General features: G+C 74.3%; 52 protein-coding genes (1 of these 52 only partly in view). 22 read left to right on the top strand and 30 right to left on the bottom strand.

Annotation, left to right across the window (positions count from 1 at the left end; all coding sequences use genetic code 11):
• From benB to CK505_RS19005, 4 genes are all read left to right on the top strand, one after another.
• Positions 1-416, top strand: partial view of a benzoate 1,2-dioxygenase small subunit gene (gene benB, locus CK505_RS04350; RefSeq protein ID WP_017832655.1) — the 3' portion only. Its footprint begins 121 nt before the window's first position; the window shows 416 of its 537 coding nt (coding positions 122-537); its start codon lies beyond the left edge, outside the window; it ends in the stop codon at positions 414-416.
• A 124-nt stretch (positions 417-540) separates the two neighbouring features.
• Complete coding sequence (gene benC, locus CK505_RS04345) at positions 541-2,115, top strand: benzoate 1,2-dioxygenase electron transfer component BenC (RefSeq protein ID WP_035928208.1); 1,575 nt, start codon at positions 541-543, stop codon at positions 2,113-2,115.
• Positions 2,115-2,942 carry a 1,6-dihydroxycyclohexa-2,4-diene-1-carboxylate dehydrogenase gene (locus CK505_RS04340; RefSeq protein ID WP_035928205.1) on the top strand — a complete coding sequence of 276 codons (828 nt, stop codon included), beginning with the start codon at positions 2,115-2,117 and terminating at the stop codon, positions 2,940-2,942. The genes benC and CK505_RS04340 overlap by 1 nt, the downstream gene beginning before the upstream one ends.
• A 62-nt stretch (positions 2,943-3,004) precedes the next feature.
• Entirely contained in the window at positions 3,005-5,836 is a 2,832-nt protein-coding gene (locus CK505_RS19005; protein ID WP_095650352.1) for an AAA family ATPase, read from the top strand.
• A gap of 89 nt (positions 5,837-5,925) precedes the next feature.
• Here CK505_RS19005 and catC read toward each other — a convergent pair whose 3' ends face one another.
• From catC to CK505_RS04320, 3 genes are all read right to left on the bottom strand, one after another.
• A complete protein-coding gene (catC, locus tag CK505_RS04330; RefSeq protein WP_017832659.1) occupies positions 5,926-6,204 on the bottom strand; it encodes a muconolactone Delta-isomerase in 279 nt (92 codons plus the stop codon).
• 92 nt (positions 6,205-6,296) lie between these two features.
• Positions 6,297-7,400, bottom strand: a complete 1,104-nt coding sequence (locus CK505_RS04325; RefSeq protein WP_035928199.1) for a mandelate racemase/muconate lactonizing enzyme family protein — start codon at positions 7,398-7,400, stop codon at positions 6,297-6,299.
• Positions 7,397-8,332 carry a LysR substrate-binding domain-containing protein gene (locus CK505_RS04320; protein ID WP_035928196.1) on the bottom strand — a complete coding sequence of 312 codons (936 nt, stop codon included), beginning with the start codon at positions 8,330-8,332 and terminating at the stop codon, positions 7,397-7,399. The genes CK505_RS04325 and CK505_RS04320 overlap by 4 nt, the downstream gene beginning before the upstream one ends.
• Positions 8,333-8,518: 186 nt before the next feature.
• On the opposite strand from CK505_RS04320, the gene CK505_RS04315 reads away from it, so the two are divergent.
• On the top strand, positions 8,519-9,133 hold the full coding sequence (locus CK505_RS04315; protein WP_017832662.1) for a flavin reductase family protein: 615 nt from the start codon (positions 8,519-8,521) through the stop codon (positions 9,131-9,133).
• Between the two features lie 10 nt (positions 9,134-9,143).
• Here the strand turns inward: CK505_RS04315 and CK505_RS04310 are convergent, their stop codons facing one another.
• Positions 9,144-10,850, bottom strand: coding sequence for a long-chain-fatty-acid--CoA ligase (locus CK505_RS04310; RefSeq protein ID WP_095650351.1), 1,707 nt, complete (start codon positions 10,848-10,850; stop codon positions 9,144-9,146).
• Between the two features lie 113 nt (positions 10,851-10,963).
• On the opposite strand from CK505_RS04310, the gene CK505_RS04305 reads away from it, so the two are divergent.
• The 5 genes from CK505_RS04305 to CK505_RS04285 all read left to right on the top strand — a co-directional run bounded on the left by CK505_RS04305 (position 10,964) and on the right by CK505_RS04285 (position 15,974).
• The gene (locus CK505_RS04305) at positions 10,964-11,932 is read left to right on the top strand and encodes a hypothetical protein (protein WP_017832664.1); all 969 of its coding nucleotides are present in this window, start codon (positions 10,964-10,966) and stop codon (positions 11,930-11,932) included.
• A 136-nt stretch (positions 11,933-12,068) separates the two neighbouring features.
• The gene (locus CK505_RS04300; RefSeq protein WP_017832665.1) at positions 12,069-12,785 is read left to right on the top strand and encodes a response regulator transcription factor; all 717 of its coding nucleotides are present in this window, start codon (positions 12,069-12,071) and stop codon (positions 12,783-12,785) included.
• Between the two features lie 33 nt (positions 12,786-12,818).
• Entirely contained in the window at positions 12,819-14,114 is a 1,296-nt protein-coding gene (locus tag CK505_RS04295) for a sensor histidine kinase (RefSeq protein WP_017832666.1), read from the top strand.
• Positions 14,111-15,124: a hypothetical protein gene (locus tag CK505_RS04290; protein WP_017832667.1), complete on the top strand. Its 1,014-nt coding sequence runs from the start codon at positions 14,111-14,113 to the stop codon at positions 15,122-15,124. Before CK505_RS04295 ends, CK505_RS04290 begins: the two co-directional genes overlap by 4 nt.
• Positions 15,125-15,254: 130 nt before the next feature.
• Positions 15,255-15,974 (top strand): DNA-3-methyladenine glycosylase I, encoded by a 720-nt coding sequence (locus CK505_RS04285; RefSeq protein WP_095650350.1) that lies wholly within the window; start codon positions 15,255-15,257, stop codon positions 15,972-15,974.
• Here CK505_RS04285 and CK505_RS04280 read toward each other — a convergent pair.
• The 5 genes from CK505_RS04280 to CK505_RS04260 all read right to left on the bottom strand — a co-directional run bounded on the left by CK505_RS04280 (position 15,940) and on the right by CK505_RS04260 (position 22,671).
• Positions 15,940-17,169, bottom strand: a complete 1,230-nt coding sequence (locus tag CK505_RS04280; protein WP_095650349.1) for an aminotransferase class I/II-fold pyridoxal phosphate-dependent enzyme — start codon at positions 17,167-17,169, stop codon at positions 15,940-15,942. The genes CK505_RS04285 and CK505_RS04280 overlap by 35 nt on opposite strands.
• Before the next feature lie 469 nt (positions 17,170-17,638).
• Entirely contained in the window at positions 17,639-19,087 is a 1,449-nt protein-coding gene (locus tag CK505_RS04275; protein ID WP_035928185.1) for a dihydrolipoamide acetyltransferase family protein, read from the bottom strand.
• Between the two features lie 82 nt (positions 19,088-19,169).
• Positions 19,170-20,153 carry an alpha-ketoacid dehydrogenase subunit beta gene (locus CK505_RS04270; RefSeq protein WP_095650348.1) on the bottom strand — a complete coding sequence of 328 codons (984 nt, stop codon included), beginning with the start codon at positions 20,151-20,153 and terminating at the stop codon, positions 19,170-19,172.
• Positions 20,150-21,451 (bottom strand): thiamine pyrophosphate-dependent enzyme, encoded by a 1,302-nt coding sequence (locus tag CK505_RS04265; RefSeq protein ID WP_255250886.1) that lies wholly within the window; start codon positions 21,449-21,451, stop codon positions 20,150-20,152. The genes CK505_RS04270 and CK505_RS04265 overlap by 4 nt, the downstream gene beginning before the upstream one ends.
• A 56-nt stretch (positions 21,452-21,507) precedes the next feature.
• Positions 21,508-22,671, bottom strand: coding sequence for a histidinol-phosphate transaminase (locus CK505_RS04260; protein ID WP_017833498.1), 1,164 nt, complete (start codon positions 22,669-22,671; stop codon positions 21,508-21,510).
• A gap of 167 nt (positions 22,672-22,838) precedes the next feature.
• On the opposite strand from CK505_RS04260, the gene purB reads away from it, so the two are divergent.
• A complete protein-coding gene (gene purB / locus CK505_RS04255; protein WP_095650347.1) occupies positions 22,839-24,266 on the top strand; it encodes an adenylosuccinate lyase in 1,428 nt (475 codons plus the stop codon).
• A gap of 118 nt (positions 24,267-24,384) precedes the next feature.
• Here the strand turns inward: purB and CK505_RS04250 are convergent, their stop codons facing one another.
• Entirely contained in the window at positions 24,385-24,648 is a 264-nt protein-coding gene (locus tag CK505_RS04250; protein WP_017833496.1) for a hypothetical protein, read from the bottom strand.
• 324 nt (positions 24,649-24,972) lie between these two features.
• On the opposite strand from CK505_RS04250, the gene CK505_RS04245 reads away from it, so the two are divergent.
• Complete coding sequence (locus tag CK505_RS04245) at positions 24,973-25,680, top strand: BTAD domain-containing putative transcriptional regulator (RefSeq protein WP_035928176.1); 708 nt, start codon at positions 24,973-24,975, stop codon at positions 25,678-25,680.
• Positions 25,681-25,792: 112 nt separating this feature from the next.
• Here the strand turns inward: CK505_RS04245 and CK505_RS04240 are convergent, their stop codons facing one another.
• From CK505_RS04240 to CK505_RS04205, 8 genes are all read right to left on the bottom strand, one after another.
• Positions 25,793-29,860 (bottom strand): Pls/PosA family non-ribosomal peptide synthetase, encoded by a 4,068-nt coding sequence (locus CK505_RS04240; protein ID WP_255250885.1) that lies wholly within the window; start codon positions 29,858-29,860, stop codon positions 25,793-25,795.
• Between the two features lie 469 nt (positions 29,861-30,329).
• Positions 30,330-32,000, bottom strand: coding sequence for an FAD-dependent oxidoreductase (locus CK505_RS04235; RefSeq protein WP_095650345.1), 1,671 nt, complete (start codon positions 31,998-32,000; stop codon positions 30,330-30,332).
• Positions 32,001-32,022: 22 nt separating this feature from the next.
• A complete protein-coding gene (locus CK505_RS04230) occupies positions 32,023-32,940 on the bottom strand; it encodes an FAD:protein FMN transferase (protein WP_095650344.1) in 918 nt (305 codons plus the stop codon).
• Positions 32,941-33,055: 115 nt separating this feature from the next.
• Positions 33,056-33,997 carry a glycerophosphodiester phosphodiesterase family protein gene (locus CK505_RS04225; protein ID WP_095650343.1) on the bottom strand — a complete coding sequence of 314 codons (942 nt, stop codon included), beginning with the start codon at positions 33,995-33,997 and terminating at the stop codon, positions 33,056-33,058.
• Between the two features lie 169 nt (positions 33,998-34,166).
• Positions 34,167-34,985, bottom strand: a complete 819-nt coding sequence (locus tag CK505_RS04220; RefSeq protein ID WP_035928165.1) for a hypothetical protein — start codon at positions 34,983-34,985, stop codon at positions 34,167-34,169.
• Positions 34,986-35,090: 105 nt separating this feature from the next.
• Positions 35,091-36,065: an acyl-CoA thioesterase gene (locus CK505_RS04215; RefSeq protein ID WP_017833489.1), complete on the bottom strand. Its 975-nt coding sequence runs from the start codon at positions 36,063-36,065 to the stop codon at positions 35,091-35,093.
• 63 nt (positions 36,066-36,128) lie between these two features.
• Complete coding sequence (locus tag CK505_RS04210) at positions 36,129-37,952, bottom strand: pyruvate kinase (protein WP_017833488.1); 1,824 nt, start codon at positions 37,950-37,952, stop codon at positions 36,129-36,131.
• A gap of 153 nt (positions 37,953-38,105) precedes the next feature.
• A complete protein-coding gene (locus CK505_RS04205; protein WP_017833487.1) occupies positions 38,106-38,357 on the bottom strand; it encodes a hypothetical protein in 252 nt (83 codons plus the stop codon).
• Positions 38,358-38,588: 231 nt separating this feature from the next.
• Between CK505_RS04205 and CK505_RS04200 the strand changes: the two genes are divergently transcribed.
• Positions 38,589-39,203 carry a cyclodeaminase/cyclohydrolase family protein gene (locus tag CK505_RS04200; RefSeq protein WP_197723068.1) on the top strand — a complete coding sequence of 205 codons (615 nt, stop codon included), beginning with the start codon at positions 38,589-38,591 and terminating at the stop codon, positions 39,201-39,203.
• Positions 39,204-39,222: 19 nt separating this feature from the next.
• Here CK505_RS04200 and CK505_RS04195 read toward each other — a convergent pair whose 3' ends face one another.
• Complete coding sequence (locus CK505_RS04195) at positions 39,223-40,743, bottom strand: DHA2 family efflux MFS transporter permease subunit (protein WP_095650341.1); 1,521 nt, start codon at positions 40,741-40,743, stop codon at positions 39,223-39,225.
• A gap of 92 nt (positions 40,744-40,835) precedes the next feature.
• Between CK505_RS04195 and CK505_RS04190 the strand changes: the two genes are divergently transcribed.
• Positions 40,836-41,606 (top strand): spermidine synthase, encoded by a 771-nt coding sequence (locus tag CK505_RS04190; protein WP_126346947.1) that lies wholly within the window; start codon positions 40,836-40,838, stop codon positions 41,604-41,606.
• Between the two features lie 87 nt (positions 41,607-41,693).
• Complete coding sequence (locus CK505_RS04185; RefSeq protein ID WP_031283030.1) at positions 41,694-42,137, top strand: DUF779 domain-containing protein; 444 nt, start codon at positions 41,694-41,696, stop codon at positions 42,135-42,137.
• On the opposite strand, the gene CK505_RS04180 is transcribed toward CK505_RS04185, so the two are convergent.
• The 4 genes from CK505_RS04180 to CK505_RS04165 are packed head-to-tail and all read right to left on the bottom strand — an operon-like array spanning position 42,112 to position 44,316.
• On the bottom strand, positions 42,112-42,501 hold the full coding sequence (locus CK505_RS04180; protein WP_095650340.1) for a hypothetical protein: 390 nt from the start codon (positions 42,499-42,501) through the stop codon (positions 42,112-42,114). The genes CK505_RS04185 and CK505_RS04180 overlap by 26 nt on opposite strands.
• Positions 42,498-43,457 (bottom strand): cation diffusion facilitator family transporter, encoded by a 960-nt coding sequence (locus CK505_RS04175; protein WP_176475285.1) that lies wholly within the window; start codon positions 43,455-43,457, stop codon positions 42,498-42,500. Before CK505_RS04175 ends, CK505_RS04180 begins: the two co-directional genes overlap by 4 nt.
• Before the next feature lie 41 nt (positions 43,458-43,498).
• Positions 43,499-43,837 (bottom strand): acylphosphatase, encoded by a 339-nt coding sequence (locus tag CK505_RS04170; RefSeq protein ID WP_217987527.1) that lies wholly within the window; start codon positions 43,835-43,837, stop codon positions 43,499-43,501.
• Complete coding sequence (locus CK505_RS04165) at positions 43,834-44,316, bottom strand: pyridoxamine 5'-phosphate oxidase family protein (RefSeq protein ID WP_017833479.1); 483 nt, start codon at positions 44,314-44,316, stop codon at positions 43,834-43,836. The genes CK505_RS04170 and CK505_RS04165 overlap by 4 nt, the downstream gene beginning before the upstream one ends.
• A 141-nt stretch (positions 44,317-44,457) precedes the next feature.
• Between CK505_RS04165 and CK505_RS04160 the strand changes: the two genes are divergently transcribed.
• Both CK505_RS04160 and CK505_RS04155 read left to right on the top strand, forming a co-directional pair.
• Complete coding sequence (locus CK505_RS04160) at positions 44,458-44,997, top strand: nuclear transport factor 2 family protein (protein ID WP_052133003.1); 540 nt, start codon at positions 44,458-44,460, stop codon at positions 44,995-44,997.
• A complete protein-coding gene (locus CK505_RS04155; RefSeq protein ID WP_167508852.1) occupies positions 44,994-45,458 on the top strand; it encodes a nuclear transport factor 2 family protein in 465 nt (154 codons plus the stop codon). The genes CK505_RS04160 and CK505_RS04155 overlap by 4 nt, the downstream gene beginning before the upstream one ends.
• Positions 45,459-45,562: 104 nt before the next feature.
• Here the strand turns inward: CK505_RS04155 and CK505_RS04150 are convergent, their stop codons facing one another.
• The gene (locus CK505_RS04150) at positions 45,563-46,222 is read right to left on the bottom strand and encodes an SDR family oxidoreductase (RefSeq protein WP_095650337.1); all 660 of its coding nucleotides are present in this window, start codon (positions 46,220-46,222) and stop codon (positions 45,563-45,565) included.
• A gap of 183 nt (positions 46,223-46,405) precedes the next feature.
• On the opposite strand from CK505_RS04150, the gene CK505_RS18385 reads away from it, so the two are divergent.
• The gene (locus CK505_RS18385) at positions 46,406-46,573 is read left to right on the top strand and encodes a hypothetical protein (protein WP_017833475.1); all 168 of its coding nucleotides are present in this window, start codon (positions 46,406-46,408) and stop codon (positions 46,571-46,573) included.
• Between the two features lie 33 nt (positions 46,574-46,606).
• Here the strand turns inward: CK505_RS18385 and CK505_RS04145 are convergent, their stop codons facing one another.
• The 3 genes from CK505_RS04145 to CK505_RS04135 form a co-directional block, all read right to left on the bottom strand.
• Positions 46,607-46,939, bottom strand: a complete 333-nt coding sequence (locus CK505_RS04145; RefSeq protein WP_017833474.1) for a hypothetical protein — start codon at positions 46,937-46,939, stop codon at positions 46,607-46,609.
• Entirely contained in the window at positions 46,927-47,466 is a 540-nt protein-coding gene (locus CK505_RS04140; protein WP_017833473.1) for a DUF488 family protein, read from the bottom strand. Before CK505_RS04140 ends, CK505_RS04145 begins: the two co-directional genes overlap by 13 nt.
• A 76-nt stretch (positions 47,467-47,542) precedes the next feature.
• Complete coding sequence (locus CK505_RS04135; protein WP_035928142.1) at positions 47,543-48,043, bottom strand: pyridoxamine 5'-phosphate oxidase family protein; 501 nt, start codon at positions 48,041-48,043, stop codon at positions 47,543-47,545.
• Between the two features lie 136 nt (positions 48,044-48,179).
• Here CK505_RS04135 and CK505_RS04130 point away from each other — a divergent pair, with 136 nt between their 5' ends.
• Positions 48,180-49,022 carry an SDR family oxidoreductase gene (locus CK505_RS04130; protein WP_017833471.1) on the top strand — a complete coding sequence of 281 codons (843 nt, stop codon included), beginning with the start codon at positions 48,180-48,182 and terminating at the stop codon, positions 49,020-49,022.
• On the opposite strand, the gene CK505_RS04125 is transcribed toward CK505_RS04130, so the two are convergent.
• From CK505_RS04125 to CK505_RS04115, 3 genes are read right to left on the bottom strand one after another with little or no spacing between them, the layout of a single operon-like run.
• A complete protein-coding gene (locus CK505_RS04125) occupies positions 48,980-50,263 on the bottom strand; it encodes a cytochrome P450 (protein ID WP_095650336.1) in 1,284 nt (427 codons plus the stop codon). The genes CK505_RS04130 and CK505_RS04125 overlap by 43 nt on opposite strands.
• Before the next feature lie 46 nt (positions 50,264-50,309).
• Positions 50,310-50,795 (bottom strand): hypothetical protein, encoded by a 486-nt coding sequence (locus tag CK505_RS04120; RefSeq protein WP_017833469.1) that lies wholly within the window; start codon positions 50,793-50,795, stop codon positions 50,310-50,312.
• Between the two features lie 56 nt (positions 50,796-50,851).
• The gene (locus CK505_RS04115) at positions 50,852-51,820 is read right to left on the bottom strand and encodes a hypothetical protein (protein WP_035928121.1); all 969 of its coding nucleotides are present in this window, start codon (positions 51,818-51,820) and stop codon (positions 50,852-50,854) included.
• Between the two features lie 289 nt (positions 51,821-52,109).
• Between CK505_RS04115 and CK505_RS04110 the strand changes: the two genes are divergently transcribed.
• The 3 genes from CK505_RS04110 to CK505_RS04100 all read left to right on the top strand — a co-directional run bounded on the left by CK505_RS04110 (position 52,110) and on the right by CK505_RS04100 (position 55,901).
• Positions 52,110-53,207: an acyltransferase gene (locus tag CK505_RS04110; RefSeq protein ID WP_176475284.1), complete on the top strand. Its 1,098-nt coding sequence runs from the start codon at positions 52,110-52,112 to the stop codon at positions 53,205-53,207.
• Between the two features lie 136 nt (positions 53,208-53,343).
• A complete protein-coding gene (locus CK505_RS04105) occupies positions 53,344-54,300 on the top strand; it encodes an ABC transporter ATP-binding protein (protein WP_095650334.1) in 957 nt (318 codons plus the stop codon).
• Positions 54,297-55,901, top strand: a complete 1,605-nt coding sequence (locus CK505_RS04100; protein WP_095650333.1) for an ABC transporter permease — start codon at positions 54,297-54,299, stop codon at positions 55,899-55,901. Before CK505_RS04105 ends, CK505_RS04100 begins: the two co-directional genes overlap by 4 nt.
• The last annotated feature ends 31 nt before the right edge of the window (positions 55,902-55,932 follow it).

Here is a 55,932-nt window from a genome sequence, read left to right as displayed (position 1 = left end):
AGTGGCTCGAGTGCTACCACCCGGACTCCGAGTTCTGGATGCCGTCCTGGGACGACGACGACCGGCTGACCGAAGACCCCCAGAACGAGATCTCCCTGATCTACTACGACAACCGCGGCGGCATCGAGGACCGCGTGTTCCGCATCAAGACGGACCGCTCCTCCGCCACGTCCCTGCCGGACCCCCGCACCGGGCACAACATCACCGACGTGGAGGTCCTCGAGCACGACGGCGACCGGGTGCAGGTCCGCTTCAACTGGTTCACGCTGTACTTCCGCTACAACACGACGGACACGTACTTCGGCACCAGCTTCTACACGATCGACCTCTCGGGCGACGAGCCGCTGATCCTGAAGAAGAAGGTCGTCCTGAAGAACGACTACATCCACCACGTCGTGGACGTCTACATGATCTGACGCCGGCCGTGGCCGGTCCCGCGCCGGGGCCGGCCACGACGGACCGTCCGCACTCCGTGCTCACCGAGCACCCCCGCACTTCCCACGGGCCGCGACGACGCGGCCCCCCACCCAGGAGGAAATCATGGGCCACCAGGTAGCCCTCAGCTTCGAGGACGGCGTCACGAAGGTCGTCAAGGTCGGCGACTACGAGACCGTCCTCGACGCCGCCTACAAGGCGCGCATCAACATTCCCGCGGACTGCCGGGACGGCGCCTGCGGCACCTGCAAGGCCTTCTGCGACTCCGGCTCCTTCGACCCCGGGGACTTCATCGACGACGCCATGACCGAGGAGGAGCTCGAGAAGGGCTACCTGCTGACCTGCCAGGCCGTCCCCGAGTCCGACATGGCCATCCAGATCCCGGCGACCGCCGAGTCCGCGAAGACCTCCGCGGCCACGTACACCTCCACGCTCCAGGAGCTGGACAAGCACTCCGAGACGACGATCTCCTTCACCCTCGACGTCGAGAAGCGGGAGGACCTCGCGTTCCTGCCCGGCCAGTACGTCAACATCAAGGTGCCCGGCACCGACGCCGAGCGCTCCTACTCCTTCAGCAGCGGCCCCGAGGTGGAGGGCGCGGCCTTCATGGTCCGCATCACCCCGCAGGGCGCGATGTCCGAGTACCTGCGCGACCGCGCCCAGGTCGGCGACACCGTCGAGTTCAGCGGCCCCTACGGCTCGTTCTTCCTGCGCGAGCCCAAGCGCCCCCTGCTGCTGCTCGCCGGGGGCACCGGCCTGGCCCCGCTCCTGTCGATCCTCGAGAAGCTCGCCGAGAACCCGCCCAGCACCCCCGTGCACCTCATCTACGGCGTGACCCGCGAGGCCGACATCGTGGGCCTCGACCGGCTCCGCGCCTACGAGGCGAAGCTGCCGCACTTCACCTGGGACCACATCGCCTCCGAGGAGGGCACCTCCGCCCCCCACACCGGCTACGTCACCCAGATCATCGAGCCGGCCCACCTCAACGACGGCGACGTCGACATCTACCTGTGCGGCCCGCCCCCCATGGTCAACGCCGTCTCCGCGTGGCTGGACCGCGAGGGGATCGAGCCCGCCAACTTCTACTTCGAGCGCTTCGCGCCGAAGGAGACCACCGGCGGCGACGCCGAGACCGGCGCGCCGCCCTCCCCCGAGACGATCGCCGCCGAGGGGGACACCATGACCCGCTCCGAGGCGCTCTCCTCGCTGGAGACCGGCCGGCTGGAGTTCCGCAAGGAGGACAGCTTCGCCCACCTCGACGCCCGCATGGGCCTCGAGCTCGCCGTCACCGAGCTCGTGATGGGCCGGCTGACCGAGGAGCAGCTGGAGCAGTTCCGGCGCCTCGCCGAGGCCACCACGCGCTCCGTGGGCGCGGGCACCGTGCAGGACCCCGAGGAGTACGTGCGGACCAACGAGGAGTACCACGAGTACCTCTTCATGGTCTGCGACAACCCCACGCTGCTGGAGTCCTACCGCCGGCTCGACGTGCGCGAGCAGATGGCCGCGACCTTCGAGCGGGGCACGGAGATCTTCGCCCGGGTCGCCCAGGACCACCTGGACGTCGTCGAGGCCTTCGAGCGCAACGACAAGGAGCGCGCCCGCGAGGTCATCATGGCCCACGCCCGCGACGCCAAGCAGACCATGTCCACGGCGATCGACGCCAAGGAGGCCGGCCGCTGATGGGCGCACCGTACGCGGGACAGTTCCTCACCCCGGGCCGCTTCGCCGGCAGGGTGGCGGTCGTGACCGGCGCCGCGCAGGGCATCGGGCAGAAGGTGGCCGAGCGGATCGGCGCCGAGGGCGGCGCCGTCGTCCTCGTGGACCGCGCCGAGCTGGTGCACGACGTCGCCCGGGGCATCGTCCGCGCCGCCGAGGCCTCGGGCTCGGGCGGTGCCGCCACGTCCGTGACCGCCGACCTCGAGACCTGGGCCGGGGCCCAGCAGGCCGTCGAGGCCGCGCTCGCGGCCCACGGCCGGGTGGACGTGCTCGTCAACAACGTGGGCGGCACCATCTGGGCCCGCCCCTACGAGGAGTACGACGAGGAGAAGATCGAGAAGGAGATCCGCCGCTCGCTCTTCCCCACCCTGTGGTCCTGCCGCGCGGTGCTCCCGGCCATGCTCGAGCAGGGCTCGGGCACGATCGTCAACGTCTCCTCGGTGGCCACCCGCGGCATGCACCGGGTGCCCTACGCCGCGGCGAAGGGCGGGGTGAACGCGCTGACCCAGTCCCTGGCCATGGAGGTCGCCGGCCGCGGGATCCGCGTGGTCGCCACCGCCCCCGGCGGCACGGAGGCCCCGCCCCGCAGGGTCAAGCGCGGCCCCGAGGCCGAGAGCGCCCAGGAGCGGGCCTGGTACCAGGTGATCGTCGACCAGACCGTGGACTCCTCGTTCGTGAAGCGCTACGGCACGCTCGACGAGCAGGCCGCGCCCATCGTGTTCCTCGCCTCCGACGAGGCCTCCTACGTCACCGGCAGCGTCCTGCCGGTCGCCGGCGGGGACCTCGGCTGAGCCGTCTCCGGGCGGACGCCCGCCGCCGTGGCCGCGCCCCCTCCACGGGTAGACTCGCGGCCATGACGGCGGGCCTGCAGCACGGAGAACCCGGCGAGGAGCTCCCGCTGGTCGGGCGGGCGGCCGCGCTCGAGGAGCTCCTCGAGGTCCTGCGGACCGTGCGCAAGGGCCACGTCCGCACCGTGGTGCTCGAGGGCCCGCTGGGCTCGGGCAAGACGGCCCTGCTCGAGCTGTTCCTCGACCACTGCCGCTCCGCCGCGCGCGGCGTCCGCGTGCTCAGCGCCACCGGCGACGAGTGGGAGTCCCAGCTCGCCCTGGCCGGGTACAGCCAGCTCATGCTCGCCCCGCCCCTGCGCTCCTCCCGGGGCTTCGACGGCGAGCCCGCGCCGCCCTCGGCCCCGGTCGCGGAGCTGAGCCCCGCGCAGGCCGTGAACTACGCCGCCACCCTGAGCACCCACCTCGAGAGCCTGCAGACCCGCGGCAGCGTGGTGGTCACCGTCGACGACGCCCACCGGCTGGACGAGCAGACCCTGCGGATCCTGGTGTTCGTGATGCGCCGGATGCACGGCAAGCGGGTCATGTTCGTGCTGACCCTCGACCCGGCGCAGGCGTGGCACGTCCCGGCGGGGGTGCTGGACTTCCTCACCGGCCACCAGGTCCAGCGCCTCCCCCTCGAGCCCCTCGGGGCGGAGGAGGTCCGGGCCGCGGCCCGGCAGTTCTTCGGCCTCGACCTCGGCGCGACCGCCGCGCACCGGCTCGTCCGGCACACCGGCGGGCTCCCCCAGCAGGTGCTCGAGCTGCTGCGCGAGCTGCCCGAGGACACCTGGCACTCCTGGTTCGCGGACCTGCCGGCGAGCTCCCGGGTGCGCGCCCGCGTGCACAGCGTCCTCACCGGGGCCTCGCCCGACCTGATCCGCACGGCCGAGGCCGTCTCCGTGCTGGGGCGCAGCGCGGGCCTGTCCGAGGTGGCCCACGTCAGCGGGGTGGACGCCCTGATGGACGCCCTCGACGAGGGCCACCGCGCCGGGCTGCTGGACCTCTCCGTGGACCAGGCCCGCTCGGTCGTGCAGTTCTTCGAGCCGGGGGCCGCGGAGGCCGTCTACGGGCTGATCGTGCCGAGCCGGCGGATCGCGCTGCACCGGCGGTCCGCGACCGTGGTGCAGGAGGAGGGCGAGCGGCTCGGCCACCGCGTCTCGGCCACCCCGGGGCCCGACGAGCCGCTGGCCGTGGAGCTCGAGGCCTTCGCCGCGCGGCAGGCGATGGTGGGCGCCTGGCAGGACGTCGCCACGGCGCTGTTCTCGGCGTCCCGGCTCTCCGCGGACGCGCGCGCCCGCAACGACCGTCTGCTCCGGGCCGTGGACGCCCTGGTCGGCTCGGGCGACATCGCCCAGGCCGGCATGTGGGCGGCCGCCGTGGACGCCATGCCGTCCTCCCCGCTGCGCTCGTCGGTGCTCGGCTACCTCTCCACGGTGTCCGGGCAGAACCGCAGCGCGCAGACCCAGCTCGAGATGGCCTGGCGCACGAGCAACCGGCAGCGGGACCCCGCGGCCGCCGCGCAGATCGCCCAGCGCTTCGTGCTGCACGGCGTGGCCTCCTGGGACGGACCCGTCATCACCCGGTGGGCGGAGACCGCGATGTCCCTCACCGCCCCCGGCACCCCCGCCCACATCGAGTCCGAGGCGATCTACGGCCTGGGCCTCTTCGCCCAGGGGCGGCTGCGGGAGGCCGAGGCCTCCTACGAGCGCGCCTTCGAGCACGCGGCGGAGAACGCCCAGAAGCAGCGCGTCCAGATGGGCGCCGGGTGGCTCGCGCTGCGCGCCGACGACGTCGAGACGGCGCTCGTCAACTTCCAGGCGGCCGCCCCCACCGAGTACCGGGGCGGGTCCCTGCGGATCTCCCTGTGGGCGGAGGCCTGGCTGGCCCGCACCCAGCTGGTCCTGGGCGACTGGGACGCCGCGGCGGCCACCGTCTCCCGCGCCTCGGTGCGCCTCGAGACCTCGCAGATGCCGCTCATCCGCCCGCTCCTGTACTGGACCGCCGCGGAGCTGTGGTCGATGCGCGGGGACTGGGACCGGGCCCGCCACTACGTCTCCCAGGCCGCCGTGCAGCCGGGCACCTACCGGGCCATGCAGGTCCCGGCCAGTCTCGCGCGGGCCCGCTTCCACGAGGCCCGCGCCGACTACGAGAGCGCGCTGGGGGTGTTGCAGCCGCTGACGGACCTCGACCCGTGGACCGACGAGCGGGTCTCCTTCTGGCCGTGGCAGGACACCTACGTCAACGCCCTCGTGATGACCGACCGGCTCGAGGACGCGGACGCGTTCCTCACCACGTTCGAGCGCGTGCGCCGCGAGCGGCGGATCCCCTCCGACGACGCCCGCATCTCCTGGGCCCGGGGCCGGATCCTCGCCGCGCAGGGGGACCCGGACACGGCGCGGGAGCACTTCGAGGCGGCCCTGGGCCACCTGCGCGGGCTCAACCGCCCGTACCTGCGCGCCCGGATCAGCTTCGCCTTCGGGCAGAGCATGCGCCGTGCGGGCAAGCGGCGCCTGGCGTCCACCGTGCTGCGGACCGCGCGGGACCTCTACGACTCGCTGGGCGCCGCCACGTACGTGGAGCGCTGCGACCGCGAGCTGAAGGCCACCGGTCTCGACGTCGGGAACCTGCCGGACCCCTCCGACCCGGTGCTCGCCGCCGTGGGCCGCACCGCCGTGCAGCTCACCGCCCAGGAGCAGGCGGTGGCGGAGCTGGTCTCGGGCGGGGCCACCAACAAGGAGACCGCGCGGGCCCTGTTCCTCGCGGAGAAGACCGTCCAGTACCACCTGACGCGCATCTACGGGAAGCTGGGGATCCGCTCCCGCAGCGAGCTCGCCGCCCGCTACCGCTCCACCGACTGACCGTCCCCGGACGACCGCGAGGTGGCGGACGACGGCGACAGCCGGTGGCCGGGTCGCCGTCGTCCGCCATCTCGCGGGGCGGGCCGGTGCTACTTCACGTCGGAGGGGTGCTTGGCCAGGGGCACCACGGTGATGTCCATGTAGGGGAACAGCGGGAGGTTCTGCAGGATGTCGTGCAGCTCGTCGTGGGAGTCGACGTCGAAGACCGAGTAGTTGGCGTACTCGCCCACCACGCGCCAGATCTCGGGCCACTTCCCGGAGCGCTGCAACTCCTGCGAGTAGGCCTTCTCGGTGGCCTTGATCTCCGCGGCCTCCTCGGCGGGCATGTCGGTGGGGAGGTCGATGTCCATGTGGACCAGGTACTTCACGGTGCGTCCTTCCGTCGGGATGGGTTCTCGGGCTGAGATCTCGGGCTGGGTTCCCGGGCCGGGTCTACCGGGCCGGGTCTACCGGGCCGGGTCTACCGGTCGGTGCGGTAGCGGGTGAGCTTGTCCTCGTCCACGGCGGTGCCCACCCCGGGCACGTCCGGCACGCGGATCCGGCCGTCGGCGATGACCACGGGCTCGGCGAGGAGGTCGTCGGACATGTCCAGGAAGTTGGACAGCTCCCCGGCCCGCTTCGAGGTGTGGGCCAGGGCCGCGCCGAAGACCACGGAGGCGATCGTGCCGACCTGGGTGTCGATCTGGTTGCCCACGTAGACGTCCACCCCCATGCCCTCGGCCATGCCCACGATCTTCGCGGCCTCGGTGAAGCCGGAGCGGGCGGTCTTCACCGCCAGCAGGTTCGCCCCGCCGGTGAGGATCTCCTTTGCGGCCTCCCCCAGGTTCGGGGCGGACTCGTCGGCGGCGATGGGGATCGTCGAGCGCTCCACCAGGCGGCGGCGGCCGAGCACCTCGCGGGCGTCGTCGGGCTCCTCGAGGAACTGCAGGCCCAGGTCGGCCGTGCGGCGCAGCACCTCCATGGCCTCGTTGGCGGACCAGCCGCGGTTGGCGTCCATGTAGAGCTCGGCGTCCTCGCCCAGGCCCTCGCGCAGCACGGCCGCGGCCTCGACGTCGAGGCCGATCGGGTGCCGGCCGGTCTTGAGCTTGAACGTGGTGATGCCGTAGGTCTCGCGGAACCGAAGGGCGAGGTCCAGCAGCTCCTGGGCCGGCTTGAAGCCCAGCATGTGGGAGACCCGCATGGAGTCGGTGAACCCGCCCAGCAGTCTGGTCACCGGCTGCCCGAGGAACTGGCCGATGACGTCCCACAGGGCGATGTCCACGGCGCCCTTGGCGGTCTGGTTGTGGACGGTGCGGGCCAGCACGGCCTGGACCTTCTCGCGGTCGAGGACGTCCAGGCCCACCAGCTGCGGGGCGAAGAGGTCCTCGACGACGGCCACGATGGACTTCTGGGTCTCGCCGTAGGTGTAGGGCCGCGGCGGGGTGTCGGCGGTGCCCACGATCCCGTCGTCGGTGGTGATCCGCACCAGCACGTGGTCCGCCTCGTGGACGGCGCCCGAGGCGAAGTGCAGCGGGTGGACGTAGGGGATCGAGTAGGGGATCGCCTCGACGGTCGCGATCTTCATGGGCGGGCGGGCCTTTCCTGGGCGGGCGGGACGGGCGTGCCGCCGGGGGACCCGGGGGCGGCCTGGACGTCGACGACGAGGTCGATGAAGTTGTGCAGGAGCGCGGAGCGGTCCTCGCGCCGCCACGCGACGGCGAGCTCGATCTGCGGCGAGTGCTCGATGTCGCGGTAGACGACGCCCTCGAGCTGGAAGGCGCGCACCCCGGCGGGCACCACGGCCACCCCGCCGCCGGCGGCCACGAAGGACAGCAGCGTGGACGTCTCCCCCGCCACCTGGGCGATCCGGGGCTGGAAGCCGGCCTGGCGGCAGAGGTCCGCGGCGGTGCGGTAGAGCACGGAGTCGGGCGGGTAGGTGATGAACTCCTGGTCCTGCAGCTCGTGCACGGCCACGGGCAGGTCCACGGCGAGGGCGCTGAAGGAGGGCAGCGCCACCACGAGCGGCTCGCGGGCGACCACCCGGTACTCGACGTCCGCAGAGGCCACGGGCGGGCGCAGGAGGGCGGCGTCGAGGGTGTGCTCCCGCAGCCCCTCCTCCATGGCGGGGGTCAGCATCTCGCCGTGCAGCGCCAGGGACAGCCCGGGCATCGTCTCCTTCGCCCAGCGCACGACCCGCGGCATCACCCCGTAGGTGGCCGAGCCGGAGAAGCCGACCCGCAGCACGCCTGTGGCCCCCTGCCCCACCTGGTAGACGTCGGCCTTGAGGGCCTCGATCTCGTTGATGATCCGCCGCCCCCGGTCCAGGAGCACCTGGCCGGCGGCGGTGAGGTCCACCCGCCGGGTGGTCCGGTCCAGCAGCCGCACGCCGAGCTGCTCCTCGAGCTGGCGGATCTGCTGGGACAGCGGCGGCTGGGCCATGTGCAGGCGCTTGGCGGCGCGGCCGAAGTGGCGCTCCTCGGCCACGGCGATGAAGTAGTTGAGCTGCCGGATCTCCATCGTGGCACCTGGCCCTTCCGCTCGGTCGGAGGGGTCGTCGTCGACCGCCACCCGTCGTATTGATCCACAGAGTACACCCAAAATGCTCCATTAGGACATCGGTGACCTCTAATCGACTCCGCTGCCGCCGTGCACCCCGGGGCCGCGCCCTGTGCCCCCGGCCCGTCGAGGTGGTGCAATGGGCCCATGCGCACCGACATCACCGCCGACCGGCACGGCTCCTTCGCCCGGGCGGTCAAGTCCCTCGTGGTCCCCCGCCCCATCGCGTGGGTCAGCTCCCGCTCGGCCGCAGGCGTCGACAACCTGGCCCCGCACTCGTTCTTCACGGTCGCCTCGGAGAACCCCACGATCGTCCAGTTCGTCTCGGTCGGCGAGAAGGACAGCCTCCGCAACATCCGGCAGACCGGGGAGTTCGTGGTCAGCTTCGCGCCCGAGGGGCTGTTCGAGCGGATCAACGCGACCAGCACCGACTACCCTCCCGAGATCAGCGAGTTCGACGCCGTGGGCCTGACCCGTGAGCCCTCGCTCACCGTGGCCGTCCCCCGCGTGGCCGAGTCCCCCGCCGCCATCGAGTGCCGGCTGCACACGGACCCCATCCCCGTGGGCAACTGCTTCCTGGTCCTCGGCGAGGTCACGCACGTGGTCGTGGACGAGGAGGACATGGACGAGCGGGGCCCGGTCGTGCGGACGCTGCGCCCGATCGCGCGGCTCGGGCGCGACGAGTGGGGCGAGCTGGGCCGGATCCGGTCGATCCGGCGGGTCCCCTACCGGGACGTCGCCCCGGAGGCGGACCTGCCCTGAGCGCCCGGGCTCAGAGCCGCACGCCCGTGCGCCGCAGCTGCTCGCGGACCTCCCGGCGCTGGATCTTGCCGAGCATCGTGCGCGGGAGCTCCTCCACGGCCACGATCCGCCGGGGGACCTTGTAGCGGGCCAGGCCCGCCCAGCAGTGCTCGCGCAGGGCCGCCTCGTCGAGCTCGGCGCCCGGCACGAGGGTCACGGCGGCGACGACCACCTCGCTGCCGCTGGGGTCGGCGAGCCCCACCACCGCGGCGTCCGCCACGGCGCGGTGCCGGCGCAGCGTGTCCTCGACCTCGCTGGGGGCCACGTTGAACCCTCCGGTGATCACGACCTCCTTGAGCCGGTCGACCACCTGCAGGAACCCGTCCTCGTCGACGGTGACGATGTCGCCGGTGCGCAGCCACCCGTCGTCCGTGAGCGTCCGGGCGGTCTCGTCGGGGCGCTTCCAGTACCCCTGGAAGACCTGCGGGCCCCGCACCCAGAGCTCCCCGGGGTGTTCCGGGGGGACGTCCTCGAGGGTGTCCGGGTCGACGAGCCGGATGTCGGTGGACGGGAACGGGATCCCGATGGAGCCCGCCCGGCGGGAGTCGTTGAGCGGGTTGCAGGCCACCAGCGGGGAGCACTCGGTCAGCCCGTAGCCCTCGATCAGGATCCCCCCGGTGGCCCGCTCCCACTGCTCCACGAGCGGGACCGGCAGGCTCATGGCCCCGGAGACGGCCACCGGGATGCCGCGCAGGTCCACGCCCTGCTCCGGTGCGGCGTCGAGGAGCTTCTGGTACACCGGCGGCACCGCGGGCAGCACCGTGGGGCGGGCGCGCTTCATCGCCCCGAGGATCAGGTCCGCGCGCACGGTCGGGAAGAGCACGAGCCGCGCGCCGAGGGACATCGCGAACGTCACGCCCAGGGTCAGGCCGAAGGCGTGGAAGAGCGGCAGCACGCCGTGCACCACCTCGCGCTCGCCGGAGCCGAGCCAGTGCCGGCCCATGAGGGCGTTGGACTCGAGGTTGCGGTGCGTGAGCATCGCCCCCTTGGGCAGCCCGGTGGTGCCGGAGGTGTACTGCAGCAGCGCGAGGTCGTGCGCGGCGGGCCGCGGGTGCTCCGCGGCGATCGGGGCGGAGGCCAGCAGCTCCCGCCAGGGGATCGTGCCCGGGGCGGGGCCGGTGAGCTGCGCGCGGGAGGCGCGTGCGCCCGGCAGCGGCAGGCGCAGGGCCAGCCGCTTCGGCCGCGGCATCGCGGCGGTGATGTCCACGGACACGACCGCGTCGACCCGCAGGTCCGCGGGCAGGGAGCGCACCCGCTCGGCCGCCCGGTCCCAGACGATCGCCACGCGCGCCCCGTGGTCCTCGAACTGGTGGCGCAGCTCCGGGGCCGTGTAGAGCGGGTTGTGCTCGACGACGACGGCCCCCAGGCGCAGCACCGCGTAGAACGCCACGACGTGCTGCGGGCAGTTGGGCAGGACGATCGCGACCCGGTCGCCGCGGCCCACGCCCAGCCGGCGCAGGCCCTCGGCCGCGCGGTCGACCTGCCGGCCCAGGGCGGCGTAGGAGGTCGTGGCCCCGAAGAACTCGAGCGCGGTGCTCGCGCCGTGGCGGGCGACGGAGCGCTCGAGCATGTGCACCAGGGACGTCTCCGGCAGGTCCAGGTCCGCGGGGACGCCCGGGTCGTAGCTGGCGGTCCAGGGGCGGGCACGCAGGAACTCGCGGACGGTGTCGACAGGCATGGTCCCGACCCTACTCGGCGGCGGCGCCCGGCCGCCCGGCCGCGGCGACACCCCGTGCCGGACGGGACGGCTCACCGGGCCCGGTCCGGGAACCGGCCGTAGACTCCGGTGCCATGACGCCCTCCTCGACCCCCGGCCCGCCCTCCCCCGACGACCCGACGCCCTGGTCGGACACCGGTCCGCACGACTCCCCGGACGCCACCCGGCCGCTGCCCCCGGTCAGCCGGTTCGCCGCCCCGGCCGGCGGCGGCTCGCCGCACGACGCCCCCGAGGGGGGCGCCGGGAGCGGCGGGACCGAGGACTGGTCCTGGTACGACGACGAGGACGACCAGCACACCCGGCCGCTGCCGGCGGTGACCGCCCAGCGCCCGGTGCCGGAGGACCCGCGGCCGCGCACGGACCCGACGCCCGCGGTCGGGGCCCCCGGCGCCGCGGCCGGCTACGGCCCCGCGCCCGGCTACGGCGCCGGACCCGACGGCCCGTTCTCCGGCGACCCGTCCTCCGGCGTCCCGGTCGACGCCGCGACCCGTCTCGCCCGGCAGCGGGAGGAGTTCGGGGGCCTCCAGCTGGTGCCCGGCTTCTTCGGCTGGCTCAGCGCCATGGCCCTGTCCTGGCTGCTGCTGGCCCTGGCGGGCCTGACCGCGGCCGCGCTGGGGCTGCGCCTCGTGGACGGGGTCGGCGGCGTGGTGGACGACCTCGCCGCCGGGTCCGCGGCGGCCTGGACGGGCGCGGCCGCCCTCGGCCTGGTCGAGTTCATCGCGTTCCTGGGCGGCGGCTACGCCGCGGGCCGGATGGCGCGGTTCTCCGGGGCGCGGCAGGGCGTGTCCGTGTGGCTGTGGTCCCTGTTCGGCCGCTCCGTGGCCACCGTCGCGGGACTGGTGTGGGCCGACACCGTCGGCCTGGCGCCCGTGGGCGTCTCGGCCCAGGCGCTGATCGGCGACCTGCTGGTCCCGGGCCTGCTCGCGGTCCTCGCCGTGCTCGCCGTCGACCTGCTCGCGGCGGTGCTCGGCGGGCTGTGGGGCGTCCGCTACCACCGCAGGGTCGATCGCTGGGGGGACGGACCGGAGGACCGGGCCCGGTAACTTTGCGTCCCGGCACCGTGTCGGGTTCGCATCCGACCACCAAAGAGGGGACAATCGGAGCACCTCGGTGAGATCCGTCACCCCCACGCGGAAATCTGCGGACCGGCCCACCGAGCAGCACCCGGAGGAAACACCCATGCCGTCCACCCTTGTCGCCGTCGTCGATGACCACGAGGTCGTCCGGGAGGGCGTCCGCCTCGTCTCCATGACCTCGCAGGCGGACGTGAAGCTCGTCGGATCGGCCTCCAGCGTCCCCGGACTCCTCGACCAGCTGGGCCGGGACCCCGAGAACCCCGCCCTCACCGCCCAGGGCGCCAAGCGGATCGAGTGCGAGGTCGTGCTCCTGGACCTGTCCCTCGACGACATGTCCCGACCCGCCACCAACGTGGAGCTGCTGCGCGCCGCCGGCATGAAGGTGCTCATCTTCAGCATCGGCGAGAACGCCGCGCTGATCCGCGAGGCGCTGCGGGCCGGCGCGCTGGGCCTGGTGCGCAAGTCGGACCCGCTCGAGCACGCGATCGAGGAGGCCCGCAACATCGCCGAGGGCAAGCCGGTGATCACCAAGGAGCTCGCCGCCGCGATCGACGGGGACGTGGAGTTCTCCCGGGCCAGCCTCTCCCCGCGGGAGCAGGAGACCCTGCGGCTCTACGCCTCCGGCTTCGCCCAGGTCCAGGTCGCACGCCGGATGGGCATCAAGCAGAGCGCCGTCAAGACCAACATCGACCGCATCCGGGAGAAGTACGCGCGCGTCGGACGCCCGGCGCCCACCAAGATCGACCTGCGCATCCGGGCGATCGAGGACGGCCTGGTCGAGCCCACGGCGGACATCACCACGGCGGAGAAGCATCTGTGATCCGCCCCTCGCCCCGGTGAGGGCCGCCGCTCCGTGAGCCACGCCGCGCACCGGCCCCCGCTCGCCTACCGGAAGGTCCCCGCCCGGCGGCGCCGCAGCAGCCTCCTGGTGCCGACCTCGCCGCAGGAGCTGGGGATGAACTCCTACCGCATCCACCTGCTCGCGAACATCTGCCACGGGCTGGTCGTCGTCGCGCTGTTCCTGGAGGCCCTCACCATCGTCGAGGACCAGCTGCGCGCCTTCGAACGGTGGCACCTGGTGTTCCTGCTGGCCCTCCTGGTCAACGGCGGCGCGATGCTCCTCCAGGGCGCCAGGCGGCAGGTGCGGATGTGGCCGGTGCTCGCGGCCCCGGTGCTCGTGGCCCTCACCGTCCTGACCCTCCCGCTCGCTTGGACGGGCGCCGCTCCGCCGCAGGACCCGTGGGTGGAGCCGTTCATCCTGCTCGCGGCCGCCGCCACCGTGGTCGCGTGGAGCATCGAGCTGGCAGTCGCGTACCTGGCGTCCGTCACGGTCTTCTACGTCCTGGTCATGGTGCGCACCACGGAGTCGGCGGACGTGATGGGCGTGCTGTTCGACGCCACGAGCCGGATCGCGTTCGGCGTGGTCCTCGTGGTGCTGATCAGCCTGGTCTACAAGGGCGGGCAGAACGCGGACCAGGTGTACGCGGCCGCGATCGCGCAGGAGCTGCAGCTGAACCGCTCGCGCTCGCAGGCCGAGGAGCAGGAGCGGCTGGACCGCCTCATCCACGACAACGTCATGGCCGCCCTGCTGGACGCCGGACGGGCCCCGGGCCCCGTCCAGCGGCGCACCCGGGAGCTGGCCCAGCGGGCCCTCGAGGTCCTCGCCTTCGAGGAGCGCCGCGCCGAGGGCAAGGGCACCACCATGGTGCACACCCTGCTCGACGACCTCCTCGAGTCCCTGTCCCCGTGGCGCAACCGGGTGCGCTTCAACAGCATCACCCCCTACATCAGGCCCCCCGGCCAGCCGCGCCCGCTCATCCCCGTGGAGACGGCGCAGGCGCTCGTGCAGGCGGTCACCGAGGCGGTCTCCAACAGCGCCCGCCACGCCGGCACCGAGGTCACCTTCGTGACCATGGACGGCGGCGTGTGCCCGCCCACCCCCCTCAACCCCGAGGGCTTCTTCCTTCGCTTCCAGGTGGTGGACCGCGGCCGCGGCTTCCAGGTCCGCAGCATCGACTCCCGGCGGCTCGGGGTGCGCGTGTCCATCCTGGGCAACGTGCGCCACGTGGGCGGCGCGGTGGACGTCGACAGCGCACCGGGACGCGGCACCCGCGTCACGATCCTCTGGCCCCGGGACGCGCAGCCGTGATCTCCCGCACCCTCTTCCATCCCCTGAGCCTGGTCGCCGCCACGGTGTTCTTCCTGATCCCCGTGGTGCTCGGGATCCTGCAGACGCCCAGCATGGACAAGCCGGACCTCATGCAGGCCGCGCTCGTGACCTACGTGGTCGCGGTGGCGCTGGTCGTCTACCCGTACCGGCAGCGCCGGCTGCCCGATCTGCCCGCGGCCCTGGGCGTGCTCCTCATGCTGGTGTCGATCCAGCGCTCCTACGACGCCCTGAACCCCCAGGCGGAGCTGTTCGGCGGGCAGTGGTTCACCCTGGGCTTCGACGGCTTCCTCGTGGTCCTGGGCATCCGGCGCCGCGCGGGGTGGGGCTGGGCCACGCTCGTCATCGCGGTCGCCGTGTCCATGACGTGGGGCGCCCGCTCCGCCCTGGGCCTCTGGGACGCGGCGCTGACGAACGCCGCGGCGGCGGCCCTGCTGCTCGCGAGCCAGCTCATCGCCCGGGAGTACGACCGGGCCTCCGCCGCGTTCGCCGAGGCCCGGGACATGGTGATCTCGGCGCGCTCCCACGACGAGGCGGAGCAGGACACGGTCAACGCCTCCGTGCAGCGCGTGCACGAGGTGCGCCGCCTCGCGGGCGGGCTGCTCGAGCGGATCGCGCACGACCCCTCCCCCGTCTCCGAGTACGAGATCGAACAGTTCCGCCTCACCGAGGCGCAGCTGCGGGACTCCATCCGGGGCCGGTCGATCGCCACCCCCTACCTGCTCGAGGTCACGCGGGCGGCGCGGGCCCGGGGCGTGCTGGTGGACATCCTGGACGAGCGCGGCAGGCCCCTGCCCACGGCGGTGCTGCGCGCGGCCACCCGCCAGGCCATGGAGGTGCTCAACGCCGCGACCTCGGGGTCGGTCACGATCCGCGCCTTCCCGGAGGGAGAGCCCGCCGCGGTGTTCATCGTCCACGACGGCAACGCCGGGGACGAGGAGCCCGTGGCCATCGAGATCGCCGACGGCACCGGTGCGGTCTCCCGGTTCTGACCGGCTCCACCGCCCGCGGTGCGGGCACCCGCACTGCACCCGGTCGTCCGGCGCCCCGGACACCGGCGGCACCGTCCACAGGGAGCCGCGTGCCTGCGGTCCGCCGGCCCGGCGTTCCTACCGTGGTCCCATGGACACCGCCTCCGCCGGGCACGGCCCGCACCCCGCCGACGACCGCTCCCGCGGCACCCACGACCGCCCCGGCGACCGCCCGCCCGACACCGCCCTCCGGGACGGTGGCGTCCGCTACCCCGACGACGCCTTCCGCGCCGTGCTCTGCGGGGACGGCCTGCGCCGCTGCCCCTGGGCGCCCACGGGCCCGGCCGCCCTCGAGGAGCACGACCGGCGCTGGGGCGCACGGCCCGCGGACTCCTCCGGCTGGTTCGAGGCCCTCGGCCTGGAGATCTTCCAGGCGGGCCTGGCCCGCTGGAGCATCGCCCAGCGGCGGGAGGGCCTGCGCCGGGCGCTGCGGGACTTCGTCCCCGAGGAGATCGCCCGGATGACCGAGGACGACGTCGACGAGCTGCTCCTGGATCCCGCGGTCATCCGCAACCGGGTCAAGATCGAGGCCGTGGTGCACAACGCGCGCGCCTGCCGCGGACTCGGTCTCGAGGACTGGGCGGAGCACGTCCGGGATCTTCGCCCGGCCGCCGCCGAGCCGCCCCTGACCGTCCTGGAAGAGTCGCGCCGCTCCCCTGAGGGGGACCGGCTGGCCGCCCGGCTCAAGGTGCAGGGACTCGTGTTCGTGGGGCGCACCACCGCGCACCGGTTCCTGCTCCGCACCGGGGTGCTCCCCGGGCACCTGGCCGGGTGCTTCAGGGACGGGACTGGAACCGGAGGATCCGGGTGAGGGCCTCATCCACCCGGTCGGGCCCCGCGGCGAAGGACAGCCGCACCGCGCGGTGGCCGCGCGCGGCGTCGAAGTCCAGGCCCGGGACGACCGCCACGGCCTCCGCCTCCAGCAGCCGCCGGCACCACTCCAGGGAGCTGCCGTGCCGCTCGAGCTGCTCCCCGAGGTCGGCGTAGAGGTAGAACGCCCCGTCCGCCGGCGCGACCTCGCCCCACCGGAGCGCCGGGAGCGCGTCCAGGAGCAGGCTCCGGGAGCGCGCGAACTGCTCGACCGCCCGGTCCGCCTCGGCGTAGGCGTCAGGGGTGAAGGCCTCCACGGCGGCGTGCTGCGCGGCGGCGGGCGGGCAGAGGCTCAGGTTGCCGGCCAGCGCGTCGACCGCGGCCGCGAGGTCCCGGGGCAGCAGGGCCCACCCCAGCCGCCACCCCGTCATCCCCCAGTACTTGGAGAAGGAGGAGATCACCACGGCGTCGCGGTCGTGCTCCCACGCGCTGGTGCCCCGGTACGGCCCGCCGTCGCGGGGCGCGCCGCCCTCCGGGGCGGTGTGCACGATCCCGTGGTAGATCTCGTCGCTGATCAGGCGCGTCCCGTGCTCGGCGCACCACCGGGCCAGCGCCGCCAGCTCCCCGGGCTCCAGCACGGTGCCGGTCGGGTTCGCCGGGCCCGCCACCACCAGTCCCTGCAGGGGCCCGTGCTCGGCGACCGCGGCGTCGAGCATCCCGGGCGTGGGCTGGAAGCGGGTCGCCGCCCCGCAGTCGAGCTCGACCACCTCGGCGCCCAGGGCGGCCAGGGTGTTGCGGTAGGCGGGGTAGCCCGGCCGGCACACCGCCACCCGGTCCCCCGCGTCGAACGCCGCCAGGAAGGTGAGCACGAGCGCCCCGGAGGCCCCCGTGGTGATCGCGACGTCCTCGGGACGGACGTCGAGCCCGTACCACCGGGCGTAGTGGCCGGCCACCGCCCGGCGCAGCGGCTCGATCCCGAGGGCGGGGGTGTAGCCCAGCCCCTCGTTGCGGGCGTGCACCCGGGCGGCCGCCCGCGCGACGGGACCCGGGGCGCCGCCGGAGGGCTCCCCCGCGCAGAGGGAGACGACGTCCCGGCCGGCGGCGCGCAGGCGCTCGACGTCGGCGAGGATCTCCATCACCCGGAACGGCGGCACCGCCGAGCGTGCGGAGGGACGGGGCGGCAGGTGCGCAGGCATGCGCCCAGCCTACGGCCGCCGCGGTCCGGCGCGATCGCGGTCATGCCCCGTCATGCGCACATCGGGGGACAGACTTTTGTCCAGACCTCCGCAATACTGGACCCAGTCCTGGACGTCAGGAGGCCGCACTGAGGCGGTCCTCCGGGCGTGGGGGGACAGGTCTCCGGCAGCAGTGCCGGGGGCCGACGGGCAGGTTGCCACCGCGGCCGGCGTCGCACGAGTGATCCATCGTGAATGAGATGTGTGATTGTGTCTGGGGGGATTTCAATCACGGGTCCACAGGAGATGGGGCGCCGGGCACGGGACGCAACCGCCCAGTTCCACGTCGGTGCGGCGTCGGGCCACGGCCCGGCGGGGAGAGCCGTGAGACGTGGCGGCACGCGCGTCGACGACGCAGCACACGGCCCCGCACCGATCGGTGCGGGGCCGTTGCCGTGCCGCTCGTGCCGCGGACCGCACGGGCCGGGGCTCACTCCAGCAGCAGCGCCGGCTCCTCGAGGATCCGGGCCACGTCCGCGGTGAAGCGGGCCGCGAGGTCCCCGTCGACCACGCGGTGGTCGAAGGACCCGCCCAGCGTGGTGACCCAGCGGGGCACCACGGCGCCGTCCACGACCCACGGCTTCTGCTTGATGCTCCCGAACGCGATGATCGCCACCTCGCCGGGATTGATGATCGGCGTGCCGGTGTCGAGGCCCAGGGCCCCGATGTTGGTCACGGTCAGGGTGCCGCCCTGCATGTCGGCCGGCTGCGTGCGCCCCGCCCGAGCGGTCCGGGAGAGCTCGTCGAGGGCCACGGCCAGCTCGCGCAGCGAGAGGTCCTGGGCGTCCTTGACGTTCGGGACCATGAGACCGCGCGGCGTGGCCGCCGCGATGCCCAGGTTGACGAAGTGCTTGACGAGGATCTCCTCGTCCGTCCACGTCGCGTTGACCATCGGGTTGCGGGCCGCGGCCCACACGACGGCCTTCGCGAGCACCAGCAGGGGCGTGACCTTGACGCCCTCGTAGTCCGGGGCGGCCTTGAGCCGCCGGACGAACTCCATGGTGCGCGTGGCGTCGACCTCCACGAAGACCGAGGCGTGCGGGGCGCTGAAGGCGCTGCGCACCATGTTCTGCGCCGTGGCCTTCCGCACGCCCTTGACGGGGATCCGCTCGATCCGCTCCTCCGGGGCCGCGGGGCGGCGCCGGTCCACGGCCTCGCCGAGCCGCGCCACGTGGGCGAGCAGGTCCTGCTTGGTGATCTGTCCGGCGGCGCCCGTGGCGGGGACGTCGGCGAGGTCGACGCCCAGGTCCCGTGCGGCCTTCCGGACCGGAGGCTTCGCCAGCGCGGGGCGGCGCGGGACGACCTCGACGGCCGGGGGCACGTCGCCGCGACCCGGCCGGCGCCAGACGCCGCTGTCCTCGGCCAGCCGGGCGGCGCGCCCTGCGATGCCCTGGGCCGCCGTGCCGATCCCCCCGCCGAGCCCGGCGCCCAGCGGGCCCCGGGACAGCTTCTCCGTCCAGCCCGCGGGCCGGGCCGGCTCCGGCTCGGCCTCCGGCGCCGGCGGCGGGACCGCCCGGCGCCGCCGCCGCACGGGGTCGGCCTTGGGCCCGGAGCCGACGAGCGGCCGGTCCGCACCGGGCTCCCCGCCCTCCCCCAGGATCCCGGGGACGCCGGAGGCCGGGGCGGGCTCCGCCGACTCGCCCGGGGAGCCCACGGCGATGATGGGGGCGCCGACCTCGACCGTGCTGCCCTCGGCGGCCAGCAGGTCCAGGACGGTGCCGGCGTACGGGGACGGCAGCTCGACCACGGACTTCGCGGTCTCGATCTCGACGAGCACCTGGTTGACCGTGACGGTCTCCCCCGGTGCGACCTTCCACGCGAGGATCTCCGCCTCGGTCAGGCCCTCGCCGACGTCGGGCAGGTTGAAGATCTGGGGCATGTCAGTACTTCCTCTCTCGCGCGCGGCCCCCGGGCCGGCGGCGGTGCCGCCGGCCCGGGGGCCGGCGACCGGGTCGGCGGGGTCAGTAGGCGAAGGACCGGTCCAGGGCCTCGAGGATGCGGTCGAGGTCAGGCACGTACTGGTCCTCGACGGCGGCCACCGGGTACGGCAGGTGGTAGGCGCCCACCCGCAGCACCGGTGCCTCCAGGGAGTAGAACGCCCGCTCGGTGAGGCGGGCGGCGATCTCCCCGCCGAGGCCGCCGAAGGTCGGGGCCTCGTGGGCGACGACGAGGCGGCCCGTCCGGCGCACGGAGTCCTCGAGGGTGTCGAAGTCGATCGGCGACAGCGAGCGCAGGTCGATCACCTCGACGCTGCGCCCGTCCTCCTCCGCCGCCTGCGCCGCGGCGAGCGCGACCGGCACGAGAGGGCCCCAGGCCACCACGGTGGCGTCCTCGCCGTGACGGACGACCTGCGCGGAGAACGGGTCGACGGTCGGGCGCTCGACGTCCACCGCGCCCTTGAGCCAGTACCGCCGCTTGGGCTCGAAGACGATGACGGGGTCCTCGCACGCGATGGCCTGCTGGGTCATCCAGTAGGCGTCCTGGGCGTTGGACGGCGTGACGATGCGCAGCCCCGCCGTGTGCGCGAACAGCGCCTCGGGGGACTCCGAGTGGTGCTCCACGGAGCCGATGACCCCGCCGTAGGGGATGCGGATCGTCACGGGGACGGTGACGTCCCCGTTGGTGCGGTTGCGCATCTTGGCCAGCTGCGTGGTGATCTGGTTGAACGCCGGGAAGGAGAAGCCGTCGAACTGGATCTCGCACACGGGCCGGTAGCCGCGCAGGGCGAGCCCGATGGCGGTGCCCACGATCCCGGCCTCCCCCAGCGGGGTGTCCATCACCCGGTGGGCGCCGAAGTCCGCCTTGAGCCCCTCGGTGACGCGGTAGACGCCGCCGAGGGAGCCGATGTCCTCGCCCATGAGCAGCACCCGGGGGTTCTCCTCCATGGCCCGGCGCAGGCCCGCGTTGACCGCCTTCGCGATCGTCAGGTCCGGTGCGGTGCTCATGCGAGGTCCTCCTGGGTGCCGGCGGTCTCCGGGTCGGGGGCCCCGGCCACGGGGTCGGCCGCCACGGTCAGCCCCGCGGCCTGCGTGCCCCGGTCCGGTCCGGCGGTGCCCGGCCCGGCGTCGTCGTCGGTGTCGGTGTCGGCGAAGCCCGCCTGGTAGGCCGCGTACCAGGCGCGCTCCTCCTCCACGAGGGCGTGCGGCTCGGCGTAGGGCCGGTCGAAGAAGTCCTCGAACGCGGGCGGGTCCATGGCCAGCACGAGGGCGCGGGCCTGGTCGGCGAACGCCTGGGCGTCGGCCGCGACGTCGGCGAAGAAGTCGTCGCCGGTGCCGTGGGCCTCGCGCAGGTGCGCCTCGAGACGGAGCAGCGGGTCGAGCTCGCTCCAGTGCTGCTCGTCCTCCCGCAGGCGGTACTTGGTGGGGTCGTCCGCGGTGGTGTGGGCCCCGAGCCGGTAGGTCTCGGCCTCCACGAGCACCGGGCCCTGGCCGGCGCGGGCCTTCTCGAGCGCGTACCGCGAGGCCGCCAGCACCGCGAGCACGTCGTTGCCGTCCACGCGGATCCCCTCGAAGCCGTACCCCGCGGCGCGCTCGGCCAGGGGCACGCGGGACTGGGTGCGGAACGGCACCGAGATGGCCCACTGGTTGTTCTGCACGAAGAAGACCACCGGGGCGTCGTAGGACGCGGCGAAGACCATGCCCTCGTGGACCTCGCCCTGGGTGGAGGTGCCGTCCCCGAAGTAGACGACCGCGGCCGCCGGCTCGGCCTCCCGGCCCTCCGCCTCGGCCGTCCGCCGGTCCAGGTCGATGCCCATGGCGTAGCCCACGGCGTGCGGGACCTGGCAGCCGAGCACGATGGAGTAGACGTTCATGTGGTGCCGGCTGGGCCGCCAGCCCCCGGCGCTGTGCCCGCGGAACACCGTGAGCAGCTCGGCGGGCTCGACGCCCCGCTCGATGGCCACGGCGTGCTCCCGGTAGGTCGGGAACACGTGGTCGGCCGGGCGCAGCGCACGGGCGGAGCCCACCTGGGCTGCTTCCTGCCCGCGCATCGGCGCCCACAGCACCAGCTGCCCCTGCCGCTGGAGGTTGGTCGCCTCCTCGTCGAAGCGGCGGGCCAGCGCCATCGAGCGGTACAGCCCGCGCAGCTGCTCGGCGTCGACGTCGCGCACGTACGGGGACAGGACCGGGTCCTCGCTCAGCCGGCCGTCCCGGTCGAGGAGCCGCACCAGGCGCGTGCGCACCTCCGGCGTCGGCACGGTGCGGGCCGGCACGGGGGCGGCCGGGGACGATGGGGCGGCATCCATGGGCAGGACGTCCTTTCGGGTTGCTCGGGAGGGAGCCGGGCCGGCGCGGCCGAGGATCAGAGCACGGGCGGGTGGGGGAACTGCGCGCACAGCTCCAGGAACCGGGTGTTGGCCTCCGGCTCCCCGATGGTCACGCGCACGCCCTCGTCGCCGAAGCGGCGCACGGACAGGGCGTGGGCGTCGCACAGCTCGGCGAAGCCCCCGCTGTGCTCGCCCAGGTTCAGCCACACGAAGTTCGCCTGCGTCTGCGGGTACGGCCAGCCGAGCCCGTCGAGCCCGGCGAGGACCCGCTCCCGCTCGTCGACGACCCGCTGGACGCGCTCGGCCACCTGGTCGTAGTGGCGCACGGACGCGATCGCCGCGCGCTGGGCGAGGTCGGTCACGGAGAACGCGGGGGACGCCTGGCGCAGGTACTGGGTGATCTCCTGGCGGGCCACGGAGTAGCCGATCCGGAGCCCGGCCAGACCGTGGGCCTTGGAGAACGTCCGCAGCACGACGACGTTGGGGTGCCGGCGGTACAGGTCGACGCCGTCGACGAGGTCGTCGCGGCGCTGGAACTCCTGGTACGCCTCGTCGATCACCACGATCACGTCGCGCGGCACGGCGGCGAGGAACTCCTCGACCTGCGCGGTGGTGAGGCTGGGGCCCGTCGGATTGTTCGGCGTGCACAGCAGCACGACCTTCGTCCGGGCGGTGACCGCGGCGGCCATGGCCTCGAGGTCGTGGGAGCCGTCGCGGCGGTTCGGGACCGGGACGCCCAGCCCGCCGGAGAGCCCGATGCTGATCGGGTAGGCCTCGAAGGAGCGCCAGGCGTGCACCACCTCGTCCGGGGTGCCGTCCTCGCCGGCGCCCACGAAGGCGCCGAGCAGCTGGTTGAGCGCGCCGAGGCTGCCGGCGCCGGTGACGATGTCCTCGGCGGGAACGCCGAGGAACTCGCCGAGCACCTCCCGCAGCTCCGCGGAGGTCGTCTCGGGGTAGCGGTGCACCGCGTCCCAGCCGGCGAGGACCTCCTTGACGGCGGGCACGGGCCCGAACGGGTTCTCGTTGGAGGACAGCTTGTAGGACACGAGCCCGTCCACCACGACCGGGGGCTTGCCGGCCGCGTAGCGGGGAAGTCGGGACAGAGCCGGGCGCGGCCGGACCGCCGGGGTGGTGGCGGTGGCCGGGCCCGAGGCCGGGGCGGTGCCGGCCAGGGTGCGGGTAGCGTCGCTGGTACTCATGGAGGTCATGCTATCCCCGCACCCCCGGGGTTCCCCCGGTCGATGACGCCCCCCCGGACGACCCGCTGCTTTTCGGGGCGAAAGCTACAACCGGGTTCCGCGAAAGTTGGCGGCGGACGACAATTCGTCCGCCCGGGAGCGCGCGGGGGCCGTGGAAGAATGTGCCCATGCCCAACACCGATCGCATCCTGTCCTCAGGGCGCGCGGCGCTCGCCGCCGCCGTCCCGCCCGTCGCGCTGGGGCCCCTCGACGGCCGCTACCAGCCCGTGGTCGCGCCCCTGGTCGACCACCTCTCCGAGGCCGCCCTCAACCGCAACCGCGTGCACGTGGAGGTCGAGTGGTTCCTGCACCTCGCCGAGCGGTCGGTGCTGCCGGGGCTGGCGCCCCTGACCGAGGAGCAGACCGCGGGGCTGCGCCGGATCGTCACGGACTTCGACACGGACTCGGTCGCGGAGCTCGCGGAGATCGAGGCCGTGACGGTCCACGACGTCAAGGCCGTGGAGTACTACATCGGCCGCCGGCTGCCCGCCCTGGGACTGGAGCACCTGGTCCCCCTCGTGCACTTCGGCTGCACCTCCGAGGACATCAACAACCTGGCGTGGGCCCTGGGAGTCAAGGACGCCACGACCGACGTGTGGCTGCCCGCGGCCCGGGCGCTCGTGGCCGACGTCGCGGCGCTGGCCGGGTCCGCGGCGGAGACCCCCATGCTTTCCCGCACCCACGGCCAGCCCGCCACGCCCACCACGCTGGGCAAGGAGATGGCGGTGGTCGCCCACCGCCTGGGCCGCCAGCTGTCCCGGATCGAGCGCACCGAGTACCTGGGGAAGATCAACGGAGCCACGGGCACCTACGCCGCCCACTACGCGTCCGTCCCGGACGCGGACTGGACGGAGGTCTCGCGCGAGTTCGTGGAGGGCCTGGGCCTGTCCTGGAACCCGCTGACCACCCAGATCGAGTCCCACGACTGGCAGGCCGAGCTCTACGCCGACCTCGCCCGGTTCAACCGGATCCTGCACAACTTCTGCACCGACGTCTGGTCCTACATCTCGATCGGCTACTTCCAGCAGATCCCGGTGGAGGGCGCCACCGGCTCCTCCACCATGCCGCACAAGGTCAACCCCATCCGCTTCGAGAACGCCGAGGCGAACCTCGAGCTCTCCAACGCTCTGCTGGACGCCCTCGGCGCCACGCTCGTGACGTCCCGGTGGCAGCGCGACCTCACCGACTCCTCGTCCCAGCGCAACATCGGCGTGGCCTTCGGGCACTCCCTGCTCGCGGTCTCCAACGTGAGCAAGGGCCTGGCCCGCCTCGACGTGGCGGAGGCGGTCCTGGCCGCCGATCTCGACGCGAACTGGGAGGTCCTCGCGGAGGCGGTCCAGATGGTCATGCGCGCCGAGGCGATCGCCGGCGTCGAGGGCATGGACAACCCCTACGAGCGCCTCAAGGACCTGACCCGCGGCCGCCGGGTGGACGCCGCCCGGCTCCAGGAGTTCGTGGCGGGCCTGGGCCTGCCCCCGGCCGCGGAGCAGCGGCTGTCCGGGCTGACCCCGGCCACCTACACGGGCATCGCGGCGGACCTCGTGCGCTTCCTGTGAGCCCGCGCCCCGCGTGACGACGGGGTGCCCGGGCACGGGGCGCCGGGACGCGCCCGGGCACCCCGTGCCGCGCGGATCGGCCCGTGCGGACCAGTCCGTGCGGATCAGTCCGTGCGGATCAGACGGACGGGAGGTCGTGCAGGTTGTTGCACACGGTGTCCTCCGGGGCGGCCCACAGCCGCTTCTCGCACCCGGCGGACACCACGCGGACCCGCAGCTGCCCCGACGACCCCGGGACGTAGTAGAGGTGGACCTCGCTCTCGATGTCCCGGATGATCCGGGTGGTCGACCGCGGGGACCACACCTCCGCGGGATTGCACAGGGCGACGATGTTCCCGAGGGGGTCCGTGCGGACGCCCGTGACGGGTCGCTGGTCGGTCATCGGTAGAACTCCTGAGCTCGTGCCCCGGCCGGCACCGCCGGTCCGGGGATCAGTCGTATACCACGGTGCGGTCCTGCGCACCACCCTCCACCGGGGTCGCGTGCCGGCCGCCTGGGTTTTCGTTTGCTTTTGACGCACTCCGGGCGTTCGCTTTTGACTCACGGGGCGTTGCCCGGGATCATCGGTGCCTGAACCCTCTCTCGCGGCGGACCTGGATCCTGGTCCGCGGGACCGGAGAGGACGGTGCTCGGACCACGGCCTTCGGGGGAAGGCAGGCTCCGGGCGCACCGGGGACAGTGATCATGACAGTGGGGGATCATGACAATGGATGGGGAACACTCGATCAGGCTGCGGCTTCTCGGCAACGTCGAGGTCGAGCTCGACGGCACCGTGCTGGCCCTGGGCCACCGGCAGCAGCGCCTGCTGGCCGCGCTCGCCGTCCTCGGTCCCAAGCCGCGCCGGTTCCTCGGCGAGCTGCTGTGGCCCGACCGGACCGCGGAGCGCGCGATGGGCAGCCTGCGCACCACCGTCTTCAACATCTCGCGCCAGGTGCCCGGAGCCGTCGGGGCCCGCGGCAACAACATCGCCCTGGCCGAAACGGTCACCGTGGACCTGCACGAGCTGCGCGCGTCCCTGGACCGGGCGGCCACCGCCACGGCGCCCGTGACGGAGGACCCCTGGTTCCTGTCCCCCGACGGCGCCCAGCTGCTGCCCGGCTGGTACGACGGCTGGGTGATGGCCGAGCAGGACCGGCTGCGGACCCTGTACGTCAACGCCGTGGAGCACCTCGCCCGGCTCTCCCTGGAGCACCGCGACTTCTACCGGGCCCACGTGCTCGCCGACAACGTCCGGGCCCTGGACCCGCTGCGGGAGAGCGCGGTCCGCGTGTCGATCGAGGCGGACCTGGGTCTCGGCAACAACGCCCCGGCCCTGCAGACGTTCCGCAGCTTCTGCAGCACGATGGCCGACGAGCTCGGAGCGCCGCCCTCCCCCCAGATCACCCAGCTGATGGGCCACATGCGCAGCGCCTGACGCGCTCCCGCCCGGGGCCGTCCCGGCCGGTGCGCGCCCGGCGGCGGGGCAACGGCGTCCCCGCGACCCGCTGCCGGGTCGCGGGGACGTCCACTGGGCGGTCATGGCCGGGTCATCGTCCCGAGGTCAGGGCGGCCGTGGCCGACCGCACCGGGATGCCGCGCCAGGCGGTGTGGGGCAGCAGCTGCTCGCCCTTCATCACCAGCGACAGGGCGTCCACCGAGGCACCCGCGCCGACCGTCGTGTCGTAGAGCACGATCGAGCGCGCACCGACGGAGGCCCCGGGCAGGATCTCCACGTGGGACATCTTCATCACTCGGTCCTCGAAGAGGTGCGTCTGCAGCGACACGTCCGTCGAGACGGCGGCGTCGTCGCCGATGTGGACGAGGTCGAACTCGGTCAGGTAGGTGGTGCCGATGTACGTCCGCCGGCCGATCTGCGCGCCGAACAGGCGCAGGACCGGGCCGATCAGGGGCGTGCCCACGAGACCGCCGATGAGGGCGGGGACCGCCGCGGACTCGTACACGCCGGTGACGAACTCGCTGCGCCGGACGAAGTTGTCCCACAGCGGCTCGACGCGCTGGCGGTACCGGCCCACGATCGCCCACTTCAGGACGACGACGGCGAGGACCACGGTCAGGCCGGTGGCCAGCGCGACGAGGGGCAGCACGGCCACGAAGCCGAGCAGCGTCAGCTCGGGCACCAGGGCGACCGAGGCGAGCAGGCCCAGGTAGCCGATCAGCCCGATCAGCGCCGGCGGGACCGTGATGCGCAGCGCCTCGATGACGAGGCGGGCCGCCACCTTGCCGCGCGAGGGCCGGAAGGTGAGGCTCTCGTCGTAGTTGCCGCTGTCCTGCCGGCGGGGCAGGAACATGGCGGGCGAGCCCAGCCAGGACGTGCCGTCCGGCACGTCGGCCGGGGGCACCGAGGCGACGCCCACCAGGGAGCCCTCGCCCATCCGGGTGCCCGAGGGCACGAACGCGGCGTTGCCCACGAACGAGCGGTCGCCCACCACGGTGCGCTCCATGTACAGGTGACCGTGGTGGTAGACGGCGCTGCCCACGCTGGCCATGTCCGCGACGAAGCTTCCCTCGCCGAGGGTGAGGAGGTCCGGGTCGATGTGGCCGACCGTGGAGACCTCGGAGCGGGGGCCGACCTTGGCGCCCAGGGCGCGCAGCCAGGGGACCGTGTACATCGTGGCGTACAGGGCGTTGGTGCTCTCCAGGCTGGTGGAGAGCAGCTGGTCCGCCATCCACTTGCGCACGCCGAGCCCGCTGCGCACGGGGTGGATGCCGGTGGGCGTGCGGCGCAGGACGATCTTCCGGCCGCCCGCGACCACGGCGCAGACCGTGAGCACGTAGACGACGCCGACCGCCGGGGTGAGGGCGAGCCCCACGGGGAGGCCGAACTCCAGGGCCGCGGCCCAGATCATCAGGAAGGACGGGAGCACCAGGACGAAGGGCATCAGCTCGAGGACCAGCCAGCCCAGGAGCAGGCCGGCCGCCAGCGGGGCGGGCCAGCGGCCGCTGGGCAGCGGGCGCCGCTCCATCCGCTCGAGCAGCTCGTCGTCCCCGTCACCGGGCCGGGCCGGGGAGCCCAGCCAGTGCTCGCCGGCGGGGATCGTCTGGTTGCGGGAGGCCAGGGACTGCTCGGCCAGGCGGGCACCGTCCTCGATCCGGGTGCCCGGCTGCAGGAGGGCGTTGGCCCCCACGAACGCGTCGTCGCCGATGTGCACCGGCGCGATGGTCACCCACCCCTCCTCGACCTGGGCGGTCTGCACGGAGGAGTTGTAGCCGATGCTGGCGCGGGCGCCGACGGTGACGAGCGAGGGCAGGCCGATGGCGGCGGTGCCCACGTGGGCGTCCGGACCGATCCTGGCGCCCAGCAGGCGCAGGTAGACGGCGGCCATCGGGGTGCCGGTCAGGAGGTTGAGCGGCGAGAGCCGGGTCAGCCCGTCGATGCACCAGAGCAGGTAGTACTGCCGGCCCCAGAGGGCGTGGTGCCCCGGTCTGACGAAGCGTCCCAGCACGCGGGAGCCGAGGAACGGCAGGAGGACGCGGGCGAGCACCGAGACCAGGACGCCCACCAGGAGCATGTCCCACATCAGGGCGTAGCTGAACTGACCGCCGTAGGAGTACAGGACCGCGGCGAGCGGGGAGCCGACGAGCATGGCCGCCAGGACCATCGTCGTCACCTGCGCGAGGCCGCACAGCGCCACGCGGCCGCTGGTGTGGTGCAGCGGCGCGGGGCGGTCGTCCGGGGCGGCCGCGGCGGGGACGTACGCCGGGGCGGCGTCCAGGTGGCGCGCCAGGTCCCGGACGGTCGGGTAGGTGTAGATGTCCGCGATGGAGATGTCCTGGTCCGGGTGCGCGCGGCGCAGCTCGGACGTGGCGGTCGCGGCGAGCAGCGAGTGCCCGCCGAGCTCCATGAAGAAGTCCGCCTCCACGGAGAGCTGGTCCTCGGGGATGCGGAAGACCTTGGACCACACCTCCGTGATCCCCCACTCGGCGTCCGTCGCCGGCGGGACCAGCCCCATCGTGGTGACGAAGCGGGGCGTGCTGGGGTCCGGCAGGTTCTTCCGGTCCACCTTGCCGCTGACCATCATCGGCATCGCGGGCAGGATCTCGTAGAAGGACGGCACCATGTACGGCGGCAGCGCCGCGACCACGGAGTCGTGGAGCAGCTCGAAGAGGGCGCGCTCGTCGCGCACCGGGGCGCGCAGGGTGAGGAACGCCGCGACGTCGTCGCCGCCGGAGGTGAGCTTCACGGCGGCGTCCGCCACCGCGTCCTCCCGGCGCAGCACGTTCTCGATCTCCTGCAGGTCCGCGCGGTGACCGCGGATCTTCACCTCGCTGTCGGCGCGGCCGAGGTACTCGATCTCGCCGTCGGGCATGAACCGGCCCAGGTCGCCGGTGCGGTAGATCCGTCCGGCCCGGGGCCCGTCCGGGTGGGGGCGGAAGCGCTCCTCGGTGACGTGCGGCAGGTTGACGTAGCCGCGGGCCACGCCGGGGCCGGCGATGCAGATCTCGCCCGGCTCGCCGTCGGCGACCTCGTTCATCTCCTCGTCGAGGATCCGCACCTCGTAGGTGGGCAGGGGCTTGCCGATGGTCACGGGCCGCCCGGGGGCGAGCTCGCCCCACGTGGCGGTCACGGTGCCCTCGGTGGGGCCGTAGGTGTTGAGCATCCGGCGCTCGGGGGTGGACCACCGCTCCACGAGGTCGGCGGGGCAGGCCTCGCCGCCCACCAGGATGCTGCGGATGCGGGGCAGGTCGTGCTCGAGGGTGGCCAGGACGGTCGGCACGCAGTAGAGCACGGAGATCTCCATGCGCTGCAGGAACTCGGCGAGCCCCTGTCCCAGGCGGGCGTCGTCGGTGGGGCCGGCCACCAGGGAGGCGCCCACGGCCCAGGTCGGCCAGATCTCCTCGATGGAGAAGTCGAACGCGATGGTCATGCCCTGGTAGACGCGGTCCTCGGAGCGGACGTCGTAGACCTCGGGCACGATCTCGATGAAGTTGCAGATGCTCGAGTGCGCGACCTCGACGCCCTTGGGGCGGCCGGTCGAGCCCGAGGTGTAGATGATGTAGCACGTGGGGTCGCCCTCGTGGCGGACGACCGGGCGGTGCGCGGGCGCCTCCCCGAGCCGCTCGCCGATCCGGCCGACGTCGACGACGTCGGCGGGCGCGTCCTCGACCAGGGCCACGAACTCGGCGGAGGTCAGCATGAGGGACAGGTCGGAGTCCTCGGCGATGAACTGCACGCGGTCCGCGGGCAGGTTCGGGTCGATCGGGACGAAGGCAGCGCCCGTCTTGAGGATCGCCAGGAGGGACGCGTAGAGCATCGTGGAGCGCTGGAGCAGGATCCCGACGCGGTCGCCCGCGCTCAGGCCGTAGCCGGTGATCAGGTGGGCCAGGCGGTTGGCGAGCTCGTCGAGCTCCGCGTAGGTGTAGGCCCGGCCGTCGGCGTGCAGCGCCTGGGCGTCGGGGGTCAGGTCGCAGCTGCGCTCGAAGAAGTGGTGCAGCCGGGTGGGCTTGGTCTCCGTGCTCCGGACGCCCCGGGTCGAGGGCTCCGTCCACGGAGCTGCTCCGGCGGGGCCTCCCTTCGCGGCGGCCTCGTCCCACAGCACTCGCTCTGCCGCCGCAGCCTCCTCGCGGCGGTGAGAGCGATGTGGCACTGAGGTCATGTCCAACTCCTTTCGATGCACGTAACACCGGTGTTACCGGCACGTCCGTTCTACGGAGCGGGGTGTTATGGCCTCCTCACGGATCCGTCACGGCGGCGTTATTCCTCCGTTATCGATGCGTTCGTCGGTGGAGCTGCCAGGGGCGATGCCGACCGCCCGATGGGTTTCCAGTGGTAAAGATCACAGCCCGCATCTCGCTCTGCGAGACGTTTTCGACTGCAATCGTGCGGTTCCCGGGCCGGGGGTCGACGGTCGGGGACGCTCCCCCGGTGCGCGCCGGGGGCCGGGAGCTGGGTGGCCGGTCGCCCGTCCCGGCCACAGCTCCGGGGACAGGAGAATTCCCCCTGTTACCTTTCGTGAACGAGCGTCGGGTCGTCCTTGCACGCACGAGGCCCCCGCACGGGAACAGGACCGTCTCGTCCCTGTTCCCGTGCGGGGGCCTCGTGCTGCGCCGCGTCCCGGGTGCCGCTCAGCCGGCCGGGGAGCCCCGGTCCTCGTCGTCGCCGGAGGGCGTCGCCGCGGCGCCGTCGGGCCGGGCCGCCCAGGTGAGGTAGCCGCCGTCGAGGTTGACGACGTCCCGTCCGTGCTGCGCCAGGACCCGGGCCGCGAGGTAGCCGCGCAGGCCGGCCTGGCAGTGCACCACGAGCTCGCCCTCCGGCAGCTCGTCGAGGCGGTCCCGCAGCTGGTCCAGCTCGATGTTGATCCCGCCGGGGATCGGCATCGCCGTGTGCTCACCCGGGGTGCGGACGTCCAGCAGGGTGGCGCCGGAGGCGAGGCGGTCGTCGAGCTCGTGCCACTGGACGGTCTCGACGAGCCCGTCCCGGTGGTTGCGGTCGATGTAGCCGAGCATGTTCACGGGGTCCTTGGCGGAGCCGTAGAGCGGGGAGTAGGCCAGCTCGAGCTCGGCGAGGTCGGCGGCCGCGATGCCGCCGGTGATGGCCGTGGCGAGGACGTCGATGCGCTTGTCCACGCCCGCCCCGCCCACGCCCTGGGCGCCGAGGATCGCGTCGTCCTCCGGGTCCACGAGCAGCTTGAGGGTCATCCCCTCCGCCCCGGGGTAGTAGCCGGCGTGGTTCGCGGGGTGCGTGTGGATCGCCCGGTAGGACCGGCCCGCGGCGCGCAGCCGCTTCTCGTTCCAGCCCGTGGCCGCGGCCGTGAGGCCGAAGACGCCGACCACGGAGGTGCCCAGCACCGGCCGGTCGGAGACATCCATGCCGGCGATCACGTCGGCGACGAGCCGGCCCTGGAGATTGGCCGTGTTGGCCAGCGCGACGAGCGTGGCGGACCCGTCGAGGGCGTCGCGCTTCTCCACGGCGTCCCCCACGGCGTAGACGTCCGGGTCGGAGGTGCGGAGGTGCTCGTCGACGACGATGCCGCCGCGCGCCCCGACCTCCAGCCCCGCGGCCCGGGCCAGCGTGCTGTCGGGGCGGACGCCGACCGCGGCGAGGACCACGTCGGCCGGCAGCTCGGTGCCGTCGTCGAGCGTCACGGTGCGCTCCCCCACCTCGGTGACCGTGGTCCCCAGCCGCAGGTCGAGCCCGCGCTCGCGCATCAGGGTGTGCACGGGCTCGACCATCTCGGGGTCGAGCGGGGCCATGACCTGGGGGGCGGCCTCGACGAGGGAGACCTGCAGGCCGCGGTGGACGAGCTGCTCGGCGACCTCGAGGCCGACGTAGCCGCCGCCGACGACCACGGCGGAGCGGGCGCCCTCGACCGCGGCCACGACCGCGTCGGTGTCCTCGATGTCGCGCAGGACCAGGGCGCGCTCGATGCCGGGCACGGGCGGGCGGACGGGGACGGCCCCCGGGGAGAGGACGAGGACGTCGTAGCCCCGCTCATCCTCCCGGCCGGAGGCGAGGTCCCGGACGCGCAGCACGTGCCGGTCCCGGTCGACGCCGACGACCTCGTGCCCCACCCGGACGTCGAGGCCGAACCGGGCGCCCAGGGACTGCGGGGTCTGCAGCAGCAGCGCGGAGCGCTCCTCGATGACGCCGCCCACGTGGTAGGGCAGGCCGCAGTTGGCGAAGGACACGTGGCCGCTGCGCTCGTACACCGTGATCTCGGCGTCCTCCAGCAGGCGGCGCAGACGGGTGGCCGCGGACATTCCGCCGGCGACGCCGCCCACGATGACGATTCTCATGCGGTCATGCTACCGGCGCCGCTCAGGCCGCCGCGCGGCCCGCCCGCTCCGGCCAGCCCGGTGTCCTGAGGCGGCGCCGGAGGGTGCTGCCGGGCCGGGAACCGGTGAACTCGCCGTCGGCCGCGCACGCCGCGACCCAGCCGGGCGCGTCCCGTCCCAGCACGTGCGCCGCGCGGGCGTAGGCCTGGGCCTCCACCGCGCTCTGCGCGGCGACCACGACCCGGTCCCACGGGCTCGCCGCGACGGCGCCGGTCACCGGGTCGACCAGGACGCTCCCGGGGCTCTCCACCACCGCGAGGCCCCGCCGGCCGCGCTCGACGAGGGCCGCCCGTACCCCGGGCTCCACACCGGTCCGGGGGTCGGCGGTCCGGGGGTCGGCGCTCCGTGCCGCCGGGGCGGCGCCTACGAGGGCGGCGGCCGCGGCGGTCGGCCCGCCCACGGCGCACGCCGTGCCGACCTCGGCGACCAGCGCGACGCCGGGGTGCGTCTCCGTGAAGACCCGGACGATGCGGTCCGCCGCCCACGCGTCCGCGACCGGCGCAAGGTCCAGGACCGTGCCGCGGCCCAGGCGCAGCCGCCGGGTGGCCACGTCCAGGTCGAGGCGTCCGATCCCGGGCGCCGGGTGCGGCTCGAGCCCGTCCAGGGCCCGCCAGGCCGCCCCGCCGGTGGTGGGATCGGTGAGCCCGCTCGTGAGGCGGGCGGAGAGCAGAGCGGCCGCGACGATCCCGGCGAGCACGGGCCCGAGGACGACGTCGACGTCCTCGTGCTCGGCGAACCGGTTCAGCAGGGACAACTCCGAGTCGATGCGCTCGGGCGCGACGGCGCGGGCGGTCTCGCGGCGCACGTGCTCGGCGAGCCGGACGGCCTCGGCCTGGAGGTCCGGGGCGGGAGCGCGCACGGCGCCGGCGTCCGGGGCGCGGGGCGGGATCGGGGTGGGCATGACCGTCTCCTGGTGGTGGGGGGAGAGGCGGGCGACGACGGCGTGCGGGGGGACACGGACAGCTGCTGTCGAGCATACGCGCGCCGGACCCGGCCGGCGGTGACGTGACCCCCCGTTACCCGACCGCCGTGCTCGCGCACCGGGACCGGCCCGTGACGGCCGCCGGGCCGCCGGCCGGGACGCCGAGCGGGGCCCCGGAGGGCGCCCGCACCCAGCGCAGCACGTCGGCCGGGCGGTTCGTGGTGAGCTGCTGGACGCCGAGCGCGCGGCACAGGTCCACGTCCCGTGCGGTGTCGACCGTCCAGACCCGCAGCACGCGCCCCTCCGCCCGCCACTGCCGCACGAGGTCGGGGCGGGCCCGGACGAGGTCCAGCCCCGGGCCCACCAGGTCCACGAGGCCCGCCGAGATCACGGGCAGCGCCGGCGGCACCACGAACCGCATCCCGGCGTGGAGCACCGCCGCGGCCGTGCGGCCGACGCGCAGGCTGTCCCCGACCGTGCGGCGGGTGGTCGTCCCGACCAGCTGGCACACGTGCCGGGCGGGCACCGTCTCCAGGAAGTGCCGGACGGCGTCGGGGTGGAAGCTCATCAGCGAGACCGTGACGTCGTCCAGCCGCCCGGTCTCGGGGTCCCAGCCCTCCCGCATCAGCAGACCGAGGACCTCCTCCTCGAGCCGGTGGCCGAACGGGCTGGGGTGCTTCGTCTCCACGGCCAGGCCCACGGGCCGGCCCGCTCCCCGCAGCAGGTCCAGCAGCTCGGGCAGGGTGAGCAGCTGACGGCCCGGCGCCCCGTGGCCCGGCGGGATGCGCACGCCCTTCCAGGAGGTCCAGTCGAGGCGGCGCAGCTCGGCGAGCGTGCGGGCGGAGACGGGGCCCCGGCCGTCGCTCGTGCGGCCCAGCTGGGCGTCGTGGTGCAGGACGAGGTGGCCGTCGCGGCTGAGGTGGACGTCGCACTCCACCCCGTCGGCGCCGTCCAGCAGCGCCTGCACGTAGGCGGCCCGGGTGTGCTCGGGGAGGTCCGCGCTGGCCCCCCGGTGCGCGTAGACGATCGGCCGCACGGCGCTCCCTCGGCTGTCGGTCGGGGCGCGGTGCGCCCCGCTCGTGCACCAGGCTAGGCAGACGCGGTAAACGCGGGGCCACGCCCCGGCGGACCTGTCGTGAACGACGACGACGCCCCGCCGGGCGCGGGGCGTCGTCGAGCGGCAGCGCGGGAGCGCGGCGCGGGGTCTACTGCTCCCCGGCGATCTCGCCGCGGGCCGCGGCGGCCGTGTCGGCCTTCCGGCCCCGCCTGCCCTTCCGGGACGTGCCGTCGTCGAACCGGGGGGCCCGCTCCTCGGGCCCGAGCTCGGCCGGGAACGTGGTGGGCAGCGGCCCGAACGCCTCGTGCGTCGCGGCGATGACCTGCTTGGACATGGCCAGGTTCGCTCCCCCGCCGACGATCGCGCCCACGCCGAACGGCAGGGCGCGGCCGAACACGGCGCCGGTCTGCTTGAGCAGGAAGCGCTTGACGAACATGTTGCGGATGATCCTGCTGACGTCGAAGGTCTTCGAGTCGTCCTTGCCCATCATCAGGCCCCAGGAGGACATCATGCCGCGGCCCTTGGTGCCGCTGGCCAGGATCTGGTTCATGACCTGGCGGCCGTCCTCGCCGAGCATCAAGGCCATGACCATGGTGCGGGTCTTCTCCGGGTCCTCCGTGTGCACCCCGTGCAGCTCGGCGATCGCCTGGGCGTACAGGGCGGTGGCCTCGAGGTAGCCGACCACCGCGAACGAGGACAGGCCGAGCGACGCGACGGTGCCGATGCCGGGGACCACCGCGGTGGCGCCGACGGCCCCGCCGCCCATGGTCACGGACCGGACGTAGATCTTCTCGAGCCGCCTGGCGATCTGCTCGGGCGTCTCGTCGGGGTGGTCGGCGCGCTCCTTCTTCACGAAGCCCAGGACCACGGGCCGCTGCACGCGCAGCACGGTGTCGAGGAGCTTGTTCATGGCGGGCTTGGGCTTGCCCTCGTCGTCGAACGCGTTGTTCAGGGGATTCAGGTCCATGGCGTGCTCTCCTTGTGGGGTGCCGGGACGGTGGGTCTCGGCCCACTATATGCACAGCAGGCTGATCGGGTCCCGGGATTCGCCGACGGCTGAGGAGGAGCGCGGTCAGCTCCCGGGCAGCCGGGAGACGGACGGGTCGACCTGCTGGAAGGAGTCCGGGAACTCGGCGCGCAGCCGGACCAGCTCCCGGGCGAACGCGTCCAGGTCCCGGTCCTCCTGGCTGACCGGCTGCCACTGCCGGGCTGGCAGGGCGTGGCCCTGGTCGTCGAGGGCGACCATGACCATGAGGCAGTTGGTGGTCAGGGCGAGCTCCCCGGTCGCGGGGTCCCCCGACCAGCAGTTCACGGAGATGTGCAGGCCGCGGGCCGCGGTGTGGATGAGCCGCGCCCGGACCTCCACGAGGTGGCCGATGTGCATGGGCCGGTAGAACCGGACGCCCCCGGCGTAGACGGCGATGACCGGCCGGCCCGCCCACCGGGCCCCGCACACGTACGCGGCCTCGTCGATCCAGCGCATGGCCGTGCCGCCGTGCACCTTCCCGCCCCAGTTGATGTCCGTGGGCGCGGCGAGGAAGCGCAGCACGGTCTCCTCGGCGGTGCCCTCGTCCGTGTACCGCTGCTCCGCCATCAGCTCCTCGATGCTGTTGCGCAGCTCGATCCGCCGCTGCGTGACGGCCGACTGCTGGCGCTCGTGCTCCGTCTCGGGCGCCCACTGCGGGACGGGGGTGGGGCGGCCGTCCCCGTCCACGGCCACCATGATGATCAGGCACGTGTCCTTGAGGGTCACCCCGTGCTCGCGGGGGTCCGCGGAGGCGACCTCCACCCGGATGTGCATCGAGGACCGTCCGGTGTGCACGATCTTCGCGGAGACCTCCACCATGTCCCCCACGCACACCGGGCGGTCGAAGTGGATGTTGCCCACGTACGCCGTCACGCAGTAGGCCCGGGACCAGCCCACGGCGCACGCGTAGGCGGCCTTGTCGATCCACTCGAGGACGCGCCCGCCGTCCACGGTGCCGGTGCGCCCGGCGTCGGTCGGGGCGGCGAGGAAGCGGAGAACGGCGGTGTCGCGTGCGGCCATGCCCCCAGTGTGGCACGGGTCACCCCGTGGTCCGCCCCGCGGCTCACCCGACCGCTCGCCCGCTCACTCGACGACGGGCGCCCACGCGTTGAGCCGGCGGAGCATGTCCGACTTCTTGCGGGTGTGCCCCTCCATCCGCACGAGGATGTCGTCGAGGGCCTCGATCGCGTCCACCACGAACGGTCCCTTGTTGAGCATCACGCACTCGGCGCGCTGGCCCATCGCCGCGTCCGTGACCTCGGCCCGGGAGGGCAGGCCCTTCTTGGCGAGAGACTCCAGGACCTGGGTGGCCCAGACCACGGGCACGTGCCCGGCCTCGCACAGCCACAGGATCTCCTCCTGCACCTCGGCCATCCGCTCGAACCCGGCCTCGACCGCGAGGTCCCCGCGCGCGATCATGACGCCCACGTCCTGCCACCGCATGGCCTCCAGCAGCATCGCGGGCAGGGACTCGAAGCCGCCCACGGTCTCGATCTTGAGGGTGACGTCCAGGGCGGTGTTGCCGATCCGCTCGAGCTCCCGCAGCAGGTCGGTCACGTCCTCCCGCGAGCGCACGAAGGACATGTTGACGATGTCGGCGTGCTCGGCCACGAACGGCAGGTGCGTGCGGTCCTCGTCGGTGAGCGAGGAGATGCGCAGGTCCGTCTCGGGCAGGTTGATGCCCTTCCCCGCTTTGAGCTTGGTGCCGTCGGGGCCCGCCTGCAGCACCTCCAGCACGATCTCGTCGGGCCCCACGGAGGTGATCCGGCAGCGGATCCTCCCGTCGTCGATCCAGGCCGGCTGCCCCTCCCGGGCGTCCGTGAACACCTCGGGCAGGGAGCAGCCGATCCGGAAGGGGCTCTCGGACCGGACCGGGGCGGGTGCGAGGTCCCGGGTCAGCACCACGGTGTCCCCCGCGCGCACGCGCAGGGACTGCTCGACGGCGGGCAGCTCGCCGAGCACGCCCTCCGTGCCGTCCTCGGCCCGCACGGCCAGGCCCGTGGCGAAGTACACGGTCTTGGCGCACTCGACGAGCACGCCGGGCCCGGTGGCCTCGATCACCCGCAGGGTCCGTCCGGAGCCGCGCGCGTCCTTGAGCCGCAGCCGCTCCCCCGGGGTGCGGGCCGCGGTCCAGGCGGCGCCGGCCACGGGGACGGCCGGGGCGTCGTCGTCGACCGCCGGGTCCGCCTCGCCCAGCCAGAGGCGGGCCGGGGCGGTCACCCGGCCGCCGCTGTCCCGGGTGGGCTTGATCTTCTCGACCTGCGGACCGGGCTCGATCGGCCCGGTGCGCAGCTTGGGCCCCGCGAGGTCCATGGCCACGCGGACCTCGCGGCCGAGCGCCTGCCCGGCCGCCCGGACGTGCCCGATCATGGCCGCCCACTGCTCGGGGCCGTCGTGCGCGCAGTTGATCCGGGCCACGTCCATGCCGGCGCGGACCATGTCCTGGACGAGCCGGGGATCCGCGGCGGCCTCCGAGGGGAAGGTGACCATGATCCGGGTGCTGCGCCCCTCCCGGCCCGGGCCGAGCAGGGCCGCGGTGTTACGGCGCAGTACCTCCGCACCGGGCTCGCCGGGCTCGTCGGGGCCGGGCGCCCCAACGTCCTCCTCCGGTCGGCCGGCGAGCACGCGGAGGGTCTCCAGCACGGCGCCGAGGTGGCTCATGACCCCGGCCTCCATCCGCCCCAGGGAGGACACGCCCAGGCCGCTGAGGTCCCGCTGCAGGTCCCGCACGTCCTGGCTGCGCACGGCCACGTAGTCCACGAGGTTGAGCGCGGACCCGCGGTGGCGGGGGTTCACGCGCTCGAGCTGCGGCACGGCCGCCCGGCGGGCCCGGAGCACCACGTCGACGAGCGCCGCGACCCGGTCGTGCAGCCGCGCGGCGCACTCCTGCCGGGCGGTCGCCGCCATGCCGTGCTCCCTCCCGCGGTCCCGGCCGGGAGCTGCCCCGCCGCGACCGCCGTCGACCTGCTGACTCCCCATGATCCTCCTCGTCCGCCCGGCTGTCAGCGCCGACCGTACCCGCCCCGGGCGAACAGCGGCTGAACACGAGGCGACGGGGCCTCAGGCGGGGCGGGCGAACGGGGAGCGGCGCAGGCGGTAGCCGTGGACGGGGATCAGCCGGCGGGAGCCGGTGCCGGCCTCCAGGATCCAGAGCAGCCGCAGGTGGGGCGCGCACTGGCCCACCGTGCCGACGTGGCGGAGGTGGTCCTGCTCCCACACCTCGATCCGGTCGCCGGGGCGGATCCGCGCGGGGTCCTGGACCCAGGTGTCATCGGTGGTCGCGTCGACGGTCGTCGCTCGGAGGGTCGTCATGGCGGCACGTCCTCTCGGGGGTCGAGGTCCGGGGAGGGGGCCCTCGGACACCTCCAGGATCGTCCGCCGATGTGGCCGGCACGTTTCCGTGCGATGGACGGGCCGTGCATTCGTCCCGCGGGGTCTGTGAGACTCACCACGGGGACCGGCGGAGGGCTAGGCTCGTGCGGACGCCACCGCCTGCGCGCGCCCCGCGGCGGGCGGCAGGTCCCGCCACCGGAAGGAGCCGCTGTGATCAGCTCGGAGAACGTCAGGGCCTACGTGGAGCGCATGGCCTCGGACGAGCCCGCCCCCGGCGGCGGCGCCGCGGGCGCCCTGCAGGCGGCGCTGGGCGCGGCCCTGATCGCGATGTCCGCCCGCTACTCCACAGCGTCCGAGCACACGGACCGTGCCCGGCGCGCGGCCGACCGGGCCGAGGAGCTGATCCCGCGCGCGCTGGGCCTGGCGGACGCCGACGCCGAGGCCTTCGGCGCGCTCTCGGCCGCCTACACCCTGCCGAAGGACACCGCCGAGGAGAAGGCGGAGCGCTCGCGGGCGGTCCAGGAGGCCACGGCCGGCGCCGCGCGTCCCCCGCGGGAGCTGATCGGCGTGGGCACCGAGGTGGTCGGGCTCGCGCGCGAGCTGACCGGCTGGTGCAACCCCAACGTCCTCAGCGACGTGGCGGCGGCCTCCGAGGCGGCCCGGGCCGCGGTGGCCACGGCCATGGTCACGCTCGAGATCAACGTCCGCGCCCTCAAGGACGCCGCGACCCGGGAGGAGCTGCGTGCGGGGCTGGCCGAGGGCGAGCGGGCCGTCGAGGACGCCGCGGAGCTCACGCGGCTGATCCGCGAGCGCGTCCGGGGCTGAGGACCGGGCCCGCGGGGCCTCAGTCCTCCGCGCCGGCGGCGCTCTCCGTGCCCGCGGGGCGGCGCACCCCGAAGGAGCCGACGACGGCGAGCAGCGAGATGATCCCGCCGCACAGGAAAGCGCTCCGCACGCCCGCCTCGGTGGCCTCCGGAGCCGAGGCCCCGGCGGCCGCCGCGCCGGCGGCGGAGAGGGTCAGCACGGTGACGAACAGGGCCGTGCCCGCCGCGCCCGCCACCTGCTGCAGGGTGCCCACCATGGCGGAGCCGTGCGAGTACAGCCGTGTCGGCAGGGCGCCCAGGCCCGCGGTGAACAGCGGGGTGAACATCAGGGCCAGACCCGTGCTGAGCACCACGTGGGCGTGCAGCACCATCGGGACGGGCGTGGCCCCCGTGGTGGAGGCGAGGTACCACAGGGACGCGCTCAGCAGGATCGAGCCCGGCACGAGCAGCACGGTGGGGCCCGAGCGGTCGTAGACCCGCCCCACGAAGGGCGCCAGCAGTCCCATGACGAGCCCGCCGGGCAGTAGCAGCAGGCCCGTGCCCAGGGGGTCGAGGCCGTGCACGGTCTGCAGGTAGATGGGCAGGACGATCAGCGTGCCGAAGAGGGCCATCATGCTGACGGCGAGCACCGCCGTGGACATCGTGAACACCCGGGACCGGAAGGTCCGCAGGTCCAGCAGGGCGCGGTCCGCGCGCTGCAGCCGCGTCTGGCGTCGCACGAACACGGTCAGCGCTGCCACGCCCAGCACGAGCGGCACCCACGCCGGGAGCGCGGCGTCCCCGCCCTCGCCGAGGGTGCTCAGGCCGTAGACGAGGCCGCCGAAGCCCAGGGCCGAGAGCACCACCGAGACCACGTCCAGCGGCGCCGGGCGGGGCTCGGTGACGTTCTGCATCCGCCACGCGCCGAGCAGCAGGGAGCCCACCGCGATCGGCAGCACCAGGATGAACATCCACCGCCACTCGAGCACGCTGAGGATGACGCCCGAGATGGTGGGCCCCACGGCCGGGGCCACCGAGATGACGATCGAGATGTTGCCCATGACCCGCCCGCGCCCGGCCGGCGGCACCAGGGTCAGCACCGTGGTCATCAGCAGCGGCATCATGATGGCCGTGCCGCCGGCCTGCACCACCCGCCCCGCGAGCAGCGTCCCGAACCCGGGCGCGGCCGCGCAGACGAGGGTGCCGAGGCTGAACAGGGTCATGGCGGTCAGGAACACGGGCCGGGTGTGCAGGCGCTGGAGCAGAAACCCCGTCACCGGGATGACCACGGCCATGGTCAGCATGTAGGCGGTGGTGAGCCACTGGCCGGCGACCGCCGTGACCGAGAGATCGGCCATGAGGCGGGGCAGCGCCACGCCCATGATCGTCTCGTTGAGGATCACCACGAACGTGGAGACCAGCAGCAGCCCGATGACCAGGCGGTTGCGGGCGGAGTGGTCGGTGTCCGCGACGACGGCCGGGGGGCCGGTGTCCGGGAGCCCGGTGGCGGGCGCGGGGGCGGGGACGGGAGGGGTCTCGGACACGGGGACGTCGGGTGCCATGGGCGGGGGATCCTTCGGGACGCAGCAGTGATTCACCGGTAGAGCCGTCCCGGCCCCCGCTTCATTCCCGTCCGGGAAGTGACAATGGGCTCATGCGCAGATACCTCAAGGACGCCGGCGTGCACGCCGAGATCACCCCGGACGGCTTCACCGAGGGCGGGTTCGTGCTCTCCATCGGCGGGGCCGAGCAGTCCCACGTGGACCTCGCCCGCCCCGGGGAGATCTTCTACGAGTACCTGCGGCGGATCGGCGGCGTCGTCGACGTGGTGGCGGCGCCGGGTGCGCCGGTCACCGCGGTCCACCTGGGCGCCGGGGCCCTGACGCTCGCCCGGTACGTGGCCGCGACCCGGCCCGGCTCCGCGCAGGTGGCCGTGGAGCTGGAGCGGGAGCTGCCCGCGTTCGTGCTCGAGGCGCTGCCCCTGCCCGCGGGGGCGGACGTGCGCGTCGTGATCGACGACGCCCGGGCGGCCCTGCCGGACGTCGTCGCCCCCGGGACCGCGGACCTCGTGGTCCTCGACGTCTTCTCGGGCCGGGACGCTCCCGCCCACCTCACGGAGCCGTCCTTCTACGCCGAGGCCGCCGGGCTGCTGGCGCCCGGCGGGGTGCTGGTCGTCAACGTGGGCGACGATCCCGGGCTGGCGTTCTTCGCCGGGCAGGCGCGGGCGATGCGGGAGGCGCTGGCGGACGTGTGGTGCCTGGCCGAGGAGCGGCTGCTCACGGGGCGCTACCCGGGCAACCTGGTCCTCGTGGGCGGGCGCCGGGCCCTGCCCCGGGAGTGGGCGGACGCCTTCGCCGCCGCCGGACCGCACCCGGCGGGCGTGCTGGACGGCCTCGGCCTGGAGGAACTGCTCCACCGCCTGTAGCGTGGATCACACCGCCGAGCCGAGGAGCGTGCTGTGAGCACCGCCGAGAACACCGCAGAGAGCACCGCCACGAACACCACCGCGAACATCCCCGGGAACACCGCCGGGGACACCGCCGGGGACACCGCCGTCCTGGAGTCCGTCCCCGCCGTCGAGGGCGAGACGTTCTCCCGGGTGGCCCTGACGCCGGCCGCCGTGGAGCTGCTCGGGACGCTGCGGGGGATCCACGGGCGGCTGATGTTCCACCAGTCCGGCGGGTGCTGCGACGGCTCCGCGCCCATGTGCTACCCGGCCGGGGACTTCCTCACCGGCCCGGCGGACGTGCTGCTGGGCGTGTTCACGCTGCCCGGTGACCCGGCCACGGCCGAGCTCGAGTTCTGGATGTCCCGCGAGCAGTTCGAGTACTGGAAGCACACCCTCCTCACGGTGGACGTGGTGGAGGGCCGCGGCTCCGGGTTCTCGGTGGAGGCGCCGGAGGGCAAGCGCTTCCTGATCCGCTCGGTGCTCATGCAGGATCCGGCCGGCTCCTGAGCCGGCCCTGCTCGTCGAAGTACGGGCCCCGGTCGTGGACCGGGAAGGTGGTGAAGGCCGGGACCTCGTAGGGGTGGGCCCCGGCCATCGCCCGCAGCACGCGCTCGCGCTCGGCGGCCGGATACAGCGTCTCGATGCGGACCTCGTCGACCTCCTGGGGCCGGCCGACCTCCCCGATCACGGGGTGCGCCCCCGGCAGCGGCGTGAACCGCCCGGTGCCGCGGCTCACGAACGCGGTGTGGGAGTAGTTCCCGGCCCGTCCCGCCCCGGCCTCGCCCAGGGCCTGCAGGACCTGCTCGGCGTGGGTGGCGGGGACGAAGACGACCAGGCAGTGCTGCTCGCCGCTCGGGGGCTCAGTGCTCATGGGGGGGCGCAGACCTCCGGTTCGTCGTGGTCGGCGGGCTCCAGCTGGATCGTGGAGTGCTGGACGGACACGGGGAAGTGCTCGGCCACGCACTGCTGGATCCGGCCCAGCGCCTCCGCGGAGCCGCCGGAGTAGAAGTACTCCTCCTCGAGCACCACGTGGGCGGTGAGCACGGGCAGGTCCGAGGAGATCCGGGTCGCGTGCAGGTCGTGGACCTCCACCACGTGCGGGAGCTCGAGGATGTGCCCGCGGACCTCGTCCATGTCGAGCCCGGGGGGCACGCTCTCCATGAGCACGGACAGGGACTCCACGAGCAGCCGGACGGTGCGGGGCACGATGAGCGCCCCGATGAGCAGCGCCACCACGGCGTCCGCCTGCACCCAGCCGGTGAGGGTGATGACCACTGCCGCGACGATCACGGCGACCGAGCCCAGTGCGTCGTTGAGCACCTCGAGCATCGCCGCGCGCAGGTTCAGGTTCGAGCGCCGGCCCCCGAAGAGCACGGCCATCGCCACGAGGTTGCCGGCCAGGCCCAGGGCGCCGAAGACCAGCATCTCGGCCGAGGCCACCGGGTGCGGCTCGAGGAACCGGCGCACGCCCTCCACGAGCACGAACAGCCCCACGGCCAGCAGCACCCCGGCCTGCAGGGCCGCGGCCACGATCTCCGCGCGGCGCCAGCCCCACGTGCGCCGGGCGCTGGGCGGGCGCAGGGTCAGCTGCGCGGCGACCAGGGCGAGCAGCAGCCCGCCCGCGTCCGTGAGCACATGGGCGGTGTCGATGAGGAGCGCCAGGGAGCCCGTCCACAGGGCGCCGACCAGCTGGACGACGAACAGCGCCGCGGTGATCCCGAGGGCGGTGGCGATCCGCCACCGGTCGGTCCCGGGGCCGGCGTGCGAGTGCCCGGGCCCGTGGTCGTGCTCCGCGCGTCCGCGGTCCCCGGCGTGGTCGTGAGCCATGCCCCCATCGTAGAACGCGGGCGGGGGCGCGGCGTCGCGGCTCAGCCGGTGACGAACCCGCGGAACTCCCCGGTGGCGGAGCCGTAGTGGGAGTCCACCTTCATCACGGCGCCGGGCGTGCCGCCGCCGTTGAGGGCCTTGAGCAGGTCCCGCACGGCGTGCCGGGGGCCCTCGGCGATCACCCCCACGGTGCCGTCCGCGTTGTTCACCGCCGAGCCGTGCAGGCCCAGCCGCTCCGCGTGGCGCGCGGTCCACCAGCGGAACCCGACGCCCTGCACGGAGCCGTGCACCACGGCGGTCAGGCGCAGGACCTCCTCGAGGTCCAGCCGTTCGGGGTCCCGCCCGGCGGTGGCTCCCTGGTGGATCGGGGGCAGGCTCACAGGTCCACCACCGTGGACTGGCCGGGGTCGATCTGCTCCCCGGTGGCGCGGGCCCTGGCCCAGCGCAGCGCGGTGGCGACCGTCCCGGGGCTGCGCCAGTGCTCGGCGGTCTCCGTGCGCACGCGCAGCACCACGAGCCCGGGTGTGGCGGGCCCGTCCGGGTAGTACGCCTTCAGCGCGTCGGACCACAGCCCCTCGAGCACCTGCCGGTCCTCGACCACCTCGGCGGCGCCGGAGATCGAGACCCATTCGTGGTCCCCCACGAACGCGACGTTGACGGCGTCGTTGGCCGCCACGTCCCGGACCGAGGAGGTGTCCCGGCTGGTGAAGAAGTTGAGGTCCTCCCCCGGGGCCACGTCGACCACGGTCATCGGGCGGCTGACGAGCTTGCCGGTGGCCTCGCGGGTGCTGAGCATGCCGACGCGGGTGCGGTTCACGAACTCGACGATGTGCTGGATGTCATCCTGGTGGGTGCTCATGTGGTCAGATTAGGGAACGACCGGGCCTCGTGGCACGGCCGGGCCCGGGAATTCATCATGGGCGGAACCGCTTGTCGTGCGCCGGCGCGCCGGAACGGCCCGGCCGGCCCGCGAGAAGGACGAGAGGACGAGAGCAGGACCATGGACGACACACAGGTCTCGGAGCAGACCGCGGAGAGCACGACGGAGAGCACCACCGGGGCGCTCAGCGCCCAGGACCGGATCGAGATCGCCGAGATCCTGAGCTTCTCCTCGCACCTGCTGGACAACCGCCAGTGGGACATGTTCGGGGAGGTGTTCGTGCCGGGAGTCCGCCTGAGCGCACCGCAGGGGGAGTTCGACGGCCCGGCGGGCGTGCGGCGCTTCGTCGAGTCCGTCGATCTCGCCCGCTTCCCCGCCACGCACACCCTGAACTCGATCGTGGAGGCCGTGGACGCGGACACCGCCGTGTGCTGGTCCAGGATGCTGCTGCTGACGTGGGACCGGAGGGTGGCCTGCGGCGACTACATCGACACGTTCCGCCGCACCGCCGACGGGTGGCGGATCGAGCGGCGCACCGTGGCGCCCCGCAACGACTCCGCCTCCGCGGCGCTCGCCGAGGGCGGCTACGCGCCGGCCCCGTACGCCTACGCGATGTTCGACGACGCCGTGCTCGCGGCCGCCGACCGGGCCCGCCGGTGAGCCCCGCACCGGGCGCGGGGTGGGACCGGGTGCCCGCCGCCGACGCGCTCGAGATCGGCACCGTCCTGAGCCGGTGCGCCCGGGTGGTGGACGCCCGCGCCTGGCCGGACCTGGACCGGGTGTTCACCGGGGACGCCGTCGTCGTCTCCCCGGGCGGGACCGCGCGCGGGCCCGCGGAGATCGTCGAGCGGACCCTGGCCGAGACCCGGGACCCCCACCTGGTCACCGACACGGTGCTGCGCCGGTTCACCCCGGACCGGGTGCGGGCCTGGAGCAAGTGGCTGGTGGTGTGCGCCGACGGGACCGCGCTGGGCGGGGACCAGCTGGACCTGTTCGTGCGCACCCCGGACGGCTGGCGGATCGCCGAGCGCCGCATCGCCGCCCTGGACGCGCCCGGCCCCGGTACGACCGGGCCCGGCGCGACCGCACGCGTCCTGGGGACGGCCGACTTCCTGGCCTAGGAACCCTGCGCCGTTCCTGGTCAGGGGCCCTGCGGCGAGGGGCGGCCGCCGCGCCCGGGGTCCCGGTGCGCGGCGGCCGCCCCTCGTGCGGTGCGCTCAGGCGGTCACGGCTGCACCTCGAGCGCCTCGGTGATGAGCGTGTGGCCGTCGGAGAACTCGATGGTCTTCCCGATGGTCGAGGGGTCGTCCAGCACGGCCGCGACCACGAGCGCCACGTTGGCCCGCGAGGTCCGGTGCTCGCCGTCCCGCTCGCCCGCGGATACGTCGATCCTGCCGGTCGCCTCGTCCTCGGTGAGGGCGCCGGGGCCCACGACCGTCCAGTCGAGCGAGGAGGCGCGCAGGTGGTCGTCGGCGTCGGCCTTGGCCTGGGCGTAGGCGTGGAAGGGGTCGTCCTCGGGGACGCCGTGGTCCTGGCCGGCGCCGAAGTAGGAGACCATGACGAAGCGCTTGGCGCCGGCCATCACGGCCGCGTCCATCGCGCGGATCGCCGCGTCCCGGTCCACGGCGTAGGTGCGCTCGGGGCTGCCGCCGCCGGCGCCGGCGCTCCACACGACGGCGTCCTGGCCCTCGAGCAGGTCCGCGAGCTGGGCGACCGACAGCTGCTCCACGTCGGCCACCACGGGGGACGCGCCGGTGTTCTCGACGTCGTCCGTGTGGTCGGGGTTGCGGAAGATGCTCGTGACGTCGTTGCCGCCGGTCTTGAGCAGCTGGGCGAGGACGAGGGCGACCTTGCCGTGGCCGCCGATGATGGCTGTGCGGGACATGGATGTGCTCCTTGGGGTGGTGAGGGGACGTGGTGTTCTCCCCCGACGCTAGCCCCCTCCCGGCCGCAGGGACACGGCTCACGCGGAGGGCGAAACCGGGAATGCGCCCGGCCCCGGCGTCCGGCGCCGCGGACGCCTCGGGTAGCCTCGACGGGACCCCTGTTCCCGACCGGAGGCTGCCCCGTGCTGATCTTCCAGCTCCTGCTGACCGCGATCGCCCTCGTCCTGCTGGTCGTCGCCCTGATCGACGGCGCATGGACGCTCGCGCTCATCGCCGCCATGATGCTGATGATCGCGGTGTCCGGCGTGTTCATCGCCTACCGCCGGGAGAAGCACCTGGGCCGGCGCTGAGCGCCCCCGCTCCTCCCCCGGGCCGCTGCGGGGCTACTCGGCGGCGTCCTCGATGCCGGTCACGGCGGTGAGGATGAACACCGAGTCCTCCAGGGCCACCACGGAGTGCCGCTCCGCGGGGATCACGTGCAGGTGTCCGGCCCCGAGCACCAGGTCCTCGCTCGAGGAGACCCGGATCCGCCCGTGCAGCACCTGCAGGCTCCCGGCGTAGGGGGCGTTGTGCTCCGCGAGCACCGCCCCCTCCTTGAGGGCCAGGAGGGTCTGGCGCAGCACCTTCTGGTGCAGGAGCTGCTCGGCGCTGCGCCCGTGCGGGGCGTGGCGTGCCTCGTTCAGGTGCTGCAGGGCGATCTCGTTCAGGTGCTGCATGGTTCTCCTCCTGGGTAGGTGATCCGGTCTCCGTCGACCACGGCGAAGTCCCGCAGCGTCGCGGGGGTCAGCTTGCCGGGGCCCATGATGTGCTGCACGTCGTGCCCGCGCACCAGCAGGGCCTCGGCCACGAGCGAGCGGTGGCAGCGCCACCAGACGGCCTCCGCGCACATGATCGCGACCACGCGGTCCTCGGCCAGGCGCTCGAGCCCGGCCAGCGCGGCCCGGAACTCGTCGGTCAGCATGTGGTCGGCGTAGCCGCGGAAGGACTCGTTGCGCCAGGCGGTGTTGACCGAGTCCTTCGAGGTGGGGCGCAGCCCGCCAAGGCCCTTGCAGTAGCTGTGCCCGATGCCGGCCTCCGCGAGCGTGCCCGGCAGCGCGTCAAGGTCGAACTGCGGGTTCTTCCGCGAGCGCGGCACCGTGCGGATGTCGACGAGCTGCTGCACCCCGGACTCCCGCAGCAGCGCCACGAACTCCTCGGCGGAGCGGGTGGAGTGGCCCACGGTGTAGACGGTGTGCGCGGTCATGTCCCCACCCTACTGACCGGGCACGGAGGCCTCCCCGTCCCGACACGGCCCGCTCCGCGGGAGCCGGCCCGGGCCGTCACGACCCGCCGGAGCCGGCCTCGGTCCAGCGGGCGGACCCGCCCGGGGTCCGGCGGCCGACGGCCGCCCGGGAGTTCCACGCCTCGTGGTCGGCCATGGTGAAGCGCCGGCCCGTCACGGCGGTCGGGACGATGCGGACGAACTGGTCCTTCATCCCCTCCTGCCACGGGAACAGGGGCAGCTGCAGGGCCTCCATCAGGGCGTGGCCCGGCCGGACGCTCTCGGCGCCGCCCTTCACGATCACGCTCCACGCCGTGGCGGTCGCCGGGTCGTGCCCGTCGATCTCGAGGGCCACCGCCAGGCCCTCGAGCGCGCCGCTGACCTTCGTGCCCAGGCCCGAGCGGAACACGATCGTCCCGCGGTCGACCACGTAGTTGATCGGGAAGATCTCCGGCGCCCCGTCCACCACGACGGCCAGCCGGGCGACGCCGTCCGCCCGCAGCCGGTCCCAGCAGTCCTCGGGGGCGAGCTCCTCCACGTCCTTGCGGTACCACTCCACCGTCGGCCCCTTCCGTGCTCCTCGGCCGCCCGGGGGTGCCCGGCCGCCACCTCCAACCTACGGTGCCGCCGCCGCCGGGGGAACAGGACCGGCCCGCGCTGCGGCGCCCGGTCCGGGACGTGGGAGAATCGGGGCCATGAGCGTGGTGATCGCGGGATGCGGAGACCTGGGCACGGAGATCGGGCTGCGGCTGGCCGGGCAGGGGCACGAGGTGCTGGGCCTGCGCCGCCGTGCGGAGCTGCTGCCGCCGCCCCTGACCGGGATCGCGGTGGACCTGAGCACCGAGGTGCCCGAGCTGCCGGGCGACGTCGAGCTGCTGGTCGTGGCCACCGCCGCGGACGGGCGGACGCCGGAGGCCTACCGGGCGGCCTACGTCGACGGCCTGCGCCACCTGTTCGACGGGCTGCGCGCCGCCGGGGCCCTGCCCCGGCGCGCCCTGCTGGTCTCCTCGACCGCCGTGTGCGGGGACGCCGACGGCGGGGAGGTCACCGAGGACACCCCGCCGGACCCCTCGACCCCGACCGCGCGGATCCTGCTGGAGGCCGAGGAGCTGTTCCACGAGCAGTTCCCGCACGGCACGGTCCTGCGGCTGTCCGGGATCTACGGGCCGGGCCGGACGCGGCTGATCGACAAGGTGCGCTCCGGGGACGGTGCCGCCGGGGCGGCCTGGACCAACCGCATTCACCGCGACGACGCGGCGGCGGCGGCCGTGCACCTGCTGACCATGGACGCGCAGCCGCTCACGCTGTACCTGGGCACGGACGACGAGCCCGTGCCCGAGCTCGAGGTCCTCGAGTTCCTGGCGCAGGAGCTCGGCGTCCCCCGGCCCGAGGACGTCCCGGAGGCGGACGCGCCGCGCCGGGGCTCGAAGCGGCTGTCCAACCGGCGGCTGCGGGAGTCCGGCGTCGAGCTGCGCCACCCCACGTACCGGGAGGGCTACCGGGCGGTGCTCGCCGGGGAGGGCGTGCGCCACCCCTGACCGGCGCCCACCCGCAGGACGACGTCGCGCACCTCGTAGGCGGCGATCAGCTCGACCCACGAGACCCGCGGCGGGTGCGCGAACTCCAGGGGCAGCCGCAGCAGGCGCTGCAGGAAGACGTCGGTCTCCTGGATCGCGAGGAACCCGCCCGGGCACCGGTGGGCGCCGTCCCCGAAGGACATCGCCTCGGGCCGGATCCCGCGCGGCCGGGACCGATCCGGGCACAGCTGCCGGGCGTCCTCCCCCAGGGCCTGCTCGTCGGTGTTCGCCTGGCGGACGTAGAGGTCGAGCAGCGCTCCGACGGGCACCTCGTGGCGCTCGTCCCCGTCCTCCAGGACCAGCTCCCGCGTGGTCCGGCGGTAGAGGTGGCCCACCACCGGTTCCAGGCGCAGGATCTCGTGCAGGATCCCGTGCCGGGCCGGCTCGTCGGCCGCGAGGTACTCCTCCCGCAGCCGGTCGTCCTCCAGCAGGTGCCAGGCGGCCACCGCGATGAACTCGCGGGTGGTGGCCATGCCGGCGGCCGCGTAGGTGAGGCACTCCACGAGGATCTCCCGGTCCGTGTAGTCCTCCGCGAGCAGGTGGGACACGACGTCCTCCTGCGGCTCCCGGCGCCGGGCCCGGATGGCCGGGCGCACGTCCCGGAGCTGGAAGGCGGTCATCGCCCACATCGGCCGCAGGGCCCCGGCGACGGCGCCCAGCCGAGCGGGGAGCCGGCGCCGCGGGGAACCGGCGGAGCCGGTCACGGGGCCGCTGAAGAAGCGCTCCAGGCGCCGGGACATCCCGTCGATGTCCGAGTTCGTCAGCCCCACCACCTGGGCGGCGACCTCCACGGAGTAGCGCAGGGTGATCGCGGACAGCTCGGCCCCGCCGTCCTGCCGGATCCGCTCGACCAGCTCGTCGGCGCGCTCCTCCATCAGGGCCCGGTAGCGGCGGCTCACCGCGGCCGGGGTGAAGAACCTCGCGGTGGCGGTGCGCTGGCGCCGGTGCTCCGGACCATCCGCGTAGAGCACGGGCGGGTGGTCGCCCGTCAGGCCCTGCCGGGCGGTCTCCGCGCTGAAGCCGGCCTGGACCGTGCCGTCGGCCTCCCGCAGCACCTGGCGGACCATCGGCAGGGAGCGGACGTGCCAGACGCCGTCGAGCACCTCCACCCGCGGCACGCTGCGCTCGCCGGGCGGGGCGGTCCGGCGCCGGTCGCCGTGCGGGACGGGGCAGCGGGTCTCGGGGCGGGCGTCGTCGCTCATGGGCTCATGCTAGTCCCGGGGTCGGACCGGTCCGGCGTGGACCGTCTCAGTTCCGCTCCGCCTGGTCGTTCTCGATCTGCGCGGTGGCGGGCAGCACCTGGGAGGACGAGGGCCCGTCCAGCACGACCAGCAGCACGCGCAGGTCGGCCCCGGAGAGGTAGGCGCCCACCAGGCGGTGGTTGGAGTCGAGTACCACGAGGAAGCCCTCGGTCCGGTACGCCGGGACGGTGAGCTGGACCGGCCCCGACTCCTCCGCGAACTCCTGGCGCATGTGGTCGATCTTGCCCTGCCGGTCCTCCGGCCACTGCTTCGCGGCCGCCTCGGCGAGGGTCAGCGGCCGGTGCTGCGGGTGCGACCACTCGCCCGGGTTGCCCTCGGGGTCCACGTGCCACACCGTGTAGAGGTCGGCGAGCTCCTCCCGGGACGAGATCACGAGGTCCTCGATCCGGGAGTTCTCGTCGTCCACCGCACCCCAGTCGAGCCAGGCCCGGATGTCGTCGCCGAACAGGGTCTTGAAGTCCGAAACGTCCATGCCGTCATCTCAGCAGACTTGTGCGCTCACCGCCACAGTGACGCCGGGCCGGACGCTCAGGAGCCCTCGGAGCTCCCCCGGGCCGGGCGCGCCGCCGCCTCGGGCCGGACGTTGAACGCCGAGGCGGAGCGGTCGGCGGGCTCGGTCGGGAACACCGTGTGCCCCTCCGCCCACTTGTGCCGCGCGTAGGAGTGCAGCCGGTCCGCGAACGGCCCGTCCCGCCACTCCAGGTAGGGCATGTCCTGGCTCGCGTCGAGCAGGAAGTAGCTGCTGAACGCCCGGAGCACCTGCGGCGCGCCCGGGTCCGCCGCCGGCTCCTCCGCCGCGGCGGGATCCCCGAGCACCAGGAAGATCGGGGCTCCGGGCAGGCCGTCGTAGACCCGCACCTCCAGGCGTTCGGCCACCACGGGGTCGAGCTCGCCGAGGGCCCGGAGCTGGTGGACCAGCGTGTCGAAGCTGCGCCGCAGGTCCATGGGCGAGAGACCGTAGTGGTGGCGGATCTCGCCGAGCCGGGACGCGAGCGCGGGCGACTTCGGGTCGAGGACCAGGAGCCGGACGCGGACCCCGGCGTCGAGCGCCTTGTGGATCGCGTCCAGGTCGCCGGCCAGGGTCAGCGGGAAGGTGTCCATCCACCACAGCTCCTGGCCGGGGCGCACGCCCCGGAGCACGTCGACCGCGTCGAGCTCCTCGCGGACCCCCACGAGGCCGAGCCGGTCGTCGCGGGCCGCCGTCGGCGCGGGGACCGGGGGACGCTGCGCCTCGACGGGCCCGGAGCCGTGCCAGCGCGCCAGCCCGGCGTCCAGGAGCAGCCCCACACCGCCCACGGTGAGCAGGACGGCCCCGGCGTCGAGGAGCACCTCCGACCACGCACGCCCGGCCACCAGGGCGACGACGACGAGCGCCGCGCCGAGGCCGGCCAGCACGACCGGCGCCGTGACCGGGCGCCGCTCCGGCACGGTGCGCGCGGCGGCGCGCCACCCGTCGCCCCCGGCCCGGTCCTGGGTGGCACTGCGGATCTCCAGCACGGGACTCCCCTCCTCGAGCGGCTCTGCTCCCACCCTGGCACGGCTCCTGACCTGGGCGTTAGCACCCCGGGCACCGGGGCTTTTTGTGACAGCCGGTGCGCCGCGCCCGTCCGGCGCTCCGTCCCCACTTCTGCGGCACCGCACCCCACCATGCGTTTGCATACCTAAACTCGGAGTAGGGCGGGTGGGGGCCCGGCGTCACGACCGCTTCCCCGCCCCGGGGACCGCCCCCACGCCCAGCAGCTGACCGCACCGGCCGCGCTGCCCCCTCCTGCGGAAGGCACCTCTCTTGGCCACGACACTCCGGGACCGCCTCGGCGACCGTCACAACCGCCTCAACGCCCTCCGCCTGGGTCTGGCATCCCTGGTGATCGTCGGGCACACCTGGCCGCTGACCGGCGCGGACGGCCCGAGCCTCGAGGTCCTGTCCGACGTGGCCGTCAACGGCTTCTTCGTGCTCAGCGGCTACCTCATCGCGGAGAGCAGGGTGCGGACCACGCTGGTGCCCTACCTCTGGCGGCGGTTCCTGCGCATCTACCCGGCCTTCCTGGTGAGCCTGCTCGTGGTGGCCGCCGTCTTCGCGCCGCTCGCGGCCGCGCTCGAGGGCACGTCGCTCGACGTGGCCTCCGCCGCCGGCTTCGTGCTGAACAACGCCGACCTGCGAATCTCGCAGTGGGGCATCGACGGGACCCTGGTCCGGGTCCCGGCCCCGGACTCCTGGAACGGCTCGCTCTGGACGCTGTTCCACGAGGCCCTCGCCTACCTGCTGATCGGGCTCGTCCTCAGCCTCGCCGTCGCGGCGCGGCACGCCCGGTGGGTGCTGCCGGGGCTGTTCCTCGTCGTGCTCGTCCTGCGCCCCCTGCTCGAGGGCCCGCTGGAGGTCACGAGCCACCTCTGGCTCAACGGCGCCCGGCTGGTGGGCTACTTCCTGGCGGGCGCGGCGGTCTGGGCCTGGGCGGGGACGTGGCGGCCCACCTGGGTGCACGTCGCGGGGGCGGGCGTCGTCTACGCCATGCTCACGGACCAGGGCTGGGCGGACCTGTACGGGCAGCTGCCGCTCGCCGTGCTGCTCCTCGGCCTCGGCGCCGCCCCGTCCCGGAACTGGACCACCCGCACCGACCTCTCCTACGGCGTCTACATCTACGCGTACCCGGTGCAGCAGCTCCTCGTGCTGCTCGGCACGGCGTCGTGGGGCGTCGCCGTCAACTCCCTGCTCGTCGTCCTGCTGACGCTGCCCCTGGCACTGCTGTCGTGGACGCTCGTCGAGAAGCCCGCCCTGCGGGCCAAGGCGTGGCTCGACCCCCGCGACCGGCCCGACCGGCGGGTCCCCTCCGCCGGCGCGCAGAACCCCTCGCCCGCGGCCGTGGAGGGACGCCGTCCGGAGTGACCGCGCCGGCTCCCGCCCCCGCCGCCCGGCCGGCGCGCCCGGGACCCCCGGGCCGCCTTGTCCGGCACCGGGGCGGTGCCTACCGTGAGGAGCAGGCGGGCGCGACGCCGCCGGCCCCGACCCGTCAGGAGCACCCATGGACACCCCGGTGATCGAGGCCCGCGGGCTCGTCAAGACCTTCGGCCCCACCGCGGCCCTGGACGGCTTCGACCTCACCGTGGCGCCGGGGCAGGTCGCGGGCTTCCTCGGTCCCAACGGCTCGGGGAAGTCCACGGCGATCCGGGTGCTGCTGGGCCTGCTCCGGGCGGACGCGGGGACGGCCACCGTCCTCGGCCTGGACGCCTGGCGGGACGCCGTGCAGATCCACCGCCGCACCGCCTACGTCCCCGGGGACACGAACCTGTGGCCCAACCTGACCGGGGGCGAGATCGTGGACCTGCTCACCGGCATCCGCGGCGGACGGCGGCGGCGCCGCCGCCGCGACGAGCTCGTCGAGCGCTTCGAGCTCGACCCCACGAAGAAGGCCCGCAGCTACTCCAAGGGCAACCGGCAGAAAGTGGCCCTGGTCGCGGCCCTGAGCGCCGAGGCGGAGCTGTACGTCCTGGACGAGCCCACCTCCGGGCTGGACCCCCTCATGGAGGCCGTGTTCACGGACGAGGTGCGCCGGCTGAGCGGGCAGGGCAGCACGGTCCTGCTCTCGAGCCACATCCTGGCGGAGGTCGAGAAGCTGTGCGACACCGTGACCATCATCCGCGCCGGACGGGACGTGGAGAGCGGCACCCTCGCCCAGCTGCGCCACCTGACCCGCTCCGCCGTCACGGCCACGACCTCCGCCGGCCCCGGCCGCCTCGGCGGGCTGCCGGGCGTGCACCACCTCGTGCACGAGGACGGGAGGCTGGGCTTCGACGTCGACGACGCCCGGGTCCCCGAGGTGCTCCGGGCGCTCGCGGACCTGGGCGTGCAGAACCTGACCGTCACCCCGCCCTCGCTCGAGGAGCTCTTCCTGCGCCACTACGGCGACCGCCCTGCCGAGCCCGCCGCCCCGGACGGGACCGGGCGCGGCGCCGGCCGGGACGTGCGGGCGCCCCGATGAGGACCGCCGAGCCGTGGGCCGCGACCGGCCGGCTGTTCCGGCTCAACCTGCGCCTGGACCGGGTCCGGATCCTCGTGTGGGTGCTCGCGCTCACCGGCACCGTGTCCGCGACGGTGCTCGCCCTCGAGGAGACGTTCCCGGACGGCGAGGCCCGCCAGGCCAGGGCGGCCCTGCTGGACAACCCGTCCGCCGTGATGATGACCGGCCCGGCCTTCGGCGCGGACGACTACACGCTGGGCGCCATGACGGTCAACGAGCTGAGCCTGTCGGTGCTCGTGGCGACGGCGATCATGAGCATCCTGCTCGCGAGCCGGCACGTGCGCGCCGAGGAGGAGTCCGGGCGGCTCGAGGTCGTCCGTGCGCTGCCGGTGGGCCGCTTCGCCCCGGCGGCGGCCGCCCTGGGTGCGGTCGCCGTGGCGGACGCGGCGGTCGGCGCCGGGATCACCGCCGGGCTCTTCGCGGCGGGCCTGGGCGGGGTCGACGCCGTGGCGTGGGGCGTGGCCACGGCGCTCACCGGCCTGGTCTTCGGGGCCGTGGCGGCCCTGACCGCCCAGCTCACCGAGCACGCACGGGCCGCCTCCGGCACGGCGATGGCCGTGCTCGGCGCGGCCTTCCTGGTGCGCGGGATCGGGGACGTCGTCGAGCCCACCGGCTCGTGGCTGTCCTGGTTCTCGCCGATCGCCTGGGCCCAGCAGACCCGGCTCTACGTGGACCTGCGCTGGTGGCCGCTGGCGCTCTCGGCGGCACTCACGTCGGCGCTGCTGGTGGCGGCCGTGCTGCTGGCCCAGCGGCGGGACCTGGGCGCCGGGCTGCGGCCGGCACGCCCCGGGCCCGCGGCGGCCGGGGCGGGCCTGCTCTCCGCGACCGGGCTGGCGCGGCGGCTGCTGCGCGGCACGTTCCTGGGGTGGACCGCCGGGCTCGTCCTCTTCGGCCTGGCCTTCGGCTCGCTGGCCGACTCGCTGGAGGACAGCATCGCGGACATCCCGTCGATCACCGACTGGCTCGTGATGGACCTCGACGCCCTCACCGAGTCCTTCGCCGCCGCGACGCTGTCCTACCTCGCACTCGGGGTGGTCGCGTTCGCCGTCTCGGGCGTGCTGCGCCTGCGCTCCGAGGAGGAGTCCGGCCGCACGGCCCTGCTCCTCTCGACGGGCCTCGACCGGGTGCGCTGGGTGCTCGGCTGGCTCGCCGTGGTCGTGGTGGAGGCCCTCCTGGCCCTGCTGCTGGCCGGGGCCGCGCTGGGCGCCGGGGTCACCGCCACCACCGGGGACCTGCGCTGGACCGGCGAGCTCGCCCTGGCGGCCCTGGCCTACGCCCCGGCCGTGCTCGTGGTAGCGGGGGTCGCCGCCGCCCTGGTGGGACTCGTCCCGCGGTTCGCCGCGCTGAGCTGGGCCGTGGTCGCGTACGTGGTCTTCGTCTCGTGGTTCGGCCTGCTGCTCGACCTGCCGGAGGCGGCGATGAACCTCTCCCCCGTGCAGCTGACGCCGCTCGTGCCCTCCGAGGACTGGGAAGCCGCTCCGCTGCTGGGTCTCGCCGCGCTGGCGCTCGCCCTCCTGGCCGCGGCCGCCGCCGGGTTCCGCCGCCGGGACCTCGTGGCCTGAGCCGCGGGGCCGGCACCGACGCGGGGGCGCT

Origin of the sequence: Kocuria sp. WN036, assembly GCF_002287015.1 — a bacterium.
GTDB classification, from domain to species: domain Bacteria; phylum Actinomycetota; class Actinomycetes; order Actinomycetales; family Micrococcaceae; genus Kocuria; species Kocuria rosea.
This window is presented reverse-complemented; position numbering and strand designations above follow the sequence as displayed.

Coding starts and splice junctions, on each gene's coding strand:
- benC (WP_035928208.1), top strand. CDS start 541: ATGGGCCACCAGGTAGCCCTCAGCTTCGAGGACGGCGTCACGAAGGTC.
- CK505_RS04340 (WP_035928205.1), top strand. CDS start 2,115: ATGGGCGCACCGTACGCGGGACAGTTCCTCACCCCGGGCCGCTTCGCC.
- CK505_RS19005 (WP_095650352.1), top strand. CDS start 3,005: ATGACGGCGGGCCTGCAGCACGGAGAACCCGGCGAGGAGCTCCCGCTG.
- CK505_RS04325 (WP_035928199.1), bottom strand. CDS start 7,400: ATGAAGATCGCGACCGTCGAGGCGATCCCCTACTCGATCCCCTACGTC.
- CK505_RS04320 (WP_035928196.1), bottom strand. CDS start 8,332: ATGGAGATCCGGCAGCTCAACTACTTCATCGCCGTGGCCGAGGAGCGC.
- CK505_RS04315 (WP_017832662.1), top strand. CDS start 8,519: ATGCGCACCGACATCACCGCCGACCGGCACGGCTCCTTCGCCCGGGCG.
- CK505_RS04310 (WP_095650351.1), bottom strand. CDS start 10,850: ATGCCTGTCGACACCGTCCGCGAGTTCCTGCGTGCCCGCCCCTGGACC.
- CK505_RS04305 (WP_017832664.1), top strand. CDS start 10,964: ATGACGCCCTCCTCGACCCCCGGCCCGCCCTCCCCCGACGACCCGACG.
- CK505_RS04300 (WP_017832665.1), top strand. CDS start 12,069: ATGCCGTCCACCCTTGTCGCCGTCGTCGATGACCACGAGGTCGTCCGG.
- CK505_RS04285 (WP_095650350.1), top strand. CDS start 15,255: ATGGACACCGCCTCCGCCGGGCACGGCCCGCACCCCGCCGACGACCGC.
- CK505_RS04280 (WP_095650349.1), bottom strand. CDS start 17,169: ATGCCTGCGCACCTGCCGCCCCGTCCCTCCGCACGCTCGGCGGTGCCG.
- CK505_RS04275 (WP_035928185.1), bottom strand. CDS start 19,087: ATGCCCCAGATCTTCAACCTGCCCGACGTCGGCGAGGGCCTGACCGAG.
- CK505_RS04270 (WP_095650348.1), bottom strand. CDS start 20,153: ATGAGCACCGCACCGGACCTGACGATCGCGAAGGCGGTCAACGCGGGC.
- CK505_RS04265 (WP_255250886.1), bottom strand. CDS start 21,451: ATGGATGCCGCCCCATCGTCCCCGGCCGCCCCCGTGCCGGCCCGCACC.
- CK505_RS04260 (WP_017833498.1), bottom strand. CDS start 22,671: ATGAGTACCAGCGACGCTACCCGCACCCTGGCCGGCACCGCCCCGGCC.
- purB (WP_095650347.1), top strand. CDS start 22,839: ATGCCCAACACCGATCGCATCCTGTCCTCAGGGCGCGCGGCGCTCGCC.
- CK505_RS04250 (WP_017833496.1), bottom strand. CDS start 24,648: ATGACCGACCAGCGACCCGTCACGGGCGTCCGCACGGACCCCCTCGGG.
- CK505_RS04245 (WP_035928176.1), top strand. CDS start 24,973: ATGGATGGGGAACACTCGATCAGGCTGCGGCTTCTCGGCAACGTCGAG.
- CK505_RS04240 (WP_255250885.1), bottom strand. CDS start 29,860: ATGACCTCAGTGCCACATCGCTCTCACCGCCGCGAGGAGGCTGCGGCG.
- CK505_RS04235 (WP_095650345.1), bottom strand. CDS start 32,000: ATGAGAATCGTCATCGTGGGCGGCGTCGCCGGCGGAATGTCCGCGGCC.
- CK505_RS04230 (WP_095650344.1), bottom strand. CDS start 32,940: ATGCCCACCCCGATCCCGCCCCGCGCCCCGGACGCCGGCGCCGTGCGC.
- CK505_RS04220 (WP_035928165.1), bottom strand. CDS start 34,985: ATGGACCTGAATCCCCTGAACAACGCGTTCGACGACGAGGGCAAGCCC.
- CK505_RS04215 (WP_017833489.1), bottom strand. CDS start 36,065: ATGGCCGCACGCGACACCGCCGTTCTCCGCTTCCTCGCCGCCCCGACC.
- CK505_RS04210 (WP_017833488.1), bottom strand. CDS start 37,952: ATGGCGGCGACCGCCCGGCAGGAGTGCGCCGCGCGGCTGCACGACCGG.
- CK505_RS04205 (WP_017833487.1), bottom strand. CDS start 38,357: ATGACGACCCTCCGAGCGACGACCGTCGACGCGACCACCGATGACACC.
- CK505_RS04195 (WP_095650341.1), bottom strand. CDS start 40,743: ATGGCACCCGACGTCCCCGTGTCCGAGACCCCTCCCGTCCCCGCCCCC.
- CK505_RS04190 (WP_126346947.1), top strand. CDS start 40,836: ATGCGCAGATACCTCAAGGACGCCGGCGTGCACGCCGAGATCACCCCG.
- CK505_RS04180 (WP_095650340.1), bottom strand. CDS start 42,501: ATGAGCACTGAGCCCCCGAGCGGCGAGCAGCACTGCCTGGTCGTCTTC.
- CK505_RS04175 (WP_176475285.1), bottom strand. CDS start 43,457: ATGGCTCACGACCACGCCGGGGACCGCGGACGCGCGGAGCACGACCAC.
- CK505_RS04165 (WP_017833479.1), bottom strand. CDS start 44,316: ATGAGCACCCACCAGGATGACATCCAGCACATCGTCGAGTTCGTGAAC.
- CK505_RS04160 (WP_052133003.1), top strand. CDS start 44,458: ATGGACGACACACAGGTCTCGGAGCAGACCGCGGAGAGCACGACGGAG.
- CK505_RS04150 (WP_095650337.1), bottom strand. CDS start 46,222: ATGTCCCGCACAGCCATCATCGGCGGCCACGGCAAGGTCGCCCTCGTC.
- CK505_RS04145 (WP_017833474.1), bottom strand. CDS start 46,939: ATGCAGCACCTGAACGAGATCGCCCTGCAGCACCTGAACGAGGCACGC.
- CK505_RS04140 (WP_017833473.1), bottom strand. CDS start 47,466: ATGACCGCGCACACCGTCTACACCGTGGGCCACTCCACCCGCTCCGCC.
- CK505_RS04130 (WP_017833471.1), top strand. CDS start 48,180: ATGAGCGTGGTGATCGCGGGATGCGGAGACCTGGGCACGGAGATCGGG.
- CK505_RS04125 (WP_095650336.1), bottom strand. CDS start 50,263: ATGAGCGACGACGCCCGCCCCGAGACCCGCTGCCCCGTCCCGCACGGC.
- CK505_RS04120 (WP_017833469.1), bottom strand. CDS start 50,795: ATGGACGTTTCGGACTTCAAGACCCTGTTCGGCGACGACATCCGGGCC.
- CK505_RS04105 (WP_095650334.1), top strand. CDS start 53,344: ATGGACACCCCGGTGATCGAGGCCCGCGGGCTCGTCAAGACCTTCGGC.
- CK505_RS04100 (WP_095650333.1), top strand. CDS start 54,297: ATGAGGACCGCCGAGCCGTGGGCCGCGACCGGCCGGCTGTTCCGGCTC.